This is a genomic window from Mycetocola sp. BIGb0189, assembly GCF_024810155.1.
GTDB lineage: Bacteria > Actinomycetota > Actinomycetes > Actinomycetales > Microbacteriaceae > Mycetocola > Mycetocola lacteus.
The window spans coordinates 1-56075 of sequence record NZ_JANUED010000008.1 but is presented as its reverse complement, the minus strand read 5'-3'; the positions used below and the strand labels follow the sequence as shown (position 1 = coordinate 56075).

Annotated in this window: 62 protein-coding genes (1 of these 62 running past the window's edge); 42 read left to right on the top strand and 20 right to left on the bottom strand. The window is 64.2% G+C overall.

The window, feature by feature from the left end:
• On the bottom strand, window positions 1-82 hold the 5' portion of the coding sequence (locus M2390_RS13120; protein ID WP_259179402.1) for a carbohydrate ABC transporter permease. Its footprint begins 833 nt before the window's first position; only the first 82 of its 915 coding nucleotides appear in the window; its start codon is at window positions 80-82; its stop codon lies beyond the left edge, outside the window.
• Between the two features lie 18 nt (window positions 83-100).
• Entirely contained in the window at window positions 101-1402 is a 1302-nt protein-coding gene (locus tag M2390_RS13115; protein WP_396823095.1) for an ABC transporter substrate-binding protein, read from the bottom strand.
• A 117-nt stretch (window positions 1403-1519) separates the two neighbouring features.
• On the opposite strand from M2390_RS13115, the gene M2390_RS13110 reads away from it, so the two are divergent.
• From M2390_RS13110 to M2390_RS13095, 4 genes are all read left to right on the top strand, one after another.
• Entirely contained in the window at window positions 1520-2761 is a 1242-nt protein-coding gene (locus tag M2390_RS13110; RefSeq protein ID WP_259179401.1) for an ROK family protein, read from the top strand.
• Between the two features lie 120 nt (window positions 2762-2881).
• The gene (locus M2390_RS13105) at window positions 2882-5782 is read left to right on the top strand and encodes a hypothetical protein (protein WP_259179399.1); all 2901 of its coding nucleotides are present in this window, start codon (window positions 2882-2884) and stop codon (window positions 5780-5782) included.
• Window positions 5779-6627, top strand: coding sequence for a helix-turn-helix domain-containing protein (locus tag M2390_RS13100; RefSeq protein ID WP_259179398.1), 849 nt, complete (start codon window positions 5779-5781; stop codon window positions 6625-6627). Before M2390_RS13105 ends, M2390_RS13100 begins: the two co-directional genes overlap by 4 nt.
• Complete coding sequence (locus M2390_RS13095; RefSeq protein ID WP_259179395.1) at window positions 6620-7003, top strand: hypothetical protein; 384 nt, start codon at window positions 6620-6622, stop codon at window positions 7001-7003. Before M2390_RS13100 ends, M2390_RS13095 begins: the two co-directional genes overlap by 8 nt.
• On the opposite strand, the gene M2390_RS13090 is transcribed toward M2390_RS13095, so the two are convergent.
• Window positions 7000-7161 (bottom strand): hypothetical protein, encoded by a 162-nt coding sequence (locus tag M2390_RS13090; RefSeq protein WP_259179393.1) that lies wholly within the window; start codon window positions 7159-7161, stop codon window positions 7000-7002. The two genes, M2390_RS13095 and M2390_RS13090, sit on opposite strands and share 4 nt — an antisense overlap.
• Window positions 7162-7242: 81 nt before the next feature.
• Here M2390_RS13090 and M2390_RS13085 point away from each other — a divergent pair, with 81 nt between their 5' ends.
• From M2390_RS13085 to M2390_RS13070, 4 genes are all read left to right on the top strand, one after another.
• Window positions 7243-8289 carry an iron ABC transporter permease gene (locus M2390_RS13085; protein WP_259179391.1) on the top strand — a complete coding sequence of 349 codons (1047 nt, stop codon included), beginning with the start codon at window positions 7243-7245 and terminating at the stop codon, window positions 8287-8289.
• Between the two features lie 91 nt (window positions 8290-8380).
• Entirely contained in the window at window positions 8381-9430 is a 1050-nt protein-coding gene (locus M2390_RS13080) for an iron chelate uptake ABC transporter family permease subunit (protein ID WP_259179390.1), read from the top strand.
• A gap of 3 nt (window positions 9431-9433) precedes the next feature.
• Entirely contained in the window at window positions 9434-10288 is an 855-nt protein-coding gene (locus tag M2390_RS13075; RefSeq protein WP_259179388.1) for an ABC transporter ATP-binding protein, read from the top strand.
• A 67-nt stretch (window positions 10289-10355) separates the two neighbouring features.
• The gene (locus M2390_RS13070; RefSeq protein ID WP_259179384.1) at window positions 10356-11387 is read left to right on the top strand and encodes an iron-siderophore ABC transporter substrate-binding protein; all 1032 of its coding nucleotides are present in this window, start codon (window positions 10356-10358) and stop codon (window positions 11385-11387) included.
• Between the two features lie 59 nt (window positions 11388-11446).
• Here M2390_RS13070 and M2390_RS13065 read toward each other — a convergent pair whose 3' ends face one another.
• The 3 genes from M2390_RS13065 to M2390_RS13055 form a co-directional block, all read right to left on the bottom strand.
• Window positions 11447-12331 (bottom strand): aldo/keto reductase, encoded by an 885-nt coding sequence (locus M2390_RS13065; RefSeq protein ID WP_187977640.1) that lies wholly within the window; start codon window positions 12329-12331, stop codon window positions 11447-11449.
• A 97-nt stretch (window positions 12332-12428) separates the two neighbouring features.
• Entirely contained in the window at window positions 12429-13517 is a 1089-nt protein-coding gene (locus tag M2390_RS13060; RefSeq protein ID WP_259179378.1) for a glycosyltransferase family 1 protein, read from the bottom strand.
• 87 nt (window positions 13518-13604) lie between these two features.
• Window positions 13605-14105, bottom strand: coding sequence for a hypothetical protein (locus tag M2390_RS13055; RefSeq protein WP_259179376.1), 501 nt, complete (start codon window positions 14103-14105; stop codon window positions 13605-13607).
• Between the two features lie 114 nt (window positions 14106-14219).
• On the opposite strand from M2390_RS13055, the gene M2390_RS13050 reads away from it, so the two are divergent.
• Both M2390_RS13050 and M2390_RS13045 read left to right on the top strand, forming a co-directional pair.
• Complete coding sequence (locus M2390_RS13050; RefSeq protein ID WP_259179374.1) at window positions 14220-15377, top strand: sensor histidine kinase; 1158 nt, start codon at window positions 14220-14222, stop codon at window positions 15375-15377.
• Window positions 15378-15454: 77 nt separating this feature from the next.
• Window positions 15455-16102, top strand: coding sequence for a response regulator transcription factor (locus M2390_RS13045; RefSeq protein WP_259179372.1), 648 nt, complete (start codon window positions 15455-15457; stop codon window positions 16100-16102).
• Here the strand turns inward: M2390_RS13045 and abc-f are convergent.
• Entirely contained in the window at window positions 16099-17748 is a 1650-nt protein-coding gene (gene abc-f, locus M2390_RS13040) for a ribosomal protection-like ABC-F family protein (RefSeq protein WP_259179370.1), read from the bottom strand. The genes M2390_RS13045 and abc-f overlap by 4 nt on opposite strands.
• A gap of 227 nt (window positions 17749-17975) precedes the next feature.
• Between abc-f and M2390_RS13035 the strand changes: the two genes are divergently transcribed.
• Both M2390_RS13035 and ybaK read left to right on the top strand, forming a co-directional pair.
• Entirely contained in the window at window positions 17976-19526 is a 1551-nt protein-coding gene (locus tag M2390_RS13035; protein ID WP_259179368.1) for an SLC13 family permease, read from the top strand.
• A 72-nt stretch (window positions 19527-19598) separates the two neighbouring features.
• On the top strand, window positions 19599-20096 hold the full coding sequence (gene ybaK / locus M2390_RS13030) for a Cys-tRNA(Pro) deacylase (protein ID WP_259179367.1): 498 nt from the start codon (window positions 19599-19601) through the stop codon (window positions 20094-20096).
• A 49-nt stretch (window positions 20097-20145) separates the two neighbouring features.
• Here ybaK and M2390_RS13025 read toward each other — a convergent pair whose 3' ends face one another.
• Window positions 20146-20601 carry a MepB family protein gene (locus M2390_RS13025; RefSeq protein WP_259179366.1) on the bottom strand — a complete coding sequence of 152 codons (456 nt, stop codon included), beginning with the start codon at window positions 20599-20601 and terminating at the stop codon, window positions 20146-20148.
• 375 nt (window positions 20602-20976) lie between these two features.
• On the opposite strand from M2390_RS13025, the gene M2390_RS13020 reads away from it, so the two are divergent.
• The gene (locus tag M2390_RS13020) at window positions 20977-22413 is read left to right on the top strand and encodes an NAD(P)-binding domain-containing protein (RefSeq protein WP_259179365.1); all 1437 of its coding nucleotides are present in this window, start codon (window positions 20977-20979) and stop codon (window positions 22411-22413) included.
• A gap of 104 nt (window positions 22414-22517) precedes the next feature.
• On the opposite strand, the gene M2390_RS13015 is transcribed toward M2390_RS13020, so the two are convergent.
• From M2390_RS13015 to M2390_RS13000, 4 genes are all read right to left on the bottom strand, one after another.
• Entirely contained in the window at window positions 22518-22724 is a 207-nt protein-coding gene (locus tag M2390_RS13015) for a YbdD/YjiX family protein (RefSeq protein WP_259179364.1), read from the bottom strand.
• 17 nt (window positions 22725-22741) lie between these two features.
• Window positions 22742-24949, bottom strand: a complete 2208-nt coding sequence (locus M2390_RS13010; RefSeq protein ID WP_259179363.1) for a carbon starvation CstA family protein — start codon at window positions 24947-24949, stop codon at window positions 22742-22744.
• A gap of 253 nt (window positions 24950-25202) precedes the next feature.
• Window positions 25203-26441, bottom strand: a complete 1239-nt coding sequence (locus M2390_RS13005) for an MFS transporter (protein ID WP_259179361.1) — start codon at window positions 26439-26441, stop codon at window positions 25203-25205.
• Between the two features lie 141 nt (window positions 26442-26582).
• On the bottom strand, window positions 26583-27356 hold the full coding sequence (locus tag M2390_RS13000) for a FadR/GntR family transcriptional regulator (RefSeq protein WP_259179359.1): 774 nt from the start codon (window positions 27354-27356) through the stop codon (window positions 26583-26585).
• A 167-nt stretch (window positions 27357-27523) separates the two neighbouring features.
• Here M2390_RS13000 and M2390_RS12995 point away from each other — a divergent pair, with 167 nt between their 5' ends.
• Window positions 27524-28519 (top strand): YafY family protein, encoded by a 996-nt coding sequence (locus M2390_RS12995; protein WP_259179358.1) that lies wholly within the window; start codon window positions 27524-27526, stop codon window positions 28517-28519.
• 21 nt (window positions 28520-28540) lie between these two features.
• On the opposite strand, the gene M2390_RS12990 is transcribed toward M2390_RS12995, so the two are convergent.
• Window positions 28541-29461, bottom strand: a complete 921-nt coding sequence (locus M2390_RS12990) for an arsenic resistance protein (RefSeq protein ID WP_259179355.1) — start codon at window positions 29459-29461, stop codon at window positions 28541-28543.
• Window positions 29462-29505: 44 nt separating this feature from the next.
• Complete coding sequence (locus M2390_RS12985; RefSeq protein ID WP_259179352.1) at window positions 29506-30333, bottom strand: aldo/keto reductase; 828 nt, start codon at window positions 30331-30333, stop codon at window positions 29506-29508.
• A 139-nt stretch (window positions 30334-30472) separates the two neighbouring features.
• On the opposite strand from M2390_RS12985, the gene M2390_RS12980 reads away from it, so the two are divergent.
• Together M2390_RS12980 and M2390_RS12975 are read left to right on the top strand one after the other, a co-directional pair.
• Window positions 30473-31324: an SDR family oxidoreductase gene (locus tag M2390_RS12980; protein WP_259179351.1), complete on the top strand. Its 852-nt coding sequence runs from the start codon at window positions 30473-30475 to the stop codon at window positions 31322-31324.
• Window positions 31325-31541: 217 nt separating this feature from the next.
• Window positions 31542-32000 carry a hypothetical protein gene (locus tag M2390_RS12975; RefSeq protein ID WP_259179350.1) on the top strand — a complete coding sequence of 153 codons (459 nt, stop codon included), beginning with the start codon at window positions 31542-31544 and terminating at the stop codon, window positions 31998-32000.
• Between the two features lie 14 nt (window positions 32001-32014).
• Here M2390_RS12975 and M2390_RS12970 read toward each other — a convergent pair whose 3' ends face one another.
• From M2390_RS12970 to M2390_RS12960, 3 genes are all read right to left on the bottom strand, one after another.
• Window positions 32015-33217 carry an acyl-CoA dehydrogenase family protein gene (locus tag M2390_RS12970; protein ID WP_259179347.1) on the bottom strand — a complete coding sequence of 401 codons (1203 nt, stop codon included), beginning with the start codon at window positions 33215-33217 and terminating at the stop codon, window positions 32015-32017.
• Between the two features lie 63 nt (window positions 33218-33280).
• Window positions 33281-34210 carry an alpha/beta hydrolase gene (locus M2390_RS12965; protein ID WP_259179345.1) on the bottom strand — a complete coding sequence of 310 codons (930 nt, stop codon included), beginning with the start codon at window positions 34208-34210 and terminating at the stop codon, window positions 33281-33283.
• 116 nt (window positions 34211-34326) lie between these two features.
• A complete protein-coding gene (locus M2390_RS12960; RefSeq protein ID WP_121687210.1) occupies window positions 34327-35532 on the bottom strand; it encodes an MFS transporter in 1206 nt (401 codons plus the stop codon).
• Window positions 35533-35919: 387 nt separating this feature from the next.
• On the opposite strand from M2390_RS12960, the gene nrdH reads away from it, so the two are divergent.
• The 4 genes from nrdH (at window position 35920) to nrdF (ending at window position 40033) form a co-directional block, all read left to right on the top strand.
• Entirely contained in the window at window positions 35920-36153 is a 234-nt protein-coding gene (gene nrdH, locus M2390_RS12955) for a glutaredoxin-like protein NrdH (RefSeq protein WP_030148329.1), read from the top strand.
• Between the two features lie 256 nt (window positions 36154-36409).
• On the top strand, window positions 36410-36814 hold the full coding sequence (gene nrdI / locus M2390_RS12950; RefSeq protein ID WP_121687209.1) for a class Ib ribonucleoside-diphosphate reductase assembly flavoprotein NrdI: 405 nt from the start codon (window positions 36410-36412) through the stop codon (window positions 36812-36814).
• A 23-nt stretch (window positions 36815-36837) separates the two neighbouring features.
• Complete coding sequence (nrdE, locus tag M2390_RS12945) at window positions 36838-38943, top strand: class 1b ribonucleoside-diphosphate reductase subunit alpha (protein WP_259179559.1); 2106 nt, start codon at window positions 36838-36840, stop codon at window positions 38941-38943.
• Between the two features lie 115 nt (window positions 38944-39058).
• Window positions 39059-40033 (top strand): class 1b ribonucleoside-diphosphate reductase subunit beta, encoded by a 975-nt coding sequence (gene nrdF, locus M2390_RS12940; protein WP_030148332.1) that lies wholly within the window; start codon window positions 39059-39061, stop codon window positions 40031-40033.
• A 107-nt stretch (window positions 40034-40140) separates the two neighbouring features.
• On the opposite strand, the gene M2390_RS12935 is transcribed toward nrdF, so the two are convergent.
• From M2390_RS12935 to M2390_RS12925, 3 genes are read right to left on the bottom strand one after another with little or no spacing between them, the layout of a single operon-like run.
• Complete coding sequence (locus M2390_RS12935; RefSeq protein ID WP_259179338.1) at window positions 40141-41244, bottom strand: site-specific integrase; 1104 nt, start codon at window positions 41242-41244, stop codon at window positions 40141-40143.
• A gap of 10 nt (window positions 41245-41254) precedes the next feature.
• Complete coding sequence (locus tag M2390_RS12930) at window positions 41255-41665, bottom strand: ImmA/IrrE family metallo-endopeptidase (RefSeq protein WP_259179336.1); 411 nt, start codon at window positions 41663-41665, stop codon at window positions 41255-41257.
• Between the two features lie 14 nt (window positions 41666-41679).
• A complete protein-coding gene (locus M2390_RS12925) occupies window positions 41680-42054 on the bottom strand; it encodes a helix-turn-helix domain-containing protein (protein WP_259179334.1) in 375 nt (124 codons plus the stop codon).
• A 106-nt stretch (window positions 42055-42160) separates the two neighbouring features.
• Here M2390_RS12925 and M2390_RS12920 point away from each other — a divergent pair, with 106 nt between their 5' ends.
• From M2390_RS12920 to M2390_RS12815, 22 genes are all read left to right on the top strand, one after another.
• Entirely contained in the window at window positions 42161-42433 is a 273-nt protein-coding gene (locus M2390_RS12920) for a hypothetical protein (RefSeq protein WP_259179331.1), read from the top strand.
• Between the two features lie 8 nt (window positions 42434-42441).
• Window positions 42442-43194 carry a BRO family protein gene (locus M2390_RS12915; RefSeq protein WP_259179329.1) on the top strand — a complete coding sequence of 251 codons (753 nt, stop codon included), beginning with the start codon at window positions 42442-42444 and terminating at the stop codon, window positions 43192-43194.
• A 612-nt stretch (window positions 43195-43806) separates the two neighbouring features.
• Entirely contained in the window at window positions 43807-44001 is a 195-nt protein-coding gene (locus M2390_RS12910) for a hypothetical protein (RefSeq protein ID WP_259179327.1), read from the top strand.
• Window positions 44002-44051: 50 nt separating this feature from the next.
• A complete protein-coding gene (locus M2390_RS12905) occupies window positions 44052-44561 on the top strand; it encodes a hypothetical protein (RefSeq protein WP_259179325.1) in 510 nt (169 codons plus the stop codon).
• A gap of 292 nt (window positions 44562-44853) precedes the next feature.
• Window positions 44854-45258: an AlpA family transcriptional regulator gene (locus tag M2390_RS12900; protein ID WP_259179322.1), complete on the top strand. Its 405-nt coding sequence runs from the start codon at window positions 44854-44856 to the stop codon at window positions 45256-45258.
• Complete coding sequence (locus M2390_RS12895; protein WP_259179321.1) at window positions 45255-45503, top strand: DUF3039 domain-containing protein; 249 nt, start codon at window positions 45255-45257, stop codon at window positions 45501-45503. The genes M2390_RS12900 and M2390_RS12895 overlap by 4 nt, the downstream gene beginning before the upstream one ends.
• Entirely contained in the window at window positions 45500-45784 is a 285-nt protein-coding gene (locus M2390_RS12890; RefSeq protein WP_259179320.1) for a hypothetical protein, read from the top strand. Before M2390_RS12895 ends, M2390_RS12890 begins: the two co-directional genes overlap by 4 nt.
• Window positions 45785-45892: 108 nt before the next feature.
• Window positions 45893-46555: a DNA methyltransferase gene (locus M2390_RS16150; protein ID WP_310503988.1), complete on the top strand. Its 663-nt coding sequence runs from the start codon at window positions 45893-45895 to the stop codon at window positions 46553-46555.
• Window positions 46552-47493, top strand: a complete 942-nt coding sequence (locus M2390_RS12880) for a YqaJ viral recombinase family protein (protein ID WP_259179317.1) — start codon at window positions 46552-46554, stop codon at window positions 47491-47493. Before M2390_RS16150 ends, M2390_RS12880 begins: the two co-directional genes overlap by 4 nt.
• Window positions 47493-48698 carry an AAA family ATPase gene (locus M2390_RS12875; protein ID WP_259179315.1) on the top strand — a complete coding sequence of 402 codons (1206 nt, stop codon included), beginning with the start codon at window positions 47493-47495 and terminating at the stop codon, window positions 48696-48698. The genes M2390_RS12880 and M2390_RS12875 overlap by 1 nt, the downstream gene beginning before the upstream one ends.
• On the top strand, window positions 48691-49506 hold the full coding sequence (locus M2390_RS12870) for a recombinase RecT (protein ID WP_259179312.1): 816 nt from the start codon (window positions 48691-48693) through the stop codon (window positions 49504-49506). The genes M2390_RS12875 and M2390_RS12870 overlap by 8 nt, the downstream gene beginning before the upstream one ends.
• Window positions 49499-49897 carry a hypothetical protein gene (locus M2390_RS12865; protein WP_259179310.1) on the top strand — a complete coding sequence of 133 codons (399 nt, stop codon included), beginning with the start codon at window positions 49499-49501 and terminating at the stop codon, window positions 49895-49897. Before M2390_RS12870 ends, M2390_RS12865 begins: the two co-directional genes overlap by 8 nt.
• Window positions 49898-50493: 596 nt before the next feature.
• Entirely contained in the window at window positions 50494-50895 is a 402-nt protein-coding gene (locus M2390_RS12860; RefSeq protein ID WP_259179308.1) for a hypothetical protein, read from the top strand.
• A 12-nt stretch (window positions 50896-50907) separates the two neighbouring features.
• Window positions 50908-51279: a hypothetical protein gene (locus M2390_RS12855; RefSeq protein ID WP_259179304.1), complete on the top strand. Its 372-nt coding sequence runs from the start codon at window positions 50908-50910 to the stop codon at window positions 51277-51279.
• Between the two features lie 180 nt (window positions 51280-51459).
• Window positions 51460-52260, top strand: coding sequence for an HNH endonuclease (locus M2390_RS12850; RefSeq protein WP_259179303.1), 801 nt, complete (start codon window positions 51460-51462; stop codon window positions 52258-52260).
• On the top strand, window positions 52229-53221 hold the full coding sequence (locus tag M2390_RS12845; protein WP_259179301.1) for a hypothetical protein: 993 nt from the start codon (window positions 52229-52231) through the stop codon (window positions 53219-53221). The genes M2390_RS12850 and M2390_RS12845 overlap by 32 nt, the downstream gene beginning before the upstream one ends.
• 287 nt (window positions 53222-53508) lie before the next feature.
• Window positions 53509-53805: a hypothetical protein gene (locus M2390_RS12840; protein WP_259179299.1), complete on the top strand. Its 297-nt coding sequence runs from the start codon at window positions 53509-53511 to the stop codon at window positions 53803-53805.
• Complete coding sequence (locus M2390_RS12835; RefSeq protein WP_259179297.1) at window positions 53802-54059, top strand: hypothetical protein; 258 nt, start codon at window positions 53802-53804, stop codon at window positions 54057-54059. The genes M2390_RS12840 and M2390_RS12835 overlap by 4 nt, the downstream gene beginning before the upstream one ends.
• Window positions 54060-54129: 70 nt before the next feature.
• Complete coding sequence (locus M2390_RS12830) at window positions 54130-54564, top strand: single-stranded DNA-binding protein (RefSeq protein WP_259179296.1); 435 nt, start codon at window positions 54130-54132, stop codon at window positions 54562-54564.
• A 110-nt stretch (window positions 54565-54674) separates the two neighbouring features.
• Entirely contained in the window at window positions 54675-55037 is a 363-nt protein-coding gene (locus M2390_RS12825; RefSeq protein WP_259179294.1) for a hypothetical protein, read from the top strand.
• Window positions 55034-55378, top strand: coding sequence for a hypothetical protein (locus tag M2390_RS12820; RefSeq protein WP_259179287.1), 345 nt, complete (start codon window positions 55034-55036; stop codon window positions 55376-55378). The genes M2390_RS12825 and M2390_RS12820 overlap by 4 nt, the downstream gene beginning before the upstream one ends.
• Window positions 55375-55902 carry a nucleotidyltransferase domain-containing protein gene (locus M2390_RS12815; protein WP_259179286.1) on the top strand — a complete coding sequence of 176 codons (528 nt, stop codon included), beginning with the start codon at window positions 55375-55377 and terminating at the stop codon, window positions 55900-55902. The genes M2390_RS12820 and M2390_RS12815 overlap by 4 nt, the downstream gene beginning before the upstream one ends.
• The last annotated feature ends 173 nt before the right edge of the window (window positions 55903-56075 follow it).

Genomic DNA, 56075 nt, shown 5'->3' with positions numbered 1-56075 from the left:
AGTAGACGCCCTCGACCCGACGGCGTGAGCGCGGGGGCCGGGGCACCGGGGCGCCGGTGTTGATCAACGTCGTTGTTGCCATGATGTTGTCTCCTTGTCCCTAGCGGCGCAGGGCCAGCCGGGCCCAGTCTGCGTCGAGGGTGGCCAGGGTGCTCTTCGGATCGGCACCCAGCACGATCCCCTGCACGTAGTTTTCGGTGGGGATCGTCAGCGGGATCGCCTTGGACGCCCCCTGGTAGAAGGCCGCACGGTCGTAGTACTCGCGCATGCCCACGATGCGGGGATCGGTGACCGGGGCCGCATCGGTGGTGGTGCCGTAGCCGAGGAACTTGGCGTTATAGTCGTCGATCACACTCGGCTGGAACAGATAGCTGAGGAACTCACGGGCAGCCTTTTGATGCGTGGACGCCTCGGGGATCCAAGCGGCGAGGTCGATGTTGACCCGCACCTTCAGGTCCTGGGGATTATCGGTCATCGGCAGCGGGAACGTCCCCAGCTGGAGATCGGGGGCGGTCTTGGCGATTTCGCCGAGCGCCCACGGCCCCTGGAAGTACATCGCCGCCTTGCCCTGGGCGAAGGCGAGGTTGCCGTCACCGTAACCCTTGGCCGCCGCGTCCTTATTGGTGTACTTCTGGGCGATTTCCTGCATCCGCTGGGTGGGTTCCAGCAGGGTCTTCTGGAACGAGACCGCCGAGTGCGGTCCCACATCGGTGCCCTCCCTGTTCAGCCCGGCGTAGAAGTCGGCCACGTTGACCATGCCGCCCACCGCATAGTCGAACCACCCCTGGGCCACGGTCCAGGGGTCCTTGAACGTGCCGTAGATCGGGGTGATCCCGGCGGCGGTGAGCTTCTCACAGGCCGCCTGGAATTCCTCCCAGGTCTGCGGGACCGCGATGCCCTGCTCGGCGAAGATCTGCTTGTTGTAGATGACCGAGGCCGCCATGACCGAGTAGGGGAGCACACTCGTGCGGCCCTGATAGGTGGCGTACTGATCCACGAGCTTTTGCACATCGGGCAGGATGCGTGAGGCCTCGGGCATGTCCCCGAGATCGCTCAGTGCCCCGCGCTCCATGAACCGCGACATCTCCATGTTGTAGTTCAGGAGTCCGAGGTCCGGCGGATTGCCGCGCAGGAAGCCGGCTTGCAGATTAGCCGCGGTGTCGAGCGTCACGTGAATCTTGTTCTGCTCGGCGTTATAGGTTTTCACCAGCTCGCGGAAGTAGGGGATCGCCTCGGGCTTGGAGAGGTAGAAGCGAACGTTTTCGGGGCCCTGCGGGGCGCATCCGCTGAGCACGCCGGCGGCCACCGCCAGTGCGAGCGCGCCGGTGAGGAGTCGGCGTCGTCGCCGAGACCCTCGCGGGGTGCGCGAACTTCGCGTATTTCGGGGAGTAAAGAGAGGCACGTCATTGTCCTTCCGAGTTCCCGGGAGCGGGAACGATGTTGATCCACTGAATAAATTTAGGAACCAAATCAACTTGAGGTAGAGCATAATAGGGGGAATATCGAAAGGTCAAGCATCGTGACGAGATCCCCAGCTCCCGCCGCAACGCAGCAGCGAGCGAGCCTCCAAGCCGTCCTGGAATACGCCTGGGACGCCGACATCTTCACCGCGACCGACGCCGTGGAGGCCACCGGGCTGACCCGGTCGACCTCGATCGAGGTGATCGAGCTGCTGATCGAACGCGGGCTGCTGTGCGAGCTGGATAACGCCCGGGTCGCCGGGGAGTATCGCAAGGGGCGTCCCTCGCGCAGGTTTGCGTTCTATGCCGACCGCAGCGTCCTGATCGGGGTGGACGCCGGCCGCTCCCACCTCACCGTGCGCGCGACCAATCTGCGCGGGATTCTGCTTGCCCAGACCACTCGACGTCTCGATCCGAGCCACGAGAGCGCCGCCGAGCGTCGCGCCGAGATCAACACGGCCATTGCGGACACCCTGGCCCAGGCTGAGCGCGATCGTGCCGACATCCTCTCGATCTGTGCCGGGGTTCCCGCCCCGGTGGATGCGCTGGGGCGCTCGCCGAAGCACCGCGAGGGATTCTGGCAGCGGATGAACCCCGACCTGCCCGAGCTGCTGGGGGAGTGGGCACCGATCGTCCGGGTGGAAAACGATGCGTCCCTCGCCGCGCTCGCCGAGGGGGGAATCGGTGGGGCGCAGGAGGCCGATGACTACATCACCCTGCTGGCCGGCGACCGCCTGGGTTCGGGTGTTGTCCTCGCCGGGCACCTGCTGCGCGGGGCGCACGGGGGCGTGGGGGAAACCGTGGCGTTTGACCATGTGCCCGAGGTGGGTGGTGCCTACGGCGTGGGCTCTCGGATTCTCGAGTGGGCCGAGGAGGGGTGGGACCGGCTGCCCGCCGATCACCCGCTGGTGCGCGCCGGACTCCCCGCTCTCAGCGCCCGAGCGGTGCTGGATCAGGCGGAGGACGGAGATGCCTGGTCGCAGGCGATCGTGGTGCGCGCCGGACACCTGCTGGCCCGGGTTGCCGCGGTGCTGGGAAGTCTGTTCAATCCGGCGCTGATCATCGTCTCGGGGGCCATCGCCGATGTGATCGAACCGGTCCTGGTGATCGCCCGGGAATCCCTGGCCGATCAGCTGGATCTTCCCGCCCCGGAGCTCGCGGCCTCGGACCTCGGCGCCGACGTGGTCGTGCTCGGGGCGGTATCGGGCGCACTGCGTTCGGCGCGCGCCGGGGTGCTCGCGGTGGTTCCCGCAGTCGAGCGGATTCCCGCCGCGACGGAGGCCGCCGCCACTAATAGATAGCAATAGTTATGAAATAGCCTGACCGGGCCACTAATCTGGGGATGCCCACCTCGGAATACCCGCCGAGACCCATGACCGCTCCGCGCCTCGGTACGGAGTTGAGGCTGCTTCAGGAGTTTCGTGAAAAACCCGCTCGCGTTTGTGCTGTCGTTGACCCTGCTTTTGGGCGGGACCGTGGCCCTCGGCTCCCTGGCTGCACCGAGCGCCGCGGCAGCCCCGGCCGCGGCCGTCGCGGCCGCACCCACGCTCGTGGTCGATGCCCTGCCCGTGAGCTTCCCCTATGGAGAGAATCCGGACATTACCGTGCGCCTCACCGGCGTTCCCGATGCGCTGGCGGATGCCGATTTCAGCCTGGAGGTTGACCTCTGGGGCAGCGGCGAGAGCGTGCGAAAGTGGTCCACACCGGTGCGCGGCGACCGGGCACTGAGCCTGAACCTGCCCCCGAACCTGCCGTATGGTCCCTACCAGCTGCGCTGGCGCGTGAGCAGCCCGGATGAGGGGATCGTCGCGAGCTTCACCCCGCCGAATCGCGACTTCCGGGTGGTCGGATCCACGATCGACCTCACGCTCACCGGGCTCGCGGCGAACCATCCGCTGGGCACCCCGATCTCCGCAACGGTGGAGACCGCGCGCGTCCCGGTGGGGGATCGCAGCATCACCGTCTCGCTCCTCAAGACGACCGGTGGCGTGGGGAGCGACGCCACCACGACGCTTGTTCCCGGATCGCCGCGGCAGATCCAGGTGACCGCCGCGCAGAAGACACAGTTCTCCTTTGAGGACCTGGGCGAGCTGCCGGTGGGGCGCTACGAGGTCTCGGTGCAGTTCCCGCGGACCGACGGCGTCCAGGGGGCGAGCGTGCTAAACCGCACCCTGATTTATGCGCCGCCAATCGCGATCACCCCGATCCAGGTGCCGAACTATGTGTACGGTGCCGATGCGATGGCGAGGCTGCGGATCAACGGCGTCGAGGCACCCATGCGAATCGACGCGCTGAATGAGCGCGGTAACGTCTGGGGGACCTCCTTCCGCGATCCGGTCATGGACAATACCGAGTTCTACGTGCCGATGCCCCCGGGCCTAGAACCGGGAAACTACACGCTGAGACTCTCCTTCTCCGATCCGAAGCTGAAAAACGAGAGTCCGATCGCACCCGTTGCGTTCACCGTGGCGAAGATCCCCACCACGCTGACCCTGGGCGGTGGCCGCGATACGTTCGCGAGCGAGACCGCGACCCTGAGCGCCACGCTCGCCGGAGGCGAGGGCAACGTGTTCCTCGACATCACCGAACCCGACGGCCGGGTGCGCACGGTGCCGGCGCAGAAGATCACGGATGGGGGAAGCGCGGTATACGGCTTCGAGGTCACCAAGCCCGGCGCTCATCGGGTGGTCGCGCGCTATGCCGGAGATCGCCTGCACACGGAGGCGCTGAGTGCCCCGCAGATTCTCAACGTGCTGCCGCGTCCGCTGGCGCTCTCGGTGGACCCGGCCTCCCAGAAACTAGACCAGGCCAACGCGTTCCGCGTGCAGGTTCGTGACGTGCGTGATCCGGGGGCCGGTCCCGCCGGTCGCCTGAGCTATACGGTTACGCCGCCCATCGGGGTCCCCTACTCGGGCAGTATCTATGTGATTGCCGGGGGCGTGATGATCCCGCTGCCCGCGGGTGTCACCGGGGACTTCGGGGTCGAGCTGCTGATGCCCGAGGATGGACGCAATGCCGCGGTCAGCCTCTCCACCACGGTTTCGGTTAGCCCGATTCCCGTGACGCTCACCCCGCGGGTTACGGGTGAACTGCGCTACGGCGGTGGATCGGCGAGCGTCATCACGCGCGAAACCAGCCTGTTCCAGCGCGAGCACCGTACCCACACCCTGGAAATCGACGGCGTTGCCGGACCGACCTGGAACCAGACCGATGCGGGCGGCACCGAGGTATCCAGCGAGATTGCCGTACCCGAGAATCTGAGCGTGGGCGAGCATACGCTGCGGGTCATCAGCGCCGCGGATGCGCGGTTCACCCGCTCGGCCAGCGAGCCGCTGACCCTGACCGTGCACCCGGGGATCGCGCTACCACACGCGGTGTTTGAGCCATCCGGCGAGCTGGATTCGGTGGGATCGCTGCGCGTGGACGTGGGACTCGACGGTGTGGCGGCCGAGCCGGTAGAGGGCGCGATCGAGGTGCGGGTGGGAGTGCCGACGTCCGAGGAGCCTGGCACGCAGGCACCGTCCGCCGCTGACAGGGCTGCTGCCGAGCCGGCGGGCGTCCCGGACGATTCCTCCGCCGACCGAGACCCCTTTGTGCTGACCGGCATCCTCGAAAACGGACGTGTGACGGTGGACCTGCCGGCGGACCTTCCCGAGGGCATCCTGCCCGTCTCGGTACGGTATCTCGGATCCGAAAACGTCGCCCCCGCGCACACCGAACTCTCGCTGCTGAGCTTTGCCGACCCCGGCCAGCCCGTGCCCGAGGACACCGGGATCACCGTGGGGATCGGGACTCCGCGCCTGCACCCGGGGGATCAGCAGACCCTCCGGTTGAGCGGCCTGCCCGCGAACTCGGCCGCCGCCGCGGTGCTGTTCAGCGACGCCCGCAAACTGGGCACCGTGCACGTGGATGAGGACGGCATCGGCACCCTGACCTTCCCCATCCCCGCCGATCTGTCCCTGGGCACCCACCGCGTGGAGGTGCGCACAGAGGTGGGCATCTTCGCCGCGGCATTCGCAGTGGAGGCCCCGGTGATCATCGAGCCGACGCCCGAACCGACGCCCTCGCCCGAGCCGAGCCCCGAGCCGAGCCCAACCTCGAGCCAGAGCCCTGAGCCGAGCCTCGCCCCCACACCCGCGCAGCCGGGTGACCCGACGGCGTCGCCCCTCTCGGGGGCTGCCCCCGACCCGGCTGCGCTCCCGGGGACCGGCACTTCCCCCGGATTCGCCGCACTGCTGGGGCTTGCCCTGGTGGGCGCGGGACTGATGGTTGGCACCCTCTTGCGTCGGCGCCGTCATACGCCTACTAGCATGGGGGCATGAGCACGCGCGCGAACCCCGGATCGGCCCGTTCGCCCAGGCGTTCTCGCGATGCAGTGGTTCGGCCCACGCCCCCGCAGGCCCGGCCCGAGGAGATCGACTTTAGTATCGCCGGGCAGGCGGAGGTCACGCCGTATCCGATCGAGTGGGAGCCGCACACACATCCGATCCACGAGTTGCTGTGGGTGCGCTCGGGGGTGATGACCACCGGGATCGGTCGGGAGCGCTATACGCTGCCCCGCAACATCGGGATCTGGATTCCCGCGGGGATCGAGCACCACGGCCGGGTCAGCGGGGGAGCGGAGTTCCAGGCGAGCTTCTTTAACCCGGAAATCAGCACGTTCAATCCGCAGGTTCCGGTGTGTGTGGAGATCACCCCGCTGCTGCACGAACTCCTGGTGCACCTGTCTCAGGAGGACCTCGGTTTGGCACAGCGTGAGCGTGCCGAGGGGTTGGTATTTGACCTGCTCGCGCCCACCGCGATCCCGCTGAACCTGCCGATGCCCGAGGATGAGCGTCTGCGCCCGATCGCCGAGGCTCTGCTTGCCGATCCCGCCGATCCGCGCGGCATCGAGGACTGGGCGCTCTCCCTGGGATGCAGCGCCCGCACCCTCGCCCGCGCCTTCGAATCCGAGCTGGATCAGACCTTCGGATCCTGGCGGCAGCAGGCCCGGGTGCACGCGGCGCTCGGCCCGCTGAGCGACGGAGTCAGTGTGGCCGATGCGGCGGCGAGTGTGGGCTATCACAACGCCAGCTCGTTTATCGCGGTCTTTGATCGAATCATGGGCACCACCCCGGGGCGCTATCGCGGTGCCCGGCCCGCCCGGAACGGAATCGCGAATGAGTAACCGCAACACTCTGATCATCGACGGCGACCTGCTGCGTGTGCGGCCCCGCGGCCTGGACCGTTTCTGGTGCTTCCGCCGCGAACTCGCGGTGCCGCTGGCCGCGATCCGAGAGGTGCGAGTGGTGCCCAAGAAGGGCGTGGCGCGCGGGTTGCGCACGCTCGGTGCGGATCTCGGATTCAAGATTTCCGGAACCTACTATGCCGAGGGGGCCGTGAATTTCTGGAACTATCGCGCCGGGGGACCGCTGCTGGCGATCACCCTCGCCCCCGCTCAGGAGGGATCCACCCACCTGTTCCTGTCGGTGGGGGATCCGGAAGTGCTGCGCGAGCGGATCGAAAAAGCCCGCGCAGCCCACCCCTCGGCTGCGGATAATTAGCGCGGGCGGGTGCTGAGGACCAGGCGTCCGGCCACCTCGCGGGTTTCCATCCGTCGATCGGGTTGTCCGAAACGCTGCCGCGCCGAGCGGAATAGTCTCGGCCCGCCGCCGGTGTCCGAACTGCCGGATCCGGTGTCAGTCTTTGGTGATTGCGTCATGAATTGACCGCCTATAGCCTTGAAGTTAGGTAAGGCTGGGCTGAATTCACGCCCGGTCATCGAAAGACAAGAGATCCCCGCATGAGCGCACTTCCGGTGCCCCGTGCCGCGAAAAGCGCGCACGGCACCCTCAGATCGGCACGCTCGCGTACCCTCATCCTGATTCTTGGAATCATCATCCTGGTGCTGCTGGCGGCGCTGAGCCTTTTTGTCGGCTCGGGGCGGCTCAGCGTCGCGCAGACCTGGGCCGCGCTCACCGGGGGACAGGTTGATGCGACCGGAATCATCGTGCGCGACTATCGCGTTCCCCGCACCATCCTGGCGCTGATCGTCGGGGCCGGACTCGGTGCCAGCGGCGCGCTGATCCAGGCGATCACCCGCAACCCGCTCGCCGACCCCGGCATCCTCGGGGTCAACGCCGGGTCCTACCTGTGTGTGGTCATCGGTGCCGCGTTCTTCGGCGCCGGCGGCACGCTCGGCCAGGTGTGGTGGGCGCTCGGCGGCGCACTGGTCACCAGCGTTGCGGTGTATCTGATCGGGACCGCCGGACGCCACGGCGCCAGCCCGGTCCAACTCGTCCTCACCGGTGTTGCGCTCGGTGCGATCTTCACCGGCATTAGCTCCGCGATCACCCTGCTTACCCCCGAGGCATTCGACAAGCTGCGCTTCTGGGCCGCCGGATCTCTGCAGGGCCGCCAGATGGACACGGTGATCGCTGTCGCGCCGTTCTTGATTCTGGGACTCCTGATCGCGCTCACCCTGTCCTCCTCGCTGAACGCGCTCGCCCTCGGCGATGAGGTTGCCCGCTCGCTGGGAACCCGGGTCGCGCTGCTGCGCGCCGTCTCGATCGTCGTGATCACCGTGCTCTGTGGGGCATCCACCGCCGCGGTTGGCCCAATCGGCTTCCTCGGGCTGATGGCCCCGCACGCGGTGCGCTCGCTGGTGGGGCCGGACCAGCGCTGGGTTATTCCGCTGAGCATGATCGGCGCGCCCATCATCTTCCTCAGCGCCGACATGATCGGCCGTGTGCTGGTGCAGTCGGAGCTGCCGGTGGGGATCGTCACCGCGTTCCTCGGAGCCCCGATCCTGATCTGGCTCGTGCGCCGAAAGGAGGCGAAGGGACTGTGAGCTTGGCACTGATCGTCACCGCACTGTGTTCGTCACGCACCGGCCCCCCGATCCTGATCCGGGTCGTGCGCCGAAAGGAGGCGAAGGGACTGTGAATGCCCCTACCCTGCGCGCCTCGGGCGAGCGCGTTGTCCGCGTGCGCGGTCTGAGCCTGCGCATCCACCGTCGTTCATTCTGGGTCGGCCTCGCCTGCCTGATCATCGCCCTCGGCGTGGCCGGCTACTCGCTCACCATCGGCGATCTGCCGCTGTCCCTCGGCGATGTCTGGGCGGCGCTCACCGGCCACGCCGATCCCGGAACCACCCGGATCGTGCTGGACTGGCGCCTCCCGCGCGTGCTGATGGCACTCTTCGGGGGCATCGCCCTGGCGATGAGCGGCGCGGTGTTCCAAACCCTCACCGGCAACCCGCTCGGCAGCCCCGACATCATCGGCTTCAACACCGGGGCGTACACCGGCGCGCTGCTCTCGATGCTCGTGGTCGGCGGCGGTTCCACCGGAACCACTGTGGGCGCGCTGATCGGTGGCACTGCAACCGGCGCACTGGTCTACCTGCTGGCGCTGCGCCACGGCCTGCACGGATACCGACTGATCGTGATCGGCATCGGTGTCAGCGCGATGCTCGGGGCGATCAACTCCTACCTGATGATCACGGTCAAACTCGAGGCCGCGATCACCGCCCAGGTGTGGGGTGCGGGCTCGCTCAATACGATCCGCTGGATCGATCTGACCCCCACCATCCTAATCACCCTGATCTGCCTCCCGCTGCTGCTCGCGCTCTGGCGTCAGGCGTGCATGCTGGGTCTCGGCGTGGAGACGGCCTCGGGACGCGGCGTGAACCTCAAACTCCTCCGGGTTGCGCTGCTCGGGCTCGGCGTGGTGCTGACCGCCGCCGTCACCGCGGTGGCCGGACCGATCGCGTTTGTCGCGCTGGTCGCCCCGCAGATCGCGCTGCGACTTTGCCGCGGCCCCGGAATCCCGCTGCTGCCCACCGCGTTCCTCGGGGCCGCCCTGCTCGTGATCAGCGACCTGGTCGCCCGCACCCTGCTCGCCCCGGTCCAGCTCCCGGTCGGCGTGGTCACCGTGGTGCTCGGCGGCGGATACCTCGTCTGGATGCTGATCTCCCGTCTGCGAAAGGCCTAACCTATGGCACCCGAATCCACCCTCGAAGCGGTCTCCCTGCAGGTTGGCTACGGCCAGAGTCCGATCCTGCCCGAGCTCAGCGTCACCATCCCGCCGGGATCGTTCACGGTGATCGTGGGACCCAATGCGTGTGGCAAGTCCACGCTGCTGAAGTCACTCGCCCGGATCCTCCCGGTCGAGTCCGGCCGGGTGCTGCTGGACGGCGCGGATATCAAGGCGTTGCGGACAAAGGAGCTGGCGCGCCGGGTGGGACTGCTGCCGCAGTCCTCGGTGGCCCCCGAGGCGATCACCGTGATCGATCTGGTGTCACGCGGACGACATCCGCACCAGGGTGTCTTCAGACAGTGGTCCGCCGAGGATGAGGCAAAGGTTGCCCGTGCGCTGGAGGACACCGGGCTGACCGACCTCGCCTCAGCCACCGTGGACCGGCTCTCCGGCGGGCAGCGCCAGCGCGTCTGGATCGCGATGGTCCTCGCCCAGGACACCCCGATTGTGCTGCTGGATGAGCCCACGACTTTCCTGGACCTGGCCCACCAGATCGAGGTCCTGGAACTGTGCGCCCGACTGCACCGCGACGGCCGCACCCTGGTTGCCGTACTGCACGACCTCAACCAGGCCGCCCGCTATGCGACCCACCTGATTGCGCTGCACGCGGGCACCATCGTCGCCGAGGGCGCCCCGGCCGTGGTCCTGACCGAGGACACCGTCGAGCGGGTCTTCGGGGTGCGTGCCCGCATCATCCCCGACCCTGAAACCGGAACCCCGCTGATCGTGCCGCGTGCGCAGGGGGCGGTCGCCTCCTCCGCAGGCACCGGCACCGGAACCGGCACCTCCGTTCCCGAACCCGAACACATCTGATCCGCGCCCAATCCGCGCTCACCCCTAGCCTTTCCCGTCCGAACCATTCCCGAGAGAAAGAGGAATCATGTCCCGTACCTCCCTGGTGCGTCGCACCCTGACCGCCCTGGCGGCGCTCACCGTGGCCGGGCTCGCGCTGACCGCGTGTGCCACCGGCGAAAACGTGGGTGACAAACCCGCCTCCGGCGACCTCCTCGCCTCGGTGGACACCAACTTTGGCAAGATCGATATCCCCAAGCCCAAGGACGGCAAGCAGTTGCGCGTCGTGGCGCTGGGCTGGTCCGACGGCGAGGTGGCACTCTCGCTCGGGGTGAAGCCGGTGGCAATCTACGACTGGCAGTCCTTCGGCGAGAAGAACAAGGGGGTGGGCCCCTGGGCCACCGCCGAGTTCGGGAAGGACACCCCGGTGCTGATCCCGCGCACCGACGCAACCCTCAACTATGAGCAGATCCAGTCCCTCAACCCCGACGTGATCCTCAACGTGCGGGCGGCCCTGGACGAGAAGGTGTGGCAGCGACTCAACGAGATCGCCCCGACCGTGAGCGCCGTCAAGGGCACCCCGGACTACGCGGTCAAGTGGACCGATCACACCCGGATGATCGCCAAGGTGCTGGGCAAGGAGAAGGAGGGCGAAACCCTGATCAAGGGCCTCGAGGATAAGATTGCCACCATCCGCAGCGAGCACCCCGAGTTTGCCGGAAAGACCTTCACCTCGGGCTCCAAGTTTGGTGACGCCTACGGTGCCAGCCTGCCCGGCGACGCCCGCTTCGACCTGTACGGCGACCTCGGGTTTGTGCTGAACCCGACCATCAAGGCGCTGCCCGCGCAGGGCTTCTACGCCCCGGTCTCGGTTGAGCAGGTCCCGGCGATGGACGCGGACACCGCGGTCCTCACCACGATCGGTTACCCGCTGCAGGCCATCAAGGATGACGCGCTGATCCAGGCGCTGCCGATGGTCAAGGACGGTCGCGCGATCTTCGCCGACCCCGAGGGCATCGTCATGGCCGGCTCCAGCGCCGGGACCATCCGCGCGCTGGAACTGACCCTGGATGAGGTTGTCCCGCAGCTGGCCGACTCGGTCGCCAAGCTCGGTAAGTAACCCCGCATAACAAAGCCGGCCGGATCTCGAGGATCCGGCCGGCTTTATTGTGTCCGAGACTACTCGGCGGGGGCACCGAAGTTGGCCACCAGCGGGTCGGCACCCACCCGGCCGGTCTGCGGAAGGTTGGTGATCCGCGCGAGCTCCTCGGCGCTCAGCTCGAAGTCGAACACCTGAATGTTCTCGGAAATCCGCGCCTCGGAGAGCGACTTGGGGATCACGATCAGACCGTTCTGCAGGTGCCAGCGGATGATGACCTGCGCGGCCGAGCGGCCGTGGGCGGCGGCGATCTCGGCGATCACCGGATCGGTCAGCACGGTGTTGGGCTTGCTGCCCGGACCCCAGCCGGAGTTCGAGGTGCCACCCAGCGGGCTCCACGAGGTGATCGCGGTGCCGTCGGTTAGCGCACGCTCGCGCAGCTCGTCCTGGTTGAACCCGGGGTGCAGCTCAATCTGGTTGACCGCGGGCACGCTGGCCCCGGCCGCCCGCAGCTGGTCGAGGTGGACCTGCTCAAAGTTGGAGACGCCGATCGAGCGCACCCGGCCCGAGTCGCGAATCTCCTCGAGCGCGCGCCAGGTGTCGATGCGGCGCTGGTCGTTCTGCAGCGGCCAGTGGATCAGGTACAGGTCGACATAGTCGAGGCCCAGCTTGTCCAGGCTCACCGAGAATGCGTCGAGGGTCTGCTGATAGCCCTGGTCCTGGTTGCGCAGCTTGGTGGTGACAAACAGGTCGTCCCGGTCCAGGCCCGCGCGGGCGATCGCGCGCCCCACACCGGCCTCATTCTCGTAGCCTGCGGCCGTATCAATGTGGGTGTACCCGGCCTCGGCGAGGGCATAGTGCACCACGCGCTCGGCCTCATCGTCGGTGGCCTGCCAGACGCCGAGGCCCAGCTGGGGCATCTGACGACCGGAGTTGAGCAGGATCTGCGGGATGGAAAGGGTCATAGGGGAGTCTCCAATAGCCGAGTGACGTCGCCGAAGCGCGGCGTATCCCTCAGCCTATGCCCGTCGCCTCGAAGCTGCCAGGGTGTGGCGGGCCATGTTACGGCCGGGTGCTGCGGTGTTCGTGGATCGCCTCGAGCGTGGTGAGCAGCGTCTGGGCCGAGCGCGCCCAGCTGAAGGTCTTGATGTGTGCGGTCCCGGCGGCCACGAGTTCGGCGCGGCGCGCATCATCGTCGAGTTCGAGGATGCGGGCGGCCGCCTGCGAGGGGGCGTTGACGTCGAAGTAGAGGGCACCGTCGCCGGCAACCTCGCGGAAGATCGGCATATCGCTGATGACCGCGGGCACGCCGAGCTCCAGGGCCTCGGCCACCGGAAGCCCGTAGCCCTCATCCTTGCTGGCGGTCACCAGGATCGCCCGGTTCTGCAGCATGGCCTCGTACTCGGCGTCGGTCACCCCGTTGTGGAAGATCACGCTGGCACCGGTGGGGATCAGCTCCTCCAGCTCGGCCCGACGCTCGGGGGTGATCCGGCTCAGTAGGTGCAGGGTGTGCTCGGGCAGATCGCCCATCGCCCGAATCAGGGTTTCCACGTTTTTATAGGGCATAAACGAGCCCATGTACACGAGGTTGCGCGGTGCCCGGGAGGTGTCGGCGAGCGGCGCGTCTCCGCGTGGCTGCGGGGCATTGGGGATCACCACGACCGGGCGACGGGTGAGCTTTACCCGCTCAAAGTCCGCCTTCGAGGTCTCGCTCACGGTGGCCACCACATCGGCGGCATTCAGCGTGATGCGCTGCGGCAGGTACGACAGGTGAAACACCCGCCAGCCGAGCCGAATGGGCCACGCCAGGTTTTTCGGTGGGGTGCGGTGGCGGTAGTAGATCATGTCGTGCAGGGTCAGCACCAGGCCAAACCTGCGCCCGGCGGCACCGATGGTCTGCATCGCCGAGAACACCACGTCGGGGCGGTAACGGTTGAGGATGCGCGCGGTGAAGGGCTCGCGCCAGGATGTCGGCGCGTGGATCAGCAGGGTGTCTGCGTCCGCCGGCAGCGAGTCGCGCTGCGCCGGATCATGGATCAGGAAGGTCACCGGGGTGAGCTCGGACAGCGCCGCCGCCAGGCTGGCCGAATAGCGGCTGATCCCGTCGTGAAAATCGGTACGGATGTAGCGTGCATCGAACAGGATCTTCATCCCCCGAGCCTATCAGCGCACCACCGCAGACATGCCAGAGCCCCCGGCCGCTGGGCGACCGGGGGCGTGTGGAAATGTTGTTGGGGTTTAGCGTGCGCGGGCGGGGCGGGTGGACCGGCTGGTGATGACCTCACCGGGCTTGATCAGGCCCATCTTGACGGCACGGTTGTTGATTGCGAAGCGCTGTACGGCGAGCATCAGGGCCAGGTAGAAGGTCAGGGTGGCAACACCCAGGCCCTCGGCGACGAACAGGTCAACCAGGAGGTGCTGGGCGATACCCACGATCCACAGGACGCCGGTGAGCCAGGATCCCTGACGCATCGCGGTGCCGTTGTCCGACCACAGGCGCACGGTGTGGGCACGGTACAGGGCGATGCCGGCACCGATCGCGATGCTGACCAGGGTCAGGATCACATCGGAGACGGTCAGCGGGTGATCAGCCAGAAACCCGTAGGCGCGAGCCACACCGATGGCCGCCAGGATGATCCACAGCTTGTGGGAGGTGGTGAGGGGCTTGACCCGCAGCTGGTTGATGAGCAGCCAGGCGAGGATGACGACGCTAATAACAACATTGATCAGAATTTCCATGTCTTCAGTCTGCTCGGGCCACCCACCCCGGCGGATCAACCATCCGGGTGGAGAAACGGGTGGAGATCAAGGTCTAAGCCTTCCTTTGATGGGTAAATCACGCATGATTGAGTCATGAGCCTGACCAGTCCCGCCCCCGCTCACCGGCACTCCGACCGTGTGGTGAGCCCCGGGCGTACCCTCGCACGGATGATCGTGCACCTCTTCGGAGTGGTCGCCGCGGTGGCCGCTACCTTTGGTTTGGCCGGGCCATTTGCCACCAAAACCACCGCGATTGTGCTCACGCTGATCGCCTGCGTGCTGTGGTGTCTGGCCGCGTTCTACTGGCCTCGGCTGAGCGATACCGAGTTCTTCCGCGCGTGGTCACTGATTGTTATTCTCGGCGGGGTCGCCGGCGGGCTGGGCTCGGGCGGCGCATCGATCGTGGTTCCGGTGGCGGTGTTTGTGCTGCTGGGATCGCCCTGGATTCCGATTCCGCGCACACTCTGGGTCGGGGCGATTGGGCTCGCGGGCTACCTCATTGCGCGCCTGTTCGCTCCGGGGATTGAACCCAACGATCTGCCGCTGCTGATCAGCCTGGTCGGGGTGGTGGGCGTCTCGCTGATGCGCCGGATGGCCTCCACCGAGCGTGAGGCCGACCGCGCACTGCTCGTGCAGCGCGCGGAAACCGCGGCACTCGCCGAGCGCACCCGGTTGGCCCGAGACCTGCACGATGTGCTGGCGCACTCGCTGGGCGGACTGGTCATGCAGCTGGATGCGATCGATGTGATCGCCGAGGCCCAGTCGGCCGATCCGGCGCTGCGTGAGCGCATCCGCGGCGCACGCACCCTCGCCCAGGAGGGACTGGAGGATGCGCGCCGGGCGGTGGCCGCGCTGCGCGAATCCGGCTCGCTGGCCGAGGCCCTGGACACCCTGAAACGGCACGCGGATGCGCTGGGTCACGCGGTCACCATCGAAACCGAGGGGGATCTGGACACCGTGCCCGCGGCGGTCACCGACGCGCTGCGGGCGGCCGTGACCGAGGCTCTGACAAACGCCCGTAAGCATGCTCCCGGAGCGCCCAGTAAAGTGCGGGTGGAAACCTCGGCACACCGGTCGCTGGTGCGGATCTCCACCGGTGCCCCGGTCGCCGGTGCCGCCGGGTCGGCAATCCCCTCGGGCGGTCACGGTCTGGGCGGCCTGCGCGAGCGATTTAGCGCCCTGGGCGGGACACTGAGCGCGGGTGAGGTGGAGGGCGACTGGGTCGTCACCGGCGAAATCGAGTATCGCTAATGCGGGCCGAGATTCCCGGGGTCTGGGATACTAGAGTGCCCGGAAAAACCGCCGGGCCTGGCGAAGGGCCCCTGCTGATGAGCGACTCCACGGACATCCGGGTATTGGTAGCCGATGATCAGGCCACCGTGCGCGATGGCCTGGCCACGATCCTCGAATACTCACCCGGTGTGAGCGTGGTGGGCACCGCCGAAAACGGTGAGCAGGCAGTGGCGCTCGCTCGGGAAACCCGGCCCGACGTGGTGCTGATGGATCTGCGCATGCCGATCCTGGACGGTGCCGAGGCGACCCGACAGATCCGTGCCGAGCTGCCGGGCACCGCCGTGCTGGTGCTCACCACCTATGCCGATGACTCCTCGATCGCCGGGGCGCTGTCGGCCGGTGCCTCGGGCTACCTGACCAAGAGTGCGGGCCGCGAGCAGATCCTCGCCGCCCTGACCGCCACGGTCGCCGGGCAGCAGACGTTTGCCCCCGAGGTGGCCGCGGTGATGATCCGTGGGCTCGGGCAGCGCTCGGCCCTGCAGACCCTCGCCCGCGAGGCCGGACTGACCGAGCGCGAGAGCGACGTGCTCGAGCGGATGGGGCAGGGCGCGAGCAACCGCGAGATCGCCGAGGCAATGTTTGTCTCGCTCTCCACGGTCAAGACCCACACCAACAACCTCTTCGCCAAGCTCGGGGTCTCCTCCCGAGCCGAGGCAATCGCCAGGCTGGGCGAGAGCGGCTAAACCAGCCCCTCGCTCAGCCGGCCGTCGGCCATCTGCCAGCGACGTGTCAAACGCACGTTGTCCAGCATCCGGCGGTCGTGGGTGACCAGGAGCAGGGTGCCGGTGTAGCTTTCCAATGCCTGCTCAAGCTGTTCGATCGCGGCCAGGTCGAGGTGGTTGGTGGGCTCATCGAGCACCAGCAGGTTGACGCCGCGAGCCTGGAGCAGCGCGAGTCCGGCCCGGGTGCGCTCGCCGGGGGAAAGCTCATCCACCGGACGATCCACGTGGTCGGCGCGCAGTCCGAACTTGGCCAGCAGGGTCCGTACCTCGCCGATTTCCAGCTCGGGCAGCCGCGCGGCCATCGTTTCGGCCAGGGAGGCATCACCGACCAGCTGGGCGCGGGCCTGATCAACCTCGCCAATCGCGACGCCGGAGCCGAGCGAGGCGCGTCCGCTATCCGGGGTGAGCCGCCCGAGCAGCAGCGCGAGCAGGGTGGACTTGCCGGCGCCGTTGGCCCCGGTGATGCCGATCCGGTCGCCGCCGTTGACCTGCGCGCTGACCGGTCCAAACACGAAGCCGCCGCGATCCAGGGTCGCCGCATCCAGGGTGCACACCACGGCGCCCGAGCGGGCAGCCTGCCCGATGGTGAACTCGAGCTTCCACTCCTTACGCGGCTCCTCGACCTCCTCCAGATGGGAAATCCGGCTCTCCATCTGGCGCACCTTCTGCGCCTGCTTCTCGCTGGATTCCACCGAGGCCTTGCGCCGTATCTTGTCGTTATCGGGCGACTTCTTCATCGCGTTGCGCACACCCTGGCTTGACCACTCGCGCTGCGTGCGCGCCCGCGAGACCAGATCGGCCTTGGTATCGGCGTACTCCTCGTAGGCCTCGCGACGCTGGCGGCGGGCGGTTTCGCGCTCCTCCAGGTAGGCGTCGTAGCCGCCGCCGAACAGCGAGTTTCGGCCCTGGTGCAGGTCGAGCTCGAGGACCTTGGTGACCGCCCGGCCGAGGAATTCACGGTCGTGGCTGACCAGCACGGCCCCGCCACGCAGCCCCCGGATGAAGCCCTCCAGACGCTCCAGACCGTCGAGGTCGAGGTCGTTGGTGGGCTCATCCAACAGCGCGATATCGAACCGGGAGAGCAGCAGGGCGGCGAGGCCCACGCGGGCCGCCTGCCCGCCGGAGAGCGCGGTCATCGCGGTGTCGATGGGGAGATCCAGGCCCAGGTCGGCGAGCACCTCGGGGATGCGATCCTCGAGGTCCGCGGCCCCGCTGGCCAGCCAGCGGCCGAGCGCGCGGTCGTAGGCATCGGCGTTGGCACCGGTGGGATCGGGATCGGCCAGCGCGAGCGCGGCGGAATCCATCTCCGCCTGGGCGTCGGCGCAGCCGGTGCGGCGCTCGATATACGCGGTGATCGTCTCGCCCTCGACCCGCTCGCGCTCCTGCGGGAGGTAGCCAACAAACGCGTCGGCGGGGGAGCGGGTGATCGATCCAGAAACCGGGGGCACCAGGCCCGCGAGCACCCGCAGCAGGGTGGACTTTCCGGCACCGTTGACGCCGACGACGCCGATCACGTCGCCCTCGGTGACGGTCAGGTTCAGGCCCTCAAAGAGGATGCGGTGGCCGTAGCCTCCGGCGATGTCATGGACACCCAGCGTTGCACTCATGCCCCCATTCTTTCAGTCGCCGCCGATCGGATCGAGTCACACCCCGAATCACCCAAAAACATCCGGTTTCCCGGGAGAGCGCGACAGCACCTCACATCTGTTCTGCCAACGTGTGTCAACCTGCCCCGAATCCACGTATGGCCTCGCTAGGGTGGGGGTGAAACCCCGAATTTTCCTGAGGTGGCCCGATGGTTGAGCCGGGAGGTTCTTTCGAGACGGGGGCGTATATGGCGGCAACACTGATCATTTTGGCGCTCGCGATCGCCGCGTTTATGTCGAACCGCGTTCCGCTGGGGGTCGTGGCGCTCGGGGTGAGCCTCGCGCTGTGGGCCACCGGGGTGCTCAGCCTCGGGGAGGTCACGGCCGGGTTTGGGGATCCCACGGTCATTTTCATCGCCTCACTGTTTGTGGTGAGCGAGGCGCTGGAATCCACCGGCGTCACCACCTGGGTGAGCACCCAGGTCATCAGCCGCGCCGGCGAAAAGCGCTCCACGCTGATTCTGGTCGTGGGCATTCTCGGGGCAATCGCCACGGCTCTGATCAGCGTCAACGGCGCGGTGGCGGCCCTGGTTCCGGTGGTTGTGGTGGTGGCGATCCGAGCCAAACTCGCGCCCTCGCAGATGCTGATTCCGCTGGCCTTTGCCGCCCATGCGGGCTCGCTACTCGCGCTTACCGGAACGCCCGTCAACATCATCGTGAGCGAGCAGGCCGCCGGTGCCGGCGCGCGTCCGTTCGGGTTTTTTGAGTTCGCCCTGGTGGGTATTCCGCTGCTGGTGGGCACCCTGCTGATTCTGGTGTTTTTTGGCCGCTTCCTGCTGCCCACCCGGCCGTTTCGTACACCGATGGGGGATTTGCGAGCGCACGCCGAGACGCTGCGCGAACAGTACGATCTGGATGGCGGCTCCCGCCTGATCGGCGCCAAGAAGGGCATCTCCGAGGTGGTGGTCGCGCCGCGGTCGGAACTGATCGGGACCTACGCGTATCCGGGAATGGTAACCGGGAGTGGATCGCTGGTGATCCTGGCGATTCAGCGTGGCGGCGAGAACATTACCGAGGAGCATACGGTGCTGATGGCGGGGGACACCCTGCTGCTGACCGGCACCTGGTCGGACCTGACCCACGAGGTCGCGACCCCGGGCATGCTGGTGGTGGACGAGCCGGACATGCTGCGCCGCGGGGTGCCGCTGGGCATCGGTGCCAAGCGCGCGATGTTCACCCTGCTGGCGATGATCATCCTGCTGGCCACGGGGATCGTCCCGCCGGCCATTGCCGGTCTCGCGGCCGCGATGACCCTGGTGGTGACCGGGGTGGTGACCCCGCCGCGGGCCTACCGCAGCATCTCCTGGACCACCATCGTGCTGATCGGTGGGATGATCCCGCTCTCCACCGCCGTGGTCCAGACCGGCACCGCCGACCTACTGGCCACGGGACTGCTGGGCATCGTGGGGGACGGCTCCCCGCACCTGGCGCTGCTGGCGATCTGCGCGCTCACGATGGTGCTGGGCCAGCTGATTTCCAACACCGCCACGGTGCTGATCGTCGCCCCGATCGCGCTGGTTGTCGCCGGGGACCTGGGGGTATCGGTGCTGCCGTTCATGATGGCACTCACCGTGGCCGGGGCCGCCGCGTTCCTGACCCCGGTGGCGACGCCGGCCAACACGATGGTGCTGGAACCCGGCGGGTATCGCTTCGGCGACTACTGGAAGCTAGGTCTGCCCCTGCTGCTGTTTTTCCTGGCGGTCGCGGTGTTCTATGTGCCGGTCATCTGGCCGTTTTAGCGACGCCCGCGCGCTCGCGAGGCCCGCCCTTGCTAGCCTGGAGGTCCCGCGTTTTCTGGTGAAAGGTGCCGCATGGCCAAGAAGACTCCGGCCCCGGCCGGGACCCCCGCGCTGCGCGCGCTCGCCGAGGCTCAGATTGAGGTGATCGCGCATGAGTACGAGCACGATCCGGCCGAGAAAAACTTCGGGCTGGAGGCCGCCAGCAAGCTCGACCTGGACCCCGCCCGCGTCTTCAAAACCCTGGTGGCCAGCGTGGACGGTACCCTCACCGTCGCGGTGGTGCCGGTGGCTGGGATGCTCGATCTGAAGGCGCTCGCCCAGGCCGTGGGTGGCAAGAAAGCGGAACTCGCGGACACCGGCCTGGCCGAACGCAAGACCGGCTACATCGTTGGTGGAATCAGCCCGGTGGGTCAGAAGACGCCGCTGACCACGGTCATCGACGAGGAGGCCCAGCTCTACGACACCGTGTTTGTGTCCGGCGGTCGCCGCGGCCTCGACATCGAACTCGCCCCCGCAGACCTCGCCCGGATCACCGGCGCGACCTTCGCCCCGATCGCCAAGGAGCGGTAGGCGAGGCCCGCGTGCGGCACCAACGTCAGTAGGCTGTTGAGGGGCGAGCCTACTCGTGGGAGAGATCCACAAACCCCGCAGCCTGACGCCGCTGGGTGGCCTCGGCCTGCCGGTTGAGCCCGGTGCACCAGCTCGGATATACACGAAATCCGCGCTTACCCGGATGGGCCGACGAATGGAGTATCCCGAGCTCGGTGAGCCGGGTGGTGTCCCAGATAAACGCCCCGCGGTGCTCGCGATCCTCGATGAACACGATCATCCCGGCCAGGGTCGGGTCGGCGGTAAAGGGTTCGGTGATGCCGCCCTCGCCGCGCCGCCAGGCCGAGACAAATCCGCCCGGCTTGGTCGGGGTGATTCGCGCGGTGCGGATACGCCAGCGTGCAGAACCCAGGGTCACGATCCCCGAAGCGTAGTCGGCATTTTCCACATCGTCCTCCACGCGTGCCTGCGCGGTGTCCGACGGGTCAAACAGGCTGCCCCACCAGGGCGGCAATCGGGGATCCATCGGTCCAGTCTAGCGAGCCCCATTCATCCCGAAATTGATTTCTCAAACACCCGATTTTGGGATGCTCTGAACACGCTTCACGAGGTGCATAAAACGCATCCAAAGTTGCCCATTTGACACTATTTTTCGCATACTCAGAATATAAATAACGACCGCTTGACCAGGGGTTTAGGCGCATATCGCCTACGGTGAATCGCCGCACAACCAGCCATTTTGTTAGGATAGGTGACGTTGCGGGGTTGCCCGGAGCGTCGGTTTATAGCTGCCGGAACCCGTGTGGGACCCGCGCCGGCCGTTCGCACAGAGGCAACTTTCGCAGGTGATTTCCCCTCACCAAAACATGCCGAACTGAGGCCAAGGGCCGGAAAGGATGTCGTGGTAGAACGCATTGCGATTATTGGAGCGGGACCGAGTGGAATGGCGCAGTTGCGCGCCTTCGAGGCAGCACGCGAAAGCGGCGCCGAGATCCCCGAAATTGTCTGTTTTGAAAAGCAGGCCGACTGGGGCGGACAGTGGAACTACTCGTGGCGCACCGGAATCGACCAGCACGGCGAGCCCGTGCACTCCAGCATGTACCGCAACCTGTGGTCAAACGGGCCCAAGGAAGCCCTGGAATTTGCCGACTATTCCTTCGATCAGCACTTTGGAAAGCCGATCTCCTCCTACCCGCCGCGCGCGGTGTTGTGGGACTACATCGCCGGCCGAGTTGAGGCGAGCGACGTGCGACGCTTCGTACGTTTCAACACGATTGTGCGCTGGACCCAGGAAACCGAGGATGGTTTCACCGTGGCCTCGGAAAACCTCGCCGATGGCGAAACCACCACCGAGCACTTCGACCGGATCATCGTTGCCTCCGGTCACTTCTCCTTCCCCAACGTGCCCGATTTCGATGGGCTGGAGAACTTCACCGGCGAGGTCATGCACGCCCACGACTTCCGCGGTGCCGAGCGCCTGGCCGGCAAGCGTGTGCTGATGATCGGTGCCAGCTATTCGGCCGAGGACATCGGGATGCAGGCACATAAGATGGGTGCCGAACTCGTGACGCTGAGCTACCGCTCCCACGCGATGGGCTTCGACTGGCCCGCCGGGGTCGAGGAGCTGCCGCTCGCGGTCGGTTTCGATGGCAGTACGGTGACCTTCCGCGACGGATCGGTGCGCGAGGTTGACGCCGTGGTGCTCTGCACCGGCTACCTCCACAAGTATCCGTTCCTGCCGGACTCGCTCGCGCTATCCTCCCCGAACAACCTCTACCCGGACGGTCTGTACAAGGGCACCGTCTGGCAGGGCAACCCCAACCTGTTCTACGTGGGCGCGCAGGACCAGTGGTTCACCTTCAACATGTTTGACGCGCAGGCATGGTTTGTGCGCGATGTGATTTTGGGCCGCATTTCCCTGCCGGACGCCGAGGATCGGGCCGCGGATATCCGTCACTGGCTGGCCGAGTATGCGGCACTGCCGGACCACGACTCCGAGGTCGTCTATCAGGCGAACTACATTCGCGATCTGATCGAGCGCACCGACTACCCGATGTTCGACCTGGACGAGGTTGTGCGTATCTTCCAGTCCTGGCAGCACGATAAGCAGGTGGATATCGCCCGCTATCGGGATAAGACCTATCCCTCGGTGATGACCGGTACCATGGCCGCCGTGCACCACACCCCGTGGCTCGAGGAGATGGACGACTCGATCGAGCGCTACCTCACCCCGGTGGGGACCGTCGCGGATACTCGCGATGACGCGATCGATGTGGGAACCCGCGAGCGCGGCGTGACCGCCGCCGCCAGGGTCACCCGCCCGACCTCCCGCCGCTAGGTACCATCGCAAGCGGTCACGGCCGCCCCCGAACTCCGGGTGGCGGCCGTGACCGTGTGCGCGGCGGATATCGTGGGCCAGCACCTGCCCGCAGCCGCCCGCGGCTAACAGCAGCGCGCACCGGGATTCGTGTCCTGACGGGCGTAATGGTCGCGCCAAAAATCCCGTGCGCTGGGCACCGGCCGTCCCGGATGATTCAGGCGCTGATGGGTGACAAACACGCGGTAGGCGTCCTCACCCATCATCGACCCCAGGAATCGGTAGATTCGTGCCAGCGGCGCGAGAGCCCGTGACGTCCGCGCAGCGAGCATCCGCCACACCCCCATGATCAGTGCCCCGCTTTCTCGGGCCGCGCTTCCGCGGGGAGCGTTTTGAGATAGCGCGCCCACTCCCGCTCCAGGGCGCGTTCGGCCGGCATGGGGATGAGTCCGGCCGGAGCGAACCGGGTGGACGGGACAAACGGGTCCTCGGTGTTGGGGGCGGCGCCCCCTCCGAGCGCGCGCACGGTAGCGACCAGCGCGATCACGATGACCACGAGCGCGAGCCCCACAAACACGATGGACAGGGTTCCCTGCACCGCCGTATTTCGGACAACGGCCTCCATCGCGGGCACGTCTCGCGCCGCCCCCAGGCTGGTTTCACCCGCCGCCAGGGCATCGCGATAGGCCACGTGCTGAGCCCAGTAGCCCACCGCCGGGACCGGCGAGAAGATCTTGTACAGCGAGGCCGTCACCGTGACCACGGTGGCAACCGTGAGCGGGATGGCGACGATCCACAACCAGCGAGCGGCCCGGGTGCGGGCGGCGATGGTCAAACAGATGGCCAGCGCGATGGCCGCCAGGAGCTGATTGGCGATACCGAACAGCGGGAAGAACGTGTTGATCCCGCCGAGGGGGTCTGAAACCCCGAGGATCAGGATCGCACCCCAGGCCGCAACCATCACCCCGGTACAGAGCCAGACGCCCGGTTTCCATCCGTGGTCGCGGAACTTGGGGAAGAGGTTCCCCAGACCGTCCTGCAACATGAAGCGTGAGACTCGGGTGCCCGCATCCACCGCGGTGAGGATAAACAGCGCCTCGAACATGATCGCGAAGTGGTACCAGAACGCCATCATCGCCGGACCCCCGATGAGGGAGTGCATGATCTGTGCCAATCCCACCGCCAGGGTGGGGGCACCGCCGGTGCGCGAGACGATTGAGCCCTCACCCACATCCTTTGCGGTTTGCAACAGGAGGTCCGGGGTGAGGTTTACTCCGGTGAGTCCCAGCGAGTTCACAAACGCGACGGCACCCTCGACGGTGCCGCCGGTGGCACCGGCCGAGGCATTCATGGCGAAGTAGATGCCGCGGTCGATCGAGACGGCCGCGACCAGGGCCATGATCGCCACGAAGGACTCCATCAGCATGCCGCCGTACCCGATGAACCGGGTCTGGCGTTCCTTCTCGATCAGCTTGGGGGTGGTGCCCGAGGCTATCAGCGCATGGAATCCCGAGAGGGCCCCGCAGGCGATGGTCACAAACAGGAAGGGGAAGATCCCGCCGGAAAAGACCGGTCCGTCGGTGCGCCCGGCGAACTCGCTGAAGGCGGGAACCGTGATTTCGGGACGCACCAGGACGATCGCTCCGGCGAGCATCACGATCACGCCGATCTTCATGAACGTCGATAGGTAGTCTCGCGGGGCAAGTAACAGCCACACCGGCAGCACCGCGGCGACAAAACCGTAGATGATCACGGCCCAGGCGAGTGTGGTGCGATCCAGGTGGAAGATGGCCTGGCCCCAGTCGGTGGCGGCCACGGATCCGCCGCCGATGATTGCCGCAAGCAGCAGCACAAACCCGATGATCGAGATCTCGGTGATTTTGCCCGGTCGGAGATAGCGCAGGTAGAGGCCCATGAAGAGCGCGATCGGAATCGTCATGGCCACGCTGAAGACACCCCAGGGGCTCTCGCCCAGGGCGTTGACCACCACGAGCGCAAGAATCGCGATGATGATGACCATAATCGCCAGGGTTGCCAGTAGCGCGGCGAGGCCGCCGATGCGCCCAAACTCGTCGCGTGCCATCTGACCGAGCGAGCGTCCGCCCCGGCGGGTGGAGAAAAACAGCACCAGGTAGTCCTGGACGGCCCCGGCGAGGACCACACCCACGATGATCCAGATGGTCCCGGGAAGGTATCCCATCTGGGCGGCGAGGATTGGTCCCACCAGCGGCCCCGCGCCGGCGATGGCCGCAAAGTGGTGCCCGAAGAGCACGCGGCGATCGGTGGGCACGAAGTCGCGTCCGTCCGAGTGCACCTCGGCGGGGGTGGCCCGGTTGTCATCCGGTTTTACCAGAAAGCGCTCGATGACCTTGGAGTAGAAGCGATAGCCGATCAGGTACGTGCAGACCGCGGCAAAAACGAACCAGATCGCGTTGACGCTCTCCCCGCGCAGAATCGCGAGCATGTACCAGGCGGTGCCGCCGAGGAGCGCGATGGCCACCCAGAGGGCGATCTTCCAGGGTTTTCGACGCGCGGGAGTGGGCGGGCTATCGGCCACCGCGGGCGGTGGTGGGACCTGCGCCGATGTGGTGGCGTCTGGAGATGTTCTGGTGGAGCGGGAGCGATTGCCCGCCGAGTTCGCGACGTTGCGATGCACGATATTCCCCCGAATCTTGTGCTGGGTGTGAGCGAATTTAGCACGATGTCACGCGTTCAGGGGGAATTGTTCCGGATTGGTGTCTGTCATTTGGGATGCACCTCTGGCCGGAGGATCGGTGATCCCCCGGCCAGAGGTGGCTCCGTGCGCGCGTTTAGACGGTGGCGGGCACCGGCTCGTGCAGTCCGATCACCCGGTTGCGGCCGGCGAGCATTCCGAAGATCGCCTGGGCGATCACGATCCCCAGCAGGACAAACAGCGGGGTCTGCCAGGATCCGGTGGCATCGTGGATCAGTCCGATCACGATCGGGCCAAAGGCCGCGAACAGGTAACCGATCGACTGGGCCATGCCGGACAGTGCGGCGGCCTGTCCGTGGTGCGAGGTGCGAAGCCCAAACATGCTCAGCACGATCACGATCGAGGCGCCACCGGCGGCCCCCAGCAGTGCGGCCCAGAGAACAGCAAGGCTCGGATCAATCAGGACACCGATCACGCCGGCCGCCGAGAAGAGCGCGGACCCCAGTGCCAGTAGGCTCTGGCTCTGCGAGCGCTGCACCAGCGCCGCCGCGGTGATGGTCGAGAGGACACCCACCAGCTGAAGTTCGGACTGGTGGAATCCGGCGGTGGTGGCATCGATGCCGGCGGAGCGTTCGATCGAGGGCAGCCAGGTGATGATCGAGTAGAACACGGTGGATTGCAGTCCCATGAATGCGGTCACCTGCCAGGCCAGCGCGCTCTTCCAGGGCGAGCGGTACTGGGCGGGGTGCGGGTCCAGGGCGGCGGGGCGATCGTGGAGCGGCAGGGTGCGCGAGCGCAGCTGCGGCCAGAAGACCGCCAGCGCGATCACCGCGAGCCCAGCCCAGATACCCAGGGCTAACCGCCAGCCGCTGCCGTCGGCCCCGGCAATCGGGACGGCGAGCCCCGAGGCGATGGCCGCCGCGGTACCCTGCACGGCCGAGTACCAGCCGGTGACGCTGCCCACGCGGTCGGGGAAGTCTCGCTTGATCAGCGAGGGCAGGACCACATTGATCACCGCGATGGCGATACCCAGCAGCACGGTGCCGATCCAGAGGCCCGGGGACCAGGGCAGCGAGCGGATCACGATGGCGATCGCGAGCAACCCCAGGGAGGCGCCCAGCGCGCGCTCCATGCCGAGCTTGCGGGCGATCAGCGGGGCAATCGGGGAGACCAGCGCGAATGCGACCAGCGGAATTGAAATCAGCACCGAGGCGAGGGCCGCCGAGATGCCGTGGTCCATCTGGATATCGCCGAGCACGGGGCCCACCGGGGTAATGGCCGCGCGGAGGTTGGCGCCGATGAGCAGGATGCCCACCAGGAGCAGGCCGGTGCGGGCACCGCGGTTTGTGCTGGGTGGGGCTGAGGGTGTCGTCATGTGTGTTCTTTCGGTTAGACAGGTAAAAGTGTGGGGGCGCGGACGGGCACTCGGCGAGCGGTCCGCGGCGGGGTGTTTGCCAGTTAATCTCGGGGGAGTGTCCGGGATGCCCGTGGGGAGGTGTGGCGCCTCTCGGGATGCCTAGGACTCGGCGGGGGTAAACATGGACCGTGCGCACTCGACCAGGTGTGCGGCCAGGGCATCGGCGCGGTCCGCATCCCCGGAGACGATCGCATCCAGCAGTTCGTGGTGACTCTCGTGTCCGTGGGTGATGAAGGCGCGGAATGCCTCAACATCGTCCCCGTGGATGGGGAGCGATTCGAGCTGGGTAGCCACCGCGTCCAGATCCACATAGAGGTCGGCAAGGAGGGAGTTGCCTGCCGCGCGCACGATGATCTCGTGGAATTTCACGTCGTGGCCGATGTAGTCCTTCACATTATCCGATGCATCGCGCAGGGCCAGCGCCTCCCGTAGCGCCGCATGCTCGGCGGGTGTGGCACGTTCGGCCGCCCGGCGTGCCGTGTGACGCTCAAGCAGAGCGCGAACCTCAAGCAGGTCATCGAGGTGATCGGGGGACACTCGGCGCGTCAGCTGAACTTGGAGTTCGCTGCGAGCCCGGACGTAGGTTCCGTCGCCGGCGCGTGCCTCAAGCAGGCCCGAATGTACAAGCGAGCGCAGCGCCTCCCGCACGCTTCCGCGGCCGATCCCGTAGGTCTTGGCGAGGGTCATCTCGGTGGGGATGCGGGTACCCGGGGGCCACTCATCCGCGTCGATCTTGGCCCGGATGTCCGCGGCGACGCGCTGCGGTACCGTGACCGTGCGGGTGCTCAGGCCTCGGGTTGCGCTGGATTTCGGCGTGTTCTCGGGGGCGGAGTTGTTGATCGAAGTTGGGGCGGAGGCGGTGTTTTTTGGCACGCGTTAAATGTAGGACATTTAGGACCAAATCACAATCGGTTTGTTCTGAGTCTCTGGGAGTCCAGCAATTTATCGGGAGAATCCGGCAACACTGGAGGACAGGTTGCACGGCATCACACCGCGGGGGGCGGGGTGGCCGCCAACCGGAACGGAAGCGAAAACCTCTCATGTGGGAAACCTCCGGCCGACTCCTTCGGCTACTCGCACTTCTCCAACAGCGCCACGGTTGGTCCGCCGATCAACTGGGCCGACAGCTGGGTGTCACCGCGCGCACCGTCAGGCGTGATATTGCCCAGCTCCGCGAGGGTGGATATCCGATCGAATCCACCTTCGGAACCGGCGGCGGCTACTACCTCGACCCCGGCACCGCCCTACCGCCGATCGTGATCGACGCGGATGAGGCCGTGGCCGTGCAGCTTGCCCTGCGTGCAGCGAAGATGCATCGTGAGTACCGCGATGAGCTCCTGGACACGGTGAGCGAGAAAATCAGCGCGGTCATGCCGGGCAAGCTCGACTCGACGATGGAGGCTCTGTACCGGCATGCGGACTTCCTGGACATCTCGCACCTGGCGGGGATGGCGATCGATGCACCGCCACCGCTGCTGTTGATCCGGCTCGCCCGCGCCTGTCGGGAACGTCGACGGGTGGATGCCGAGTTTTCGGATCCCGTGGGACGGATCATCAATCGCCGGATCGAGCCGTTGAGACTGGCCTATTCGCGGGGTGCCTGGCACGCGGTTGTATTTTTGCTGGAATCGGCCGAGTGGAAGGTGATCCCGCTGGAGCGATTCCGCCGGGTGGTGATCACCTCGGTGGTTTCGGTACCGCGTCGGGAGCCCGCGATGGATCTAGACCGATTTGTTCGCGAACACACCGGCGCGCCGGCACTGAGACAGTACGTGGTGCGCATCGAGCGAGACCTCTCCCGGGTGCGCCGCTGGGTGCTGCCGGCCTGGGGCAGGGTGGAGCGAGCGGGGGAGGGGAGCAGCGTGATTCGCATCACCGCCCCCGATCCCGATGCCGTCGCCCGGTGGCTGTTACTCCTGGACGCCGACGTGGAGGTACTGGAGCCGGATGACCTCAAGCTCGCCTTTGCCGAATTGGCCGCGCGGGCGTCACGCGCTAGCGGGAGAGAGGCCGAGGTGCCCAGCGAGGTCGCCTAGCGTTCTGCATGCCTGACTGTCTTAGCGGATGAGCCGCGGAACCATGCGGACATAGACGAGCATGCCGGCCAACTCAACCAGCGTCTGGGTGACCACCACCAGGGCCGCCGCGTGCAGCGGTGCGGGCAGGGCGAGGGCGAGGGGCAGGACCACCAGGGAGTTTCTGGTGGCGCCGCTCATGGTCAGTGCGCGAGTGCCCGGAACATCGAGGCGAAAGACTCTTCCGGCCAGCATGCCCAGCGGGAACATGACAAGCAGGAACAGCACGAAGGTGGGAACCGCGATCAGCACTGTGCCGATGTCTGCGCCGATCTGAGCGCTCTGCGCCCCCACAACCGTAAACAGGGTGGCCATCATCAACGGAACCATGCCCGCGGTGCCGGCCCGTTCGAGGCTGCGCGCGAGACGCGAGCGGTGACGTGTGGCCTGTACCGTGGCCGCCACGATCAGCGGAACAAGAAGGAGCACGGCCAGGGCTTCGATAAACGGTCCGGGCTCGATGTGCAGGGATCCGACATCCACCATCAGCGGCAGGTAGAGCGGAATCAGTACGGCCTGCATCAGGAGGAGCAGTGGAGCGGTGGCGAGCAGGCGGTCGCGGGCACCACCGGCGAGTCCGGTGAACGCGATGACATAGTCCACACACGGTGCCAGCAGGACCAGCACCAGGCCCACCCGGATGCCCGTGTCCACCGGGTTTGCGGCCAGTAGGAGTCCAAAATCGGTGCGGGTCAGCAGCCACACCGCTGCCGGTACCACCACAAAGTTCAGGGTGAGAATCGCCCCGATAAAGCGCACGTCGCGGAGGGCGGGCCCGAGTCGGGCGAGCGGTACCCCGAGGAACGTGGCACACATGAGTAGCGCCAGGATCGGGGTGAGCGCGACCTCGAGTGGGTGGGCGAGTCCCGGGGCCCAGGTCCCCGCCGCGATGCCCAGGAGCACCGCGGCGAGGCACAGTGGGAGTTGGAAGCGTTCGAGGCGCTCGATTATGGCTCGACCTGGTCGGGGTGTGAGCCCACGCGTCCATCCTCACGGCCCAGGGTATCGATTAGGGCGAGGTCGCTCGGGGTGAGGTCGAAATCGTCCAGGGCGAGGTTTTCGGCCATCCGGGACGGGGTGACCGACTTGGGGATCACGATGCGTCCCTGCTGCAGGTGCCAACGCAGAATGACCTGCGCCGGGCTGCGATCCACCCGGGCTGCGATCCGGGCGATCTCGGGATCCTCCAATCCCTTGCCACGCGCCAGCGGACTCCACGCCTCGGTGGCAATTCCATGCTCGCGGTGAAAGGCGACGGCCTCGTGCTGGGGCAGTGCGGGGTGCAGCTCGATCTGGTTGATCGCGGGAATCACCTCGGCCCTCTCCAGCAGACGGGTCAGGTGGGCGGGGGTGAAGTTGGAGACGCCGATCGCACGTACCCGACCGTCGGCATAGAGCCGTTCCAGGGCCCGCCAGGTCTCGCGGTACAGGTCTTGCCGCGGGCAGGGCCAGTGGATCAGGAACATGTCGAGGGTGTCGAGCCCCAGCAGTTCCATGCTGTGATCGAAGGCGGTGAGGGTTTTGTCAAAGCCGTGTTCGGTGTTCCAGACCTTGCTGGTGATGAATAGCTCGTCACGTGTGAGCCCCGATTCGGCGATGGCTCTGCCAACCCCGGCCTCGTTGCCGTAGAGCGCGGCGGTATCGATGCTGCGATAGCCCAGGTCCAGTGCGGATGCGACCGCGGCACGGGTTTCCTCGTCCGGAACCTTATAGACGCCAAACCCAACCTGGGGAATGACAACACCATTGTTCAGGGTTACGTTGGGTGTGGTCACGTGTTCTCCTTGCTCGCGAGTGTTTCTAATCTACTCATAGCGGGGTGAACCCGCGAAGCACATCCCATTTGCGTCACGCCCACGAAACTCACGGAAATCGCTGCCAATCTGGTGTGACGCCAAACCGAAAGGGTTATCGATGTCTGCTCCTTCCGTTCGTCTTGCCATTACGGGTTCCACCGGTGCACTGGGAGGTGCGGTTGCGGCGGCGCTCGCCGAAGCCGGACGCGAGCAACGCCTTATCGTGCGCAGCGCCGGTCGTGCCCCGCGGCTGGAGGGGGCAAGCATCGCCACCGCGTCCTATGGGCACACACCCGAGGCTAAGGATGCGCTGCGTGGCATCGACGTGTTGTTTATGGTGTCCGCGGCCGAGAGCGCCGACCGGGTGGCCGAGCATATCGGGATGATCAATGCGGCCGCCGAGGCCGGGGTCACCCACATCGTCTATACCTCGTTTGTGGGTGCGGCCGAAGACTCGGTCTTCACCCTGGCCCGGGATCACTGGGCCACCGAGCAGCACCTTCGTGCCAGCGGCGTGAACTACACGATCCTGCGCGATAACTTTTATCTGGATGCCCTGGTGAGCTTTGCCGATGCCAACGGCGTTATCCGCGGTCCGGCCGGTGAGGGCCGGGTCGCCGCGGTGGCCCGCCGCGATATCGCCGCCGTGGCCACCCGGATTCTGCTGGACCCGGCAGCGCACCGCGGCCACACCTACACGCTGACCGGACCCGCCTCGATCACCCTCGCCGAGGTGGCCGAAGCCCTAACCCGGCACACCGGCACCCCGACCCGATTTGAAAACGAGACGGTCGAGGAGGCCTACGCCTCTCGCGCCCACTACGGGGTGCCGAGCTGGCAGGAGGACGCCTGGGTGTCCACCTATACGGCGATCGCCGCGGGCGAGTTCGACGTGGTGACCGACGACATCCGGCTGCTCACCGGCGAGCCGGCTACCGGGATCGAAGCCCTGCTGACCAGCGCTGAATAGCGCCGTCGCCGGTTAACACCGCTGAATTGCACGCTCGCCGTCGCCGGTTAACGCCGCTGAATTGCACGCTCGCCGTCGCCGGTTAACGCCGTCGAACTACACGGTCGGCCATCGCGGGGTAGCACCGCTGACCGGCGCCGGGGAGCGCCGTTCGCTAGGCTGGGATGGTGGACACCGCGGGTGTCCACCATCTTGCTGCATGGCGAAAGGGATCATCATGGGAACCATCGGCCTGATTTTGGGTATCGCAATCGTGGCGGTGGTCCTGGTGCTGTTCCTGCGCCGATCCCGGTCGGTGTTTGCCGAACAGGGTACCGCGGGCACCCCCACCGAACGCGGTGGCGTCGCCGACGCGAACCGGTTTGATATCGTGCAGATTCCCGCCGATGAGCCCGGCGCGCGCGAGTACATTCTGCGGGATGACAAGACCGGATCGCGCATCCAGGTGATGACCGTGTTCACCCGCGCGCAGGTGGTTCAGGTGGTCATCCCCAAGAAGTACCTGGGCACCGGAGTGGAGTTCGAACTGTTCCACGCGGTTGCCGCCAACCTCCCCGAGGTGGAGAACTGGACCTGGCCGCCGATGACCGTCGAGGGCCGTGACGCCCTGGCCCGCTACGTTCGCGAGAACCCCGGCGTCGTGTTCTACGACTCCAACGGACTGCAGATCCGCTAGCGATCTAGCGCTCGTTAGCTCTCATCGGCGGCTCCGATCGGCCCCAGCAGGCTTGCAGCCACCGTGGCGTGGGCGGATTCGGCATCCGAGGGGTGGAAGATTCCGGCAAGCACGTCGCGGTAGAGCCGGGACAGCTCGTTGGAGTTGAAGTAGCTCGAGCCGCCGGAAACTCGGATCGCATGGTCCACCACCCGGCGTGCCTGCTCGGTGGCGCGATGCTTGAGACCGGAGAGCTGGGCGAACCAGCGCGCGCCATGTGGGGCATCGGTATCGAAGTCTCGGGCAATGGTGGCGAGCTGGGGAAGAATCGCATCGATCAGCAGACCCGCGTCGGCGATCTGCCACCGGATGTCTGGGTCATCGGAATACGGGCGCCCGGACTTTTTGGAGCGCCGGGTGGTGACCGTCTGCACCGCGAGCTCCAGCGCGCGCTCGGCGATGCCGGTATAGACCGAGGCCAGCAGGATCTCAAACGCCGCAAAGATGCCAAAGATGAGGGGATCCCCGCCCGGGCCCACATCGAGTCGACGGACCACTCGTTCGGCCGGGGCATAGGCCCCGTGCAGCTCGGTGGTGCGCGACTGGCTCGCCCGCATCCCCAGGGTGTCCCAGTCGTCACGGTGCACCACGTTTTTGTCGCGAGCCACAAAACCGAAAACGATTTTGGGGGCATCGGGTGACGAGCTGTCGCGACCCATGGTGCCCAGGTGGGACCAGGCGGGGGAGAGCGAGGTGAAGATTTTGGTGCCGGTGAAGCGGTAGCCACCGGTCCCATCGGGTTCGGCAACGGTGTCCGAATCGAAGAGGACGAGGTCATTTCCAGCCTCGCTCACACCGAAGGCAAACACTTCACCAGCGACCGCCCCACGCAGCACAAAGTCCAGGCTTGAGTCGCCGCGCTCATACAGGTAGCGGGCGACCGAAACCCAGACCTGATGCATGTTGATGGCCAGTGCCGTGGCCGGTGCAGCCCCGGCCAGCAACCGCTGGGCGCGGCTGAGCTCGGGCAAGCCAAAGCCCGAACCGCCGAGTTCCACCGGTACGCCGGCACTCAGATAGCCGGCCGCCGTCAGATCGGCCAGGTCCGCATCAAAAAAGACGTTGTGTGCATCGTTTTCGGCCGCGCGTGCGTGGATCGCCGCCAGGACCTCCGCGGTCAGGATCGATTCGGCAGAGGCAGAGGCAGAGGCAGAGGCAGGGCTGGTGTTTTCGGTCATAAATCCCACCATACGCCGACCACTATCCACTCGCATCGGTCCGCGAAACCTGTGGAGAAAAAGCTAGCTGTGCAGGGCTGTGAGCAACTCGGCAAACTCGGCAAAGGCCCGCTCACTGGCCGCACGCGCGGGCTCCAGAGCGTCCACCATCACCAGGAAGCCGTGCGGGAGCCCCGGCTCGGTCCGCACGCTCACCAGGGTGCCGGCCGCCTGCAAACGCTGGGCGAACGCGATGCCCTCATCGTGGAGGGGATCCAGCTCGGCCGCCACCAGCAGCGTGGGAGGGAACCCGATCACCGAACCAGAGATGGGGGACACACTGGAGGCACCTCGGTCGATACCCGCGGGCACCCACTGCTCGATGTACCACTCCAGGTCCGCCGTATCCAGTCCGTGCCCGGTTCCATACTTTTCGACGCTGGGGAAGGAGAGGGTCATATCGGTCATCGGGTAGCCCAGCAAAAGCGCGTGGACCCGCTCACCCTGCGCGAGCAGACGCGCGGTTGCCAGGAGCGCGATGGCCGCCCCGGCGCTGTCTCCGGCCAGCGCGATCCGCGGGGTCCGGGTCCGTGCGTAGGCGACGGCGGCGATCGCATCATCCACGGCGGCCGGTGCCGGGTGCTCAGGCGCTCGGCGATAGTCGACGGCGATGACCGCGGTGGAGGTGGCCACCGCGAGGCGTCGGCACAGGGCGTCGTGGGAGGCCAGATCGCCCACCACAAAGCCGCCACCGTGCAGGTAGACGATGCTGGTTTCGGGATCCGCCTCGGCCGGAACATAGGTGCGTACTCGCACATCGGCGCCCACCGTGGACTCCAAGACCGCGGCCATTGCCGGCCCGGGGGCGCGGGTGGACGCCCGATCGGCCCCTCGGCCACGCACCCGTTCGACGCCGAGTTCGCGGCATCCGGGGCCGCTATCCGCACGGATAGCCTCCAGCCAGGCGCTCATGTCCGGGTGCAGGGGAACGGGGGAATCCGGGGTCGTGCTCATGAGCGCAGATTATCACGCGGGGACCGGTACCGAGACGAACACGGCGTCCCGCGATGTTTCGTCTGCCCCAACGCCCACCGCCCCGGTCCAGAGGGGCCGGGGCGGTGGAGATCGTACTAGGAGGGGATGCGGATGGGTTCGGTGTCGGGCATCGGCCCCACCTCGCGATTGCGGAGGTCTGGATGCCAGCGTTTGCCGAGCATGGGGACGATCGTGCCCAGCGCCAGGAACGCGCCGGCGACCCAGAAGGCCCCCTGCTCGCCGTTGTGGTCGATCATGAATCCGGCGGCGGCGGAACCCAGGGCCGAACCGATCAGCTGTCCGGTTCCCACCCAGCCATAGGCCTCGGCGGTGTCGGAGAACTTCACGCTTGAGGACACGATGGCAAACAGCACGGCCAGGGCCGGGGCGATGCCGAGCCCGGCGATCAGCAGGGTGATGGCCAGGCCCCAGAAGTTGAGGAAGAACATCGCCAGCGCGACGCCGATGAAGACCACGGCCATGCGGCGTCCCAGCGCCCACGGGCCGATCGGGATGCCACCGGAGGCCAGACCCCCAAACAGGCTTCCGATCGAGAAGACGGCGAGGATCAGTCCCGCCTCGATCCCGTCGTGTCCGAAGGTGGCCACAACGCCCGCCTCGACGGCCGCGACACCACCGATCAGCAGGAAGCCGACGATGGTGGCCAGCAGGACCGGAGGTCGGCGCAGCACCACACCAAACTTGCGCTTGCTGCGCGGGATGCGCACGCGGCCCACCTCGGGCAGCACGATGAACCAGAGGCCACCGCCCACCAGCATGACCATCGCGGTGAGGATGCCCCACTGGGTGCCCACCTGGGTCGCGATAAACGTGGTGATGACCGGGCCGAGGACCCAGATGATCTCCTGGGCGGAGGCATCCAGGGAGAACAGCGGGGTGAGCTGCTTGGAGTTGACCATCTTGGGATAGATGGTGCGCACGGCCGGCTGGACCGGGGGTGTGCTCAGTCCGCAGATCACGGCGAGGATGACATAGATGCCGACATCGCCGTGGATCAGGGCGATTGAGGTGCCGGATATGGCACACACGGCGGTCGTGAGGATGAGGACCGGGCGGATTCCCCAGGCTCCCATCCATCGGCTGGTCAGGGGTCCCGCAACCGCCTGGCCGATACTTGTGGCGGCTAGAACCAGGCCCGCCTTGCCGTAGGACCCGGTGACCTGCTCCACGTGTAGGAGGAAGGCCAGCGAGAGCATTCCAAAGGGAAAGCGTGCCACGAGCTGGGCGGTGATGATTCGACCGACTCCCGGGGTCGCCAGGAGGTTCGAATATGCACTCATATGTTAATTGTAAGCGCCGATGTGGCACTCGTCGTGGCGGCTCCTCGGGAGCGGATGGGGCGGGGTTCAAGACACGCCGCGGGGAGGGATTGAGACGAAAAATGATGTCGGTGGTGACGCATAGTGTGAGCCCCATCGAAGACACGCCGGTCACGGCGTTTATTGCCCCCAAACCACGGGGTAGTCCGTCCCCAGCAATTGTGGAAAACCCGGTGGAAGAACGGTGGATAACTCCCAAAAACGGTGGACAACCCCGTGGATAACTACATTGGTGCAACTACTACCCCTTGGGGTACGAGACAGATCGAGCAACTAGATGTAGTATTGAAGGCGGGGCACAAGTTGCCGCACAAGCCAACAAATTAGAGATAAAGGGGAACTGCGAAGATGACGATTACCGTTTACACCAAGCCGTCCTGCGTCCAGTGCACCGCGACCTACCGCGCGCTTGATAGCAAGGGCCTCGAGTACGAGGTTCTCGACGTTTCTGCCGACGAAAACGCCCTCGAAGCCGTCAAGGCTCTGGGATACCTGCAGGCCCCCGTGGTCATCGCAGATGACGAGCACTGGTCCGGCTTCCGCCCGGACAAGATCGAGGAACTGGCCGCTCGCCTCGCCTAGGTTGGCGTGAGGTGGTTTCGGAAATCCGAACCACGCTCCACCAACACCGCGACGCCATCGCGTCGCCACCACGCAACCATCGTTCGGATCGTTTGGGACTCCGTTTGTGAGGTGTGTGGTGCCCTCCCCGGGTGATTCGTTGAGGGGAACGAATTTGCCCGCGTGTTTGACCGCGACCGACCTACCAGGGGGAGTCGCCGCCGAGCACAGCACCACCGGCACCGGTCTACGGTGCACTCACCTTGGAGGGATCCCGATGAGTACAAATCTCGTCTACTTCTCCAGTATCTCCGGCAACACCCACCGTTTCATTGAAAAGTTGGGCATGCCGGCCGCGCGAATCCCGCTCTATGCGCGGGAACCCGCGCTTCAGGTCACCGAACCCTACGTTCTTGTTCTGCCCACATACGGTGGCGGAGAGGTCGGGGGTGCGGTACCGAAGCAGGTGATCCGTTTCCTCAACGACGTGGATAACAGGTCTCTGATCCGTGGCGTGATCGCCGCGGGAAACACCAATTTTGGCGAGGCGTACTGCCTCGCCGGGGACATCATCGCCCAGAAATGTAAGGTTCCGATGATGTTCCGATTTGAACTATTTGGCACTCCGGACGACGTACAGGTTGTCCACGATGGATTGGAAGAATTTTGGGACCGTCACTGACCGAGTCACCGGTAGCGCAGGGCATGGACTACCACTCGCTGAACGCGATGCTCAACCTGTACGACGCGGATGGCAACATCCAGTTCGACAAGGATCGCGAAGCAGCCCGTGAGTTCTTCCTGCAGCACGTGAACCAGAACACCGTGTTCTTCCACTCGCTCAAGGAGCGTCTGGACTACCTGGTGGAGAAGGAATACTACGACCCCGCGGTCATTGCCAAGTACTCCTTTGAGTTCATCACCGGTCTGAACGACCTCGCCTACTCGAAGAAGTTCCGCTTCTCGACCTTCCTGGGCGCGTTCAAGTACTACACCTCCTACACGCTGAAGACCTTCGATGGAAAACGCTACCTGGAGCGTTTCGAGGACCGCGTAGTGATGACCGCACTGGGTCTGGCCGATGGCGATGAAGCCCTGGCGACCAACCTGGTTGAGGAAATCATCGCCGGCCGCTTCCAGCCCGCGACCCCCACCTTCCTGAACTCCGGTAAGGCACAGCGCGGCGAGCTCGTCTCCTGCTTCCTGCTGCGGATCGAAGACAACATGGAGTCGATCTCACGCGGAATCAACTCCTCGCTGCAGCTCTCCAAGCGCGGCGGTGGCGTGGCTCTGTCCCTCTCGAACATTCGTGAGGCCGGCGCCCCGATCAAGCAGATCCAGAACCAGTCCTCGGGCATCATCCCCGTAATGAAGCTGCTGGAAGACTCCTTCTCCTACGCTAACCAGCTCGGTGCGCGTCAGGGTGCCGGTGCGGTGTACCTCAGCGCCCACCACCCGGACATCATGTCCTTCCTCGACACCAAGCGTGAAAACGCCGACGAGAAGATCCGCATCAAGACCCTGTCGCTGGGTGTTGTAGTTCCCGACATCACCTTCGAGCTGGCCAAGAAGGGTGAGGACATGTACCTGTTCTCCCCGTATGACGTCGAGCGCGTCTACGGTGTTCCCTTCGGCGACATCTCGATCACCGAGAAGTACCACGAGATGGTGGATGACTCGCGGATCAAGAAGACCAAGATCAACGCGCGTGAGTTCTTCCAGACCATCGCCGAGATCCAGTTCGAGTCGGGCTACCCGTACATCGTGTTTGAAGACACGGTGAACCGCGAGAACCCCATCGCCGGCCGGATCAACATGTCGAACCTCTGCTCGGAGATCCTGCAGGTCAACACCCCGACCACCTACAACGACGACCTGTCGTACAAGGAAATCGGTAAGGACATCTCCTGCAACCTCGGCTCGCTGAACATCGCCCTGGCGATGGACTCGCCGAACTTCGGCCTGACCATCGAGACCGCCATTCGCGGTTTGACCTCGGTGTCCGACCAGAGCCACATCGCCTCGGTGCGTTCGATCGAGGACGGTAACGACAAGTCCCACGCGATCGGCCTCGGCCAGATGAACCTGCACGGATACCTCGCTCGTGAGCGCGTGTTCTACGGCAGCGAAGAGGGCATCGACTTCACCAACATCTACTTCTACACGGTGCTGTTCCACGCTCTGCGTGCCTCCAACAAGATCGCCATCGAGCGTGGCGTGACCTTCGAGGGTTTCGAGAACTCCACCTACGCATCGGGTGCGTTCTTCGAGAAGTACCTGACCCAGGAGTGGCTGCCCGAGACCGAGCGGGTGCGCGAGCTGTTTGCGAACTCGTCGGTGGAGATCCCCAGCCAGGCCGACTGGGCCGAGCTCAAGGACTCCGTCATGAAGCACGGTATCTACAACCAGAACCTGCAGGCCGTACCGCCGACCGGTTCGATCTCCTACATCAACAACTCGACCTCGTCGATCCACCCGATCGCCTCGAAGATCGAGATCCGCAAGGAAGGCAAGCTCGGCCGCGTGTACTACCCCGCGCCGTTCATGACCAACGACAACCTGGACTACTACCAGGACGCGTATGAGATCGGTGCCGAGAAGATCATCGACACCTACGCCGCCGCTACCCAGCACGTGGACCAGGGCCTGTCGCTGACGCTGTTCTTCAAGGACACCGCCACCACCCGCGACATCAACAAGGCTCAGATCTACGCATGGCGTAAGGGCATCAAGACGATCTACTACATCCGTCTGCGTCAGCTCGCGCTCGAGGGTACCGAGGTTGACGGCTGCGTGAGCTGCATGCTCTAAAAAGCTTCCTCCGAAGCCAAGCAGCCCCCGCTGCGCCGCGTGCACGTCCCCGGACGTGCACGCGGCACCCCCGTACCGATAGCATTTGATTTCTGATCGTAGGTAAAGGAAAAACGTGTCCGAGAAACTGAAGCTGGTGAACGCCGTCCAGGCGATCAACTGGAACCGCATCGAAGACGAGAAGGACGTCGAGGTGTGGAACCGCCTCGTCAACAACTTCTGGCTGCCCGAGAAGGTGCCGCTGTCGAACGACGTGCAGTCCTGGGCCACGCTGACCCCCGAGGAGAAGCTCCTCACCATGCGTGTGTTCACCGGTCTGACCCTGCTGGACACCATCCAGGGCACCGTGGGTGCCGTGTCGCTGATCCCGGATGCGCTGACCCCGCACGAGGAGGCCGTCTACACGAACATTGCGTTCATGGAGTCGGTGCACGCCAAGTCGTATTCCTCGATCTTCTCGACCCTGGCGTCGACCAAGGAGATCGATGAGGCCTTCCGCTGGTCCACCGAGAACCCGCACCTGCAGAAGAAGGCCCAGATCATTCTGGACTACTACCACGGTGACGACCCCCTGAAGCGCAAGGTCGCCTCGACCCTGCTGGAGTCCTTCCTGTTCTACTCGGGCTTCTACCTGCCGATGTACTGGTCGAGCCGTGCGAAGCTCACCAACACCGCAGACCTGATCCGCCTCATCATTCGTGACGAGGCCGTGCACGGGTACTACATCGGCTACAAATTCCAGATCGGTTTCAACAAGGAGACCCCGGAGCGCCAGCAGGAGCTCAAGGACTACACCTTCAACCTGATGTACGAACTGTACGAGAACGAGGTTCACTACACGCAGGACCTCTACGACTCCGTCGGCCTGACCGAGGACGTCAAGAAGTTCCTGCACTACAACGCCAACAAGGCGCTGATGAACCTCGGTTTCGAGGCCATGTTCCCGAAGACCGTCACCGACGTGAACCCGGCGATCCTGTCCTCGCTCTCGCCGAACGCAGATGAGAACCACGACTTCTTCAGTGGCTCGGGCTCCTCCTACGTCATCGGCAAGGCCGTTGTGACCGAGGATGAGGACTGGGACTTCTAAAACCCCTGATCGGTACTCAAATTCACAAAAACGCCCCCGCTGGCGCTTGGCTTCAAAGTCAAGCTGTCAGCGGGGGCGTTTTTGCTTTGCCCACATTTTGCCCACATTTATCCTGCGAGAGCTTCCTTCCTGGCGCTACTCATCTTCTCGGCGACTGCATCCAAATCGTCATCGAACAGATCGGCGTAGATGTCGAGGGTCATGGCTGCGGATGCGTGCCCGAGCATTCGCTGAACAGCCTTCACGTTAGCGCCGGCGCTAACAGCGAGGGACGCCGCTGTGTGCCGCATATCATGCGGGGTTATGTCCGGGAACGTCTCATCTTCGGCTATCGCCTTCTTTACGGCTCCAGCAAACCAACTTTGTTCTGCGTTCGGCCGCGGCAGGGGGGCGTCGTCGCTTCCGAACACGAAAGCTGTTTCGGGCCTGCCCGCTACTAACCCAGACAGAGGAAAGACTAGGAACACGGGAACGCCGACGGTTCGAGATGCCCCTGATTTTGGCGTGCCGAACTCATTCTTTCGATTCACCAGGACAACGTTTGATTCGATGCGAATCCGCTTCTTGCTCAGATTGAGATGTTGTTTCTGCAACGCTGCAATCTCCCCCCATCGCATGCCTGTATAAGCCATGAACCTGATGAGGTCGGGGCGGCTCGATTTCTTGGCCAAAATCTCAACCTGCGCGTGAGTGAGATACTTGGCTGGCTTCTTTGCCTTTGCCGGAAGCTTGATTCCGCGAGCTGGATTGCTGTGAAGTATGCCATCTTGTACGGCTATCTCAAGCACGCCAGACAGAACAAAAACTGCCCGCCGTATTGTTTGGGCTGCAAGCGGCTTGTCTCCGCTCTGTAGCTCGCCTATCCAAGCCGAGACTTCAGATGGGCGGATCGAAGCTATCTGACGCTTACCCCATTTTGCGCGCCCGTGCACCCTCCACGAGGTTTCCATCACGGCCCTCGATGAGGGCTTCAATGTGGAGAGCTTGCCGGTCTTCCATGTTTCGGCCAGGTCTTCTACAAGACGCTTTCCTTGCGTCGGGTCAACATACTGGCCCGATGCCTTTTTCACGTCCACGCTTGAGAGGAATAGTTTCGCGTCTCGCTGGGTGGTGAAGCCGCGCTTGTCGGTCTGAGTGCCGTCTGGCTTGCGGTAGCGCACGCGATAGCGCAGGCCCGCTTTTGTGCTGTAGGGCTTTATGGTTCCAGCCATGATGCTCCTGTCAGGGTTGCGCCGAAGGAATCCTTTGGCGGAGGTAGGTGTACATGCCGTCTCTTTGTAGGCAGTGGGCTTGGTAATGTCGAACAAGTTCAACTGTTACGTGCAGATCGTCCGCTATGGCATGCACGTCGTTGTGCATGAGCTCTGCGGCGGCGTAGGCCGCTGGGGTGATGAGTAGATGCGCAGCGAAGGTGTTCGCGGCACGTTCTTGCCGGTCTCCGTCGCACACGTGTCCGTAGTGCTGGTGCCCTAGTTCGTGGGCAATCGTTGTTCGACGCTCGTTCATGGTGAGTCTCATATCGAACCCGATGGTTCTTGTTTCGATCGAGCTGAACCCGGTCCGCCCGTCGCTGAGGAAGGCTCCGGTGACCCGGACCCCCATGCGTGCTGCTAGATCAATCAGTTCACGCATGGGGCTCCTTTGATTTACTCAGCGTGGGGCTCGGCGTCCACCTTGCGAGTGGCGCGCTGGGCGGCAAGTCCATAGGCGTCGGCTGCGGGAATTTCGCTTTCGGCCAACAGGTCAAACTCATCACTGCCGTTATTTTCTCGACTGGCACTGACATTCGCGGCCGCAGTTTCGAAGATTCGGAAGGTGAGCTCGTCGCGGTCAAGTCCAAGGGCGTCGGCGATAACAGCAATCTGGTGAAGGTCTGCGGTTCTGGTGCCGGCAATCAGTCGGTTCACCGTGGACAGCGAAAGCCCTGAAGCTTCGGCGATCTGTTCGTTCGTCTTGCGTCTACGAATCTTGGCGATCTGGAGCTCTTCACTCGTTGCCATTCGGATCTTCTGTATGTCCATATGGGAGAGTGTAGCACTGTTGAAAAGCTACAAAGTGTCTGTTTGGAAACTACAAACTTGTAATTTCAACTTGCGGCTATCCCGAATGGGACAGTAGATTCTCCATATGGAAACGAACAAGGCGGACAAATCGGGCGGCGTCAAGTATCTAACGCCAGATCAGGTCACAGAACTCTTGCCCGGAATTACAAAACAGTACCTGGCGGACATGAGGTACATGAGGAAAGGGCCAGCGTACTTCAAGCCCTCTTACAAGGTGGTTCTCTATCGCGAAGACGTTATCCACAAGTGGGTGGCATCGACGCTGAGAAGCACCAGCGAATGGCCCTCACAACGGAAAAACCCGGTGCTGGAACACCGGGCCAGCAAAACCCCTTAGGAGAAGAAATGCTTACCCAGATCGTACCATTCGATTTTGTTGGTAACCAGATTCGCGTTATCCGCGAAGACGGTGAGCCGCTGTTCGTCGCCTCGGACGTTGCTTCCGCTCTTGGCTACCGAATGGCTTCCGACCTTACTCGCCGGATCGATGACGAGGATAAGGGTACGCGCTCAATGCGTACCCCCGGTGGAGACCAGACGCTCACGGTGATCACGGAGGCCGGCCTTTACGCTGCGATTCTCGCCAGTCAGATCCCTTCCGCTCGGGAGTTCAAGCGCTGGGTCACCGCTGAGGTTCTGCCGGCGATCCGCAAGACGGGACAGTTTACGGTGAAGCGTTCGCGCGCTGAGATCCTAGCTGAGGCGGTTCTGATCGCTCAGGATGAGATCGCCCAGAAGGATGAGCAGATTGCAGCGCTCGCCCCGAAGGCATCCGCATGGGATGAGCTGGTCGGTGCGCGCGGCGATCATTCGGTTTCGGATGCGTCGAAGATCCTCGCCACGGTCGGTATTGACCTGGGCCCGCAGAAGCTTTTCGAAAAGCTGGGCGAACTCGGATGGACGTTCCGTCGCAACGGTGGCGCATGGCGGCCCATGCAGAAGGCCGTGGACAGCGGATATCTGCTGATGAAGCCGCAGTCGCACATTCACCCGAAAACACTCGAACGTGTGATTGATTCCCCGCAGGTGCGAGTGACCATGCGAGGCCTGGAACGGCTGCGAGTTCGTCTCGGCAAGCTCGAGCTGGTCGCATCATGATCGAGATTTCTTTCGACACTCTCGGTGCCCTGTTCATGATCGTTTTTGGTACCGGGTCGTTTCTGACCTGGTGGATTCACGAATCGTCTAAGTCGTAGCCCGACATCCTGACCGGCCCTCACAGTCCGGCCCGTCAGGTACTAAGCGCACAGTTCGACCGACCCTTCTGGGTGGCGGTAATTGTCGCGCCTGCAAGTTGAGAACTCCACATTGTTAGGCCCTGAAGCTGAAGGCGAGAACGGGCCAACCAATCCAGGCCGGGCATGTCCCCGGTGGCTGGTGTGCCGGCATGACCCCTGCGGGGCGAATGCCGAGAGCCGTCCCTTGGAACGCGGAATGACGCGGGGGTACAAGCCGGGTTCGATTCCCCGCATCGGCACTGCGTAAACACGCCACATAGAAGAAGGAGAAGAGATGAACCCGGACATTTGGATGACTGCAAGCGAGTGCGGAAGCTGCGCTCGCGAAAACCGTAAGCGCGAAGAAGACCGTGCCCGGTCTCGCGCAGCTCAGCCCCGCCGGCGGAACACTCGCCGGATCACGACCAAGTAACCCACCTGCCCTACGGGGCGTAACGCGCTACCGCGCACCTACTAGAAGGAGAAACAAATCATGGCTAAGACCGCACGTAAGAACGACACCGTTCGCGCCTGGAACACCGACACTCTCGGCACCGTCATTCGTTCCAGCGACGCCGGGCTCACGGTGGCATGGGACCACGCCCCGAACACGCCGCACGGGTTCTCGCATCGCGAGTTCGAAAACGTCGGCCGAGTTGTTGACCGTGCCGAGTTCGCTCGACGCTAACCAGATTGCGGGGCCGGGCTCATGCCTGGCCCCTGGTATGGAGGGCAACAATGGCCTACGTAAAAGATCCTCGGAAGTATGTTGCTCGGGCGGTACGTGAGTGCGGCGGTGTAAAGGACTTCCGGGATGGGTACCGCACGTATTATCGGATGCCCGATGGGGCGCAAGTCTTTTTTGAGTCAACGGCTCACATGGGGGCGGCGCGTGCTTTCGTCCGCGGCTTGCGGGACCGATACCCGTCCGCGTCATCGACGCCGTTCGTGCAGGTGAAAGACGGTCCGTGTCCGGTGCTGGATTTGGAACGAGTTACCGCGAGCGCGCATGCGATCGAACGGCAAACGCTGATGCAAGGGCAAGGCGGATTGACGTTCCAAGAGATCCTGCATGCGCTTCGCATACCTGAGCGCGTCCGCTATTCACCCACGCATCATTCGTGGATGTGGATCGGGGAACGCGTAACCGTGGCCGCGCACGTGAAAGAAGACGGCGCGGCTGTTATCTCCACATTGTTGTGGTCAAAAACCGAGCTGTGGGATGCGTTCCCGCGGCCTACAGATTGAAAGGGGCCGTGATGGTCTATCAGAAAACTCCCTGTTGTGGTCGGTGCCGTCGTGGCACGAAGGAAATGGGTGTGCTGCCGTGTGGCTATGACGGTGCCTGCCCGAAGAACTGCCACAAGGAGGTGGACAGTGAATAGCGCGCGCCCGTGGCTGGTGAAGATCAAGCGTGGCGGGCACGAGTCGATTTTGAGTTCATGGGCGTCGCGTCGCGGGGCCGAGGCGGCTGCTAAGTCGCTCAACCACTCATATCAGACCGATGAGTACTACGTCGAAGAATGGAAGGAGACACCTGGTGAGTGACCTGCTGACGATACGTGATCTCAGCGCGATCACCGGGGTCGCCGAGTCTGCCCTGTACCGGCGTAAAGGCAAGGGCCACAGCCTGCCGAAGGTGACGATGATTGGGCATCTGGTGCGGTTTGAGCGCGCCGATGTTGACCGTTGGGTTGATGCCGGGTTCAAGGCGGATGCGACGGACGAGCCTGTGGTGAAGCCGAAGCGTGAACTCACCCTCGCGGAGAAGATCAAGAAACAGCGAGCGAACCGCACCGGGAACTCGGTCATGGAAGTCGGTTTCGGTTTCATCCCACCCGCCACACCTGACCAGATCGCAGCGATTCACCGACTCGTGAACCGTCGCACAACCGGCCCCGAAGCAACCGAGCTGACGGCCATGATCCTAGGAATTGAACAATGAGCACATTGCTGGAAGAAGAACTTGTCGCCGTTTCGACAGGCGAGGGCGTGTTCACTCACATCATCAACTGTCCAGAAGGCAAGCCAAGTTCCGAGGCATGGCTGCTGGAAGCGCGGATTGACGGCTTGGCTGTGACCGCGTTGTGTGGTCACGTGTGGGTGCCGCAACGGGACCCACAGAAGTATCCGGTGTGTGAGGCGTGCCTGGATGCTGCCGGCATCATCGTTGCGGAGGTTCTGGGATGACTTTTTACGATAAGCCGGATCGTCCGGGCCTGTGGCAGGGCCCCCAGGGTCAGGCGGTACAGGTTTCGCAGGGCATGATCGATGACAAGTCGGGTGCTCTGACGTGGGCGCTCGGTGGCTGGCAGCCCCTCGAAACCACCTACGCGGTCGTGACCCGTGCCAACACCCGGTTGCGTCTGGTCCTCGCTCAGGAGCTCAACGCCGGCAACATCAGTGCCGACGTACACGACCGACTGTACGAAGCCCTACACCCGTTGGAGGTGCCCCGTGCACGCGAGTAACGATCTACCCCCGGATTTGATCCCACCCCGGTTCAAACCGTCCCGAGCTTTATGGCCGCTAGCAATCCTGCTGGCGGCCATTGCTGTAGTCACATGGGCGGTGGGTGCGTGAAGCCTTACTACGAAGATGATCTGGTGACGCTGTATCACGGTGATTGCCGTGAGCTCACCGAATGGCAGACAGCGGACGTGCTGGTCACTGACCCGCCGTACGGCGTCGATTATCAGTCCGGGGCCCGGCGGGACAAGCTGGCTGCGTCGATCCTGAACGATAAGGACACCGCGGTGCGTGACGCGATCCTCGCGGCGTGGGGCGACCGGCCCGCGCTGGTGTTCGGGTCGTGGAAGATCGATCGCCCTGCAGCCACCCGCGCGCTGCTGATCTGGGACACCCTCGGCGCGCTCGGCATGGGTGATCTGCGGATCCCCTGGAAGCCCGCCCACCAGGAGGTGTACGTCCTCGGTGACGGTCCGTGGCAGGGCAAACGATCCACGGATGTGTTGTCGTTCGCGCCGGTGCAGTCCACCGCGAAGAACGGCCGGCATCATCCGCACGAGAAACCGCTGCGGCTGATGGACGAGCTGATCGCCAAAACGGTGGGGTCGGTCGCGGATCCGTGTGCGGGTTCGGGGTCCACGCTGGTGTCGGCAGCACGGCTTGGCCGGCGTGCGATCGGTGTGGAGTTGGACGAGGCGTACTGCGAGGTCATTGCGAAGCGCCTGAGTCAGCCCACGTTCAACTTTGCCGATCTGGAAGGGGCCCCATCATGACCGAACTTTTTGTTCGCATCGACGCGCCGTCGAATACACCCGAGTGGTTGGCGGCGCGTAAGGCGTTCCTGGGGGCGTCTGAGGTTGCGTGCGTGCTCGGTCTGTCGAAGTGGTCCACGCCGCTCGGCATCTACCTCGACAAGCTCAGTCCGGACGTGTCCGATTCGATGAACGAGCAGCAGGAACTCGGGCATGTGCTCGAGCCGGCTGTTGCCGAGATGGTGGAGCGGCGCACGGGCATGAAGGTGTTGCCGAGTCCGGGTCTGGTGCAGTCGCTGGTGTATGCATGGCTGGGCGCGACACCTGACCGGGTGAACGCGCTTGGCGAACCGGTTGAGCTCAAAACCTCAAACGCGCACATGAAGCATGACTGGGCAGATGGCCCGCCCATCATCTACAGGATCCAGGTTCTCGTGCAGATGATCGTGCTCGGGAAGAAACGTGGGCATCTTGCGGTGATTCACGGTGACTTCACGTTCGAGTATTTCGTTATCGAGTGGGACCAGGATGCGGTGGATCTCATCATCGAGAAAACCCGCGAGTTCTGGCACGGCCATGTGGTGCCGCGGATTGCCCCGGACCCGGTTGTTTCCGATGAAGCTGCACTCGCGTTCCCGAACCCCGACGATCTCATCTACCAGGCAGACGAAGACATGGAAGAACGCCATGGCGCTTTCGGTCTGCTCATCGCAGAGAAAAAGGAAATCGAGATCACGCTCGAGGCCCACACGCTACGCATCACGCAGGCGATGGGGGAGAAGGCGACCGCTGTCGTGCGCAACGGCCGGCCGCTGTTCACCTGGGAATCCAAAAAAGCCCGTGACCGGTTCGACCTGGCCCGATTCAAGCAAGACCATCCCGACCTGGCCGACGAGTACACCATCACTGGTCAACGAACTCGGTCGTTCAAATACAAGCCCATCAAGGAGAAGAAGTAATGCACGTCAAGCACATCAGTGTTCGTAACTTCAAGAAGATCAAGGAAGTTGACCTCCACCCGCCGCAGCACACCGTGTGGCTCGGAGGATGGAACGGTAACGGCAAGTCGTCCCTGCTCGATGCGCTCTGGTGGGCGCTGGCCGGACACAAGGCAGGGGTGGACAACCCGATCCGGGAAGGCGCAGCCGGCACCGAGGTCGTCGCTGACCTCGGAGACTACACCGTTTCCCGCAAGCAGCGCGTGGGCGGCAAGTCCACCGTCGCGCTGAAGACCGAAGCGGGCCACGAAATCAAGTCGCCGCAGGCCACCCTCGACAGCCTCATGGGGCGCTACTCGTTCGACCCGATGAAGTTTGCTGGCGAGAAGGGTAAGCAGCAGGTCGATTCCCTGCTCGAAGTTGCCGAGTTGCCGTTTGATCTGTCCCAGCTCGACGCCGACCGACAGGAACTGTTCGATCAGCGCACGAAGGTAGGGCAGCAGGGTAAGGCCATCGGAACCCTCCCTGAACCTCACCCGGACGTGCCCGAGGCGGAACAGTCCGCCGGCGAGCTCGTGCGCCATGTCCAGGCCGCGCAGGATCAGCACCGCCACAACGCTGCACGCAGGGACGCTCTCGAGGCACTTCGCGCGCGGATCTCGGAGACTGAAACTTGGCTGGCGAATGCGCGGACGGAACTCGCGGCTCTGGGCGCTGAGGTTGACGCGCTTCCAGTGGCGGGTGATGTTGAGTCGCTTCAGCAGCAGCTCGAATCGGTCGAGGCCACCAACGCGCTGGTTCGCGAGAACGCGTCCATCCGTGAGCGCAAGGCCACTCAGGACGCGCTGCGGGCACAGTACGACGAACTGACCGCGGGAATCGCGAAGATCGACAAGACTAAGGCGGACGGTGTCGCGGCCGCAAACCTGCCGGCCGGCCTCGGGTTCACCGAAACCGGTGTCACCCTCAACGGCGTCCCGTTTGCGGATGCCAACACTGCCGAGAAGATCCGCGCATCGGTCGCCATGGCTGTCGCCGCCAACCCTGATCTTCGAGTCGGACGCATCACAGACGGTTCCCTCCTGGACCCGGCATCCCTCGAACTTCTCGGACAGCTCGCCGAAGAAAACGACTTCCAGCTTTGGATCGAACTCGTCGGCACCCAGACCAACGGAGGCCTCGCAATCGAATTCATCCTCGAGGACGGAGAACTGAAGAATGACTGACCTTGCCCAGACGATCGCCGCAAAGGCCGTCGAGCAGAGCAACAACCCGACCGTGATGGATCTCGTGCGCAAGCAGTCTCCGCAGATTGCGATGCAGCTCGGCGGCGCATTGAACTCGGACGCGTTTGTTCGGGCCGCGCTGAGCGAGATCCGCAAATCGGACAAGCTTCAGCAGGCAACCCCTGAATCGTTGCTGGGTGCCATCATGCAGGGTGCCCAGCTCAAGCTCGAGATCGGGTCCGCGCTCGGGCACTTCTACCTGACGCCCCGTCTGGTGTCGTTCAAGAATCCCGAGACGAACGGATGGGATAAGCGCTGGGAATGCGTGCCCATCATCGGATATCAGGGCCTCATTGAGCTCGCATACAGGTCGGGGCAGATCTCGAAGATCGAAACGATCGTCGTGCGTGACGGTGACCATTTCAAGCATTGGGCAGACAGCCGCGGCGGTTCCCAATACGAGTGGCGACCTGCCGACTACGACGAAGAACGGCCCTGGACGGGCATCATCGCGTCTGCATCACGGACCGCCGGCGGTGACCCCATCTGGGTGTACATGCCCAAGGAAAAGGTGCTCAAGCGGCGACCCGAGAAGTGGGCCCGCACCCCCTGGGACGGGCACGAAGAAGAAATGGCTCGCAAGACCGCCGTGCGAGAGTTCGCGCCGTACCTGCCGAAGTCAACCGAGTTCGCGCAGGCTGTGCAGATATCGCGCGAGGTCGAGGAAAACGGGGCACGCGTGAACTCCATCGCGGGCGTCGCTGACCTGGTGGTTGTGCCGGACGCTGAGGGCGACGCGGATGCCTGATCCGCTCGCGTTGCCGGTTGCCGGCGGCTGGGTGGTGAAGTATCCGTGGGAGCGGCTGCCGTTGTCGATGAACGACCGCCTGCACCCTATGGCGAAGGCAAAAAAGACGGCGGCAGTTCGTAAGGCTGCCGCCGTCGCTTTCGCCGGTGTTCCCGCTCAGGAGCGCGTCAGGGTGGAAATGATCTGGTGGGTCAACACCAGGCATCGGCGCGATGCAGAGAATTGCGTCGCGACCCTGAAGCCCTGGTGTGACGGCCTAGTCGATGCCGGCCTAGTCCCTGACGATACTCCCGAGTGGATGGTGAAGATCATGCCCGAGATTCGCTACGCCCGCGAGGTGGAAGCGCATGTCGAGTTTCGGGTGACGTACTGTGTGAATCGCGTTTCGTGAGTCGCGAATCAGCGTAGTTTGCAGAGGTCAAGGCACTAATCTCATCCGATAGCCGTGCGGCCTGCGCCTGGTATGTGGCGGCTATCAGACTGTGCTTTTTCGATTGCCCGCGGTGTATAGTCTGAGAACTCCAGTCTGCCATGGCTTCACCTTCTGCCACCTCGCTAAGCCCAAGGTGTTCCGCTTCCAGCCTCAGGGCAGTTTCGAGTTCTTGGCGTAAACGATGTCTTACATCTGGGTAGGACTCAATCTCGTGCTCGCATTGAACGCTGATTACGTCAGGGGGATTTACCTCAATCACCCTGGCAGGTGTCGTCCACAACTGGACGAGATAAGTAGCAGAAGCCCCCGCAATGAAAGCGGCAATCGCGATCCGGATACCGTCGTTCAAAAAGGCTTCAATCGGGAACAGCAACGGTACATAACCCACTGCAATAGCAAAAAGGATACCGCCGATACCCGGGATGGATTTAAGAAGCGGGTGTCGCTCCGGAACCGTAGTCATAAACTCAAACCATATCGGGTACTTAGCCCACCATTTCAGCCGTCACCCTACATCTGGGGGTGCGGCTTTTCTTATGCCCGAAGGAGGGACTATGCCGGCATATCCGAAACCGTCGAAGCGGCGGAAATCCAGCCCGGCCGCGAAGAAAACGTTGCTGGCCGAGCTCACGAACCGGGATGGGCATGTGTGTGCCTGGACCGGGATCGATGACGACACTCTCGTTCCTCAACACAGGTCAGGGCGAGGGATGGGCGGGGACCGGTCGAAGAACCGTCTCGCGAATCTGGTGTGGCTGAAATCCAGCATCAACAGTCTGATCGAGGACGACCCGTGGTGGGCGGAAGAAGCCCGCCGCCGCGGCATCAAAATCTCCCTCCACGCAGACCCAACCCTCACCCCAATCGTTCACGCCGTACACGGCACCGTCATCCTCTCCGACGACGGATCAATTGCACCCCAACTCGATGGGTACACACCCACCGAACCGTTTTAGAAAGAAGGAATCATGACCACTCTTGATCTGCTCGAACGAGCACACGCACGCCTGACCGAACTGCGGGAGAAGTCCACACCGGGACCGTGGGCGACGTTCCTGACCGCAACAGGTCCGGGGACGGGAAATATAATCGTGGCCCCGGATGATAGCGACACTGGCGAAGTCGAGTTTCTGATTGGTCGGGACAGGGAGGGCGAGGATGATGCTGACCTTATCGTCACCTTGCACCGCACCATCGACGCGCAGCTAAAGATCCTCGCCCACGACATCGACATCTACAAGCAGATGGTGGCTTTGGGACAGGTTCTCGAAAGCCGTGCTGCGATCTGGCGGGCGGGAGACGGGGACCTGGCTCGCGCGATCCTCGGGGAGGACGCATGACGGGTGCAGAGGGTCAGATTGTGGGCGCTTTCAAAGCGCTCACCACCGAGAAGCTGTTCGTTCTGCTCCGGCATCGTACCGAGTTTCCGAACACGGCCTGGATGGCCGCTGCGGCTATCGGTGACCGCGTAGTAAAGGAGGGGCCTCGCCATGCATGATCTGGCTGGGCCAAGATGAGTTATGGCCATTACAAAGCGAACCCGATTTGAAATCCTGCGGCGTGACAACTACACATGCCAGTACTGCGGCGCAAAGGCACCTGATGTGGCGTTGCATATTGATCATGTTGTTCCGGTCGCGCTGGGTGGGGATGACAAACCAGGCAACCTCATTGCCGCGTGTGCGGATTGCAACTCGGGCAAGACCTCGATTCAGCCTGATTCACCACTCGTGAAGGGTCTTGATGATCGTGCCGCCGCATATGTCTTGGGGATGCAAGACAAGATGGCTCGGTTCAGGGCCGATTTCGAATCTCTCGATGACTACGTGTATGAGTTTGACGAGCTCTGGGAAAGCGCGAACAGCTCCCGTGCCGGCGTGCGCGCGCCACTGCCTGCCGACTACAAGATGTCGTTGTTCAGGTGGATGCAGATGGGCATTCCGATCAAAGCTTACGAGCTCGCGATTCCGGCTGCGATGGTCAAGAAGTTGGCGTCGGGAAGCGAATTTAAGTACATGTGCGGGATTGTGTGGAACATGATCGAGCAGCGCTCTATCGACTATTCGGTGACCGTCGATACTGCTGCAATCTATACAGCCGCTGAATCCGACCAGTTCGCCCAGCATGAATGGGAGCGAGGTCGCGATCAGGGGATTCTGCGCGGCGCGGCGGCCCAGCGCGTAAAGGCGTCGATGCGTGACCTCATCCGCCACCACATTGATGGAACCAGGCCTCAAACCAAACTAGATCAATTTGGGGGCGTAATAGTCACGGAAGGAGTTGAGTTTATTGGCGAGAGAACACGCGAACATTCGCCTTGATATTTGGAACGATGACGACTTCAGAGCGTTATCGGAAAGCGCGCAGCTGCTCTATCTGAAGCTGCTCACATCGGCCACTCTCAGCTATGCGGGGGTGGCCGATTGGCGTCCTCCCCGTGTTGCTGCGTTGTCTGGCGGTGGCACGGCCGCCGCGGTTCGTGCTGCGGCTGATGAGCTCGAGGCGGGTCTGTTCGTGGTGGTGGATGAGGATACTGAGGAAATCCTGATTCGGTCGTTCTTGAAGCATGACGGGCTTTTGAACAAGCCGAACGTGACTAAAGCGATGGTTACTGCTTTTGGGCAGGTGGCGTCGGCTCGGTTGCGGGGGGTGGTTGTTTTTCAGTTGCAGAGGTTGAGTGAGCAGTTCCCCGATTGGCGAGGTTTTTCTTTGCCGGAGGTTCGAGACTTGATGTCGAGGGCATCCGTTGACCCCTCCGTCAGGGTTGAAAAAGGAGACGGGAAGGGTTCCCCGAAGGGTTCCGAAAAGGGTTCCGATTTCAATGCCTCACTACTAACTACTAACTACTTACTACCCACTACTAGCTACTCACTACATACAACGTCTGCGAACGAAGTTCGAGACGACGTTCAGAATCTCTGTGAGCTTCTTGCGGATCTGATGGTGGCAAACGGGGACAAGCGCCCCACGATCACAGACCGCTGGCTGGACTCGGCCCGGTTGATGCTGGACAAGGACGGCCGCGAGCTCGAACCGGCTATCCGGTTGTTGCGGTGGACCCTTGCTGATGATTTTTGGCGGGTGAACATTCGGTCGATGCCGAAGTTCCGTGAGAAGTATGACCAGTTGCGTGCCGCGGCGAACCGTCAGATCGAACAGCGGAGGTCTGGCGTTCCCATGGCGAAGGCTGATCTGAACGCTGCCGAGTATGACCGGCTGTATGGGGGTGGTGATGGACGAGCGGGAAGCGTTCCAGCTCTTGACGCTGGCGTCGGCGCGTGATGGGCGTACGGTGTCGCAGGCTACGGCGCGGGTGTGGGCGAACGATCTCGCTTATGTTGCCCTCCCTGACGCTGTGGAGGCCGCTACACGCCATTACAGGGCCTCGGATAGGTGGTTGATGCCGTCGCACATTATCGACGGCGTACGGGCCATCAGAGCAGAGCAAGCGCGCGAAACAAGACGGCACCGAGCAATCACCTTCACACCCACCCCCAAAGGCCCCGGCAAGCCCGCGAACTTTGACGAGCTCGTAGCCGAAGCCGCCGCACAACACCGAAAGGAAAACGATGACATACAAGAAAACAATCGCTGACTATGAGCTCACCGCGTTCCTCGAAGGGTGCAGGCGAGCCCAGGTCGAGCACGAAAGATTCGGGAAGCCCGACCGGAACGAACGGCCATCATCCGCCGCATCAAAACGGTTCCGCTCCGAGCACCTGGCGCAGGTCAAGAAGTTCTATGCCGGCCTGGATGCAGCCCACGGGCCTGACCGTCTCGCAGCGGCAGTCGCGGAGGGTGGCCAGTATGACCAGACAGAAAAAGAAATTGCCGCATACTCGCGGCGGAAAGCAGGGCAATCATGAAGTTCCATCGAGCATGGCTGAAAACCGATGGCGGACAATCGCGTCATGTTTTTGGTGAACGATACCCGGACGGCACCGAGTTCTTCAGCGAGACTCGCGACTTCTCGACTGAGACTGACCGGGCGAAGCGTCAGGACGAGTACGCCGAAAGCCTGCGCCGGATTGGAGTCCCCGTAACCGCCGAGAACCGTCTTGTGTTCCTGGTCCGTACCGAGAAGATCGAGTACAGCGCAGCCGAGGTCATCACCGACTAGCTGCCCCCCTCCCGAGTTGTTCCCCGTCTCCGTTTGGTGGCGGGTTTTTTAGTGAAAGGAAACAAGCCACATGGCTGAATTGACCATCGATCTTGAGGGTTTCGTGTCGAAGGACCCGGAACAGCGAACCGCGGGAGCTCACACGGTTACCGAGGTGACGGTGCCCTGGACGGAGCGTCGGAAGAACTCGCAGACAGGCCAGTGGGAAGACTACGGTGACCCGGTTTGGTTGTCCGCGTCGTTCTGGAACGAGCACGGCGAAGTGGTCGGGATCACGGTCAGCAAGGGCGATCTTGTGCGCGTCAAGGGCACTGGGATCAAGACACGCGCCTACCAGAAGAACGACGGCACGACGGGCATTCAGGTGGAGATCGTCAACCCGGAAATCTCGGTTCTGGTTCGTCGCCCGGCTCGGCAGAACAACCGTCCGCCGGCGGCTGCCCCTGCTGAGGGAGCGGGTGGCTGGAACGTCCCCGGCTCATTCGGAGACGACACTCCGTTCTAGCGCTCCCGGGGGCCTGGCTGCATGGTCAGGCCCCCACCTCGACGGCGTGCACTCTGCCTGGTTGGCGCGGTGGGCCGTCATGAAACAAGAAACCGAAGGAGAAACACCCCATGAGCAAGACCATCTACGACATGACCGAGTCTGACCTGAGCGGGCAGCTGATCGGGAAGAGCATCACCGCCATCGCGGGCAAAACCATGACGCTGAACGACGGCACCGTGCTCGAGTTCGAAAACGCCGCTGACTGCTGCGCATGGTTCGATGCAACACTCGAATCCATCGACCTCAACGACAATGCGATCACCGCTGTCACCCGGGTCGGCGCCAAGGCCGCCGAAGATTACGACGAAGCGTGGTCGCTGCACATTCTCAGTGCTCACAAGCTGATCGCCAAGGTCAACATCGAGGGCAATGCGAGCAGCGGCTACTACTGCCATTCGATCCTGCTGAACGTCAAGCCGGCCGTAGCATGACCGCGCTTGATGTGGCGTCGGTGACGCTGGCACCGGTGTGGTTCACCCCGGAATCCCCGTTGATCATTCGCGGTCGTGTGCCGGGTGCTGTGGTGGCGTCTCGGGTTCAGGTGGATCGCGTGAAGGTGTCGGCATCGTGGGCACCATCGTCGAAGTACTGTGTGGGCGGCTGGGTCATCGATTTGTGGCTAGGCCGGGCGACGGGCGACCCGGCGCGACCGTACGACACCATCCACCACGACAGCCGCGATGCCGACACCGTGGCCAGACTCGCCGAGTTGATCGCTGAGCACACCCCGGCCGGGCGTCCGGTCATCACCCTGGAAGGAGACAACGCGTGAGCGAGGTCGTTTTTTCTACCGTGCACGGCTCGCGTCTGTACGGGTTCGCGCACGAAGGGTCTGACCATGACGTGTTCGTGGTCACGGATTCCCACAGCCGCCGCGTGAAGCACACCATCACCCCGGACGGTATCGACACCACCGAGATCGGGATTTGGCGGTTCCTGCAACTGGCGTTGTCCGGCTCGCACCAGTCGGTCGAGGCCGTGTTTTCGCCGGTGAAGGTGTGGGGTCCGGCCGGGGACCGCTACCGGTCGCTCATTGCCGGAATTCAGGTTGGCGGCCCGGAGGTGTTCGACAAATACGAGCGCACGATCCGGAAGTTCTGTTACGGCGATTACAAGAAGCGGCGGCACGCTGCCCGTCTATACGTCAACCTAATCCAGCTGCGCCGACGGTCCTCGATAACCCCAGCGCTCGACCCCGAACTTATTTCGTTCTGCGACATCGTCGCGTCCACGTTGAGCGGCGATGACCTCGCCCGAGAGCTCGACGTTTACAAGCCCAAGGAGGCATCAGCATGACCGAGAAGATCGACCACAAGGAGCAGGCGTTGAGCTTCCTCCACACGAGACACGACGGCGCTGCTGCCGCGCAGGTCTACGCGACTCTGTACCTGGCTGAGCAGCAGGCGGCCGCGGTGGAACAGGCCCGCATCGCGAACCTGATCGCGCTCGACCAGCACGAGGTACGGGGC

Bases quoted from the DNA above. Each gene is read 5' to 3' on its own strand.
- M2390_RS12865 (WP_259179310.1), top strand. From the start codon at position 49,499: ATGCCTGATCCGCTCGCGTTGCCGGTTGCCGGCGGCTGGGTGGTGAAG.
- abc-f (WP_259179370.1), bottom strand. From the start codon at position 17,748: ATGAGTGCAACGCTGGGTGTCCATGACATCGCCGGAGGCTACGGCCAC.
- M2390_RS12855 (WP_259179304.1), top strand. From the start codon at position 50,908: ATGACCACTCTTGATCTGCTCGAACGAGCACACGCACGCCTGACCGAA.
- M2390_RS13090 (WP_259179393.1), bottom strand. From the start codon at position 7,161: ATGACGCAATCACCAAAGACTGACACCGGATCCGGCAGTTCGGACACC.
- M2390_RS13100 (WP_259179398.1), top strand. From the start codon at position 5,779: ATGAGCACGCGCGCGAACCCCGGATCGGCCCGTTCGCCCAGGCGTTCT.
- M2390_RS13050 (WP_259179374.1), top strand. From the start codon at position 14,220: ATGAGCCTGACCAGTCCCGCCCCCGCTCACCGGCACTCCGACCGTGTG.
- M2390_RS13075 (WP_259179388.1), top strand. From the start codon at position 9,434: ATGGCACCCGAATCCACCCTCGAAGCGGTCTCCCTGCAGGTTGGCTAC.
- M2390_RS12935 (WP_259179338.1), bottom strand. From the start codon at position 41,244: ATGGCTGGAACCATAAAGCCCTACAGCACAAAAGCGGGCCTGCGCTAT.
- M2390_RS12870 (WP_259179312.1), top strand. From the start codon at position 48,691: ATGACTGACCTTGCCCAGACGATCGCCGCAAAGGCCGTCGAGCAGAGC.
- M2390_RS13055 (WP_259179376.1), bottom strand. From the start codon at position 14,105: ATGGAAATTCTGATCAATGTTGTTATTAGCGTCGTCATCCTCGCCTGG.
- M2390_RS12915 (WP_259179329.1), top strand. From the start codon at position 42,442: ATGCTTACCCAGATCGTACCATTCGATTTTGTTGGTAACCAGATTCGC.
- M2390_RS12820 (WP_259179287.1), top strand. From the start codon at position 55,034: ATGACCGCGCTTGATGTGGCGTCGGTGACGCTGGCACCGGTGTGGTTC.
- M2390_RS12850 (WP_259179303.1), top strand. From the start codon at position 51,460: ATGGCCATTACAAAGCGAACCCGATTTGAAATCCTGCGGCGTGACAAC.
- M2390_RS13095 (WP_259179395.1), top strand. From the start codon at position 6,620: ATGAGTAACCGCAACACTCTGATCATCGACGGCGACCTGCTGCGTGTG.
- M2390_RS12910 (WP_259179327.1), top strand. From the start codon at position 43,807: ATGGCTAAGACCGCACGTAAGAACGACACCGTTCGCGCCTGGAACACC.
- M2390_RS12875 (WP_259179315.1), top strand. From the start codon at position 47,493: ATGCACGTCAAGCACATCAGTGTTCGTAACTTCAAGAAGATCAAGGAA.
- M2390_RS12860 (WP_259179308.1), top strand. From the start codon at position 50,494: ATGCCGGCATATCCGAAACCGTCGAAGCGGCGGAAATCCAGCCCGGCC.
- M2390_RS13060 (WP_259179378.1), bottom strand. From the start codon at position 13,517: ATGAAGATCCTGTTCGATGCACGCTACATCCGTACCGATTTTCACGAC.
- M2390_RS12980 (WP_259179351.1), top strand. From the start codon at position 30,473: ATGTCTGCTCCTTCCGTTCGTCTTGCCATTACGGGTTCCACCGGTGCA.
- M2390_RS13085 (WP_259179391.1), top strand. From the start codon at position 7,243: ATGAGCGCACTTCCGGTGCCCCGTGCCGCGAAAAGCGCGCACGGCACC.
- M2390_RS12880 (WP_259179317.1), top strand. From the start codon at position 46,552: ATGACCGAACTTTTTGTTCGCATCGACGCGCCGTCGAATACACCCGAG.
- M2390_RS12890 (WP_259179320.1), top strand. From the start codon at position 45,500: ATGACTTTTTACGATAAGCCGGATCGTCCGGGCCTGTGGCAGGGCCCC.
- M2390_RS12965 (WP_259179345.1), bottom strand. From the start codon at position 34,210: ATGAGCACGACCCCGGATTCCCCCGTTCCCCTGCACCCGGACATGAGC.
- M2390_RS12930 (WP_259179336.1), bottom strand. From the start codon at position 41,665: ATGCGTGAACTGATTGATCTAGCAGCACGCATGGGGGTCCGGGTCACC.
- M2390_RS12825 (WP_259179294.1), top strand. From the start codon at position 54,675: ATGAGCAAGACCATCTACGACATGACCGAGTCTGACCTGAGCGGGCAG.
- M2390_RS13070 (WP_259179384.1), top strand. From the start codon at position 10,356: ATGTCCCGTACCTCCCTGGTGCGTCGCACCCTGACCGCCCTGGCGGCG.
- M2390_RS12905 (WP_259179325.1), top strand. From the start codon at position 44,052: ATGGCCTACGTAAAAGATCCTCGGAAGTATGTTGCTCGGGCGGTACGT.
- M2390_RS12975 (WP_259179350.1), top strand. From the start codon at position 31,542: ATGGGAACCATCGGCCTGATTTTGGGTATCGCAATCGTGGCGGTGGTC.
- M2390_RS13065 (WP_187977640.1), bottom strand. From the start codon at position 12,331: ATGACCCTTTCCATCCCGCAGATCCTGCTCAACTCCGGTCGTCAGATG.
- M2390_RS12830 (WP_259179296.1), top strand. From the start codon at position 54,130: ATGGCTGAATTGACCATCGATCTTGAGGGTTTCGTGTCGAAGGACCCG.
- M2390_RS12920 (WP_259179331.1), top strand. From the start codon at position 42,161: ATGGAAACGAACAAGGCGGACAAATCGGGCGGCGTCAAGTATCTAACG.
- M2390_RS12960 (WP_121687210.1), bottom strand. From the start codon at position 35,532: ATGAGTGCATATTCGAACCTCCTGGCGACCCCGGGAGTCGGTCGAATC.
- M2390_RS13015 (WP_259179364.1), bottom strand. From the start codon at position 22,724: ATGCTCGCTGCGCGGACGTCACGGGCTCTCGCGCCGCTGGCACGAATC.
- M2390_RS12840 (WP_259179299.1), top strand. From the start codon at position 53,509: ATGACATACAAGAAAACAATCGCTGACTATGAGCTCACCGCGTTCCTC.
- ybaK (WP_259179367.1), top strand. From the start codon at position 19,599: ATGGCCAAGAAGACTCCGGCCCCGGCCGGGACCCCCGCGCTGCGCGCG.
- M2390_RS13025 (WP_259179366.1), bottom strand. From the start codon at position 20,601: ATGGATCCCCGATTGCCGCCCTGGTGGGGCAGCCTGTTTGACCCGTCG.
- nrdH (WP_030148329.1), top strand. From the start codon at position 35,920: ATGACGATTACCGTTTACACCAAGCCGTCCTGCGTCCAGTGCACCGCG.
- M2390_RS12995 (WP_259179358.1), top strand. From the start codon at position 27,524: ATGTGGGAAACCTCCGGCCGACTCCTTCGGCTACTCGCACTTCTCCAA.
- M2390_RS12970 (WP_259179347.1), bottom strand. From the start codon at position 33,217: ATGACCGAAAACACCAGCCCTGCCTCTGCCTCTGCCTCTGCCTCTGCC.
- M2390_RS12925 (WP_259179334.1), bottom strand. From the start codon at position 42,054: ATGGACATACAGAAGATCCGAATGGCAACGAGTGAAGAGCTCCAGATC.
- M2390_RS12895 (WP_259179321.1), top strand. From the start codon at position 45,255: ATGAGCACATTGCTGGAAGAAGAACTTGTCGCCGTTTCGACAGGCGAG.
- M2390_RS12835 (WP_259179297.1), top strand. From the start codon at position 53,802: ATGAAGTTCCATCGAGCATGGCTGAAAACCGATGGCGGACAATCGCGT.
- M2390_RS13045 (WP_259179372.1), top strand. From the start codon at position 15,455: ATGAGCGACTCCACGGACATCCGGGTATTGGTAGCCGATGATCAGGCC.
- nrdI (WP_121687209.1), top strand. From the start codon at position 36,410: ATGAGTACAAATCTCGTCTACTTCTCCAGTATCTCCGGCAACACCCAC.
- M2390_RS13005 (WP_259179361.1), bottom strand. From the start codon at position 26,441: ATGACGACACCCTCAGCCCCACCCAGCACAAACCGCGGTGCCCGCACC.
- nrdE (WP_259179559.1), top strand. From the start codon at position 36,838: ATGGACTACCACTCGCTGAACGCGATGCTCAACCTGTACGACGCGGAT.
- M2390_RS13035 (WP_259179368.1), top strand. From the start codon at position 17,976: ATGGCGGCAACACTGATCATTTTGGCGCTCGCGATCGCCGCGTTTATG.